This is a genomic window from Acinetobacter sp. BY419 (genome assembly GCF_019038395.1).
Lineage (GTDB): Bacteria > Pseudomonadota > Gammaproteobacteria > Pseudomonadales > Moraxellaceae > Acinetobacter.
Window position 1 is genome coordinate 1 of the sequence record NZ_JAGFXZ010000023.1, and the last position, 52565, is coordinate 52565.

Here is a 52565-nt window from a genome sequence, read left to right on the forward strand (position 1 = left end):
TGAGGATCAGAAAGCTTGTTTGAATCGATGTATTTCATCCGCAGATTATGCACGAATGCTAAGAAATCTGGAGTGCAAATATTAACCAAAAGAAGATCGTTTTTTGATTTATGAAAGAGATCTATTATATATCTCGATTTTAATCCATCCAGCGCATTCATTGCATTTCTATATTCAATCTTTAAAATTTGATTCAAAAAATGTATAGATTCCAAAGAGTTTAAGATTGGATAATCATAATATTTATTGGTTATCTGTTGATAAAACTCATAACTATCATGCTCCATTAAAGATAATAGTTCTTCTACTCTTTCTGTATCTTTTTCAACATATTTATCTTCGTATGCTTGAGAAATATTCTTTAAAAATTCGTGAAATATAGGAAGTTCCCGTGCATAAAGTCCATATCCTCCAGATTCATCCCTGATGTCGAAATATCTTAATTTTTTAACATTTTCTCCTAAACTGACAACTTTTTTAAATTGCTCAACAGCTAATATCAAAACATTTTCAATTGAAAAATGAATTAATTTTTTCTCTTTAAAGTAAACCAACATACTAACTGATTGTAATATATCAGTAACATTCGTCAATTCTGATTTTTCAATACTTACTTTAGCCTCTTTCACTAATTCTTTAAACTTTACATCACTTAAATTTAAGTAATGCCATAATTTATACCAAGTCGGTTGTTCTTCTTTGAATCTAAAATATGCTTCATACAATTCTTTATTAATTATTTCATCATCAATAATATTTTTATTCAAAATATTTTCCCATAATTTTTTAGAAAAAATATATTCCTTTAAGCTTATTTGATACTTTTTTTGAAATTTTTGTGCATCATCCCCAACAAAACTTAAAAGATGCTGTAATGCCCTCTTACGCTTTTCATCATCTGTAACAGGTTCTTTTTCATCGAATTTAAAATTCAAAATCTCCTTATTAAATCTTCCTTTCTTGTTTTCTAATGAAAGAATCAAAAAGGCTTTTATAACTTTTTCAAAAATTTCATAATCAAAATTTTCCTTATATTCAAAATATTCCTTTTTATAGAAACGTTCAAAAGCAAAAATTGTCTGCTTAAAAGATCTTAAATTTTTATATCCAACCTGATTAAATGTTTGTTTAATTAAATCTAATTTTGAATTTAGAAGAGTTTTTAATTCTGTACCTTCAACTTCTTGAAGAATACTCTGAATGGCTAAATCTTGATCTTCAATATAGCGAAAGGTTGCACCTATAAGTTTTTCTTTTTTTCTAGCATATTCATCATTATCTTTAATTTCTTCTTCATTCGACACAATAAGTGTTTTAATATTTTCTTGTTCTACAAAGTAATTAATATAGCCAAGTACCTCTTCTTTTTTTAACTCACAACGCTCTAAGTCATCAAAAACTAAAATGAAGTTATCATTAATTTTTAAATAATCTGGTAACTCAATTTTGGGAATCCTCCCTGAGATGCTTCCATCTGATTTACTATCACCATCTAAATCAATTTTTACAGTTGCTTTCAGTGTCCCTTTTAAAATTTGACCTGCTAATTTTGCACCTTTACTACCAAGTATTGGATGAATACTTTTAAAAATAGCCTCATCAATCAAAGAGGTTTTAGTAATTCCATTTAAGCTCACATAACAGATCTTTTTTCCCTGGTCTTCTTTCTTTTCTAGATATTGTTTTACAAACCATGTCTTCCCACTTCCCCATGCTCCGTTCAATAACACAGCATATTCGAAATTCTTTTTCCCATCGAAGTAATAGTCTAAATATTCTTCAATATGTTTGTTTGGCTCTGAAATATAGTTAGACATAGCTTAAATTTTGCTCTTTCTTAATTATGATGAATTCTTAAAATTAAAACCCAATGAAAAAAAATTCACAACATGATAAAAACAATCTATTCCTTTAGAACTTATAAAAATCCTATGAAAACTTTAAAACCCCTATTCCTCACACTCGCTCTAAGCACAGCTGCCATCACCACCCAAGCAGCTGAACCAACCACCATCGCTGCACCAAAACAAGTCGCTGGCTACTACCATCATCAAATCGGCAACACCAAAATCACCGCCCTAATTGATGGTACACACTATTTAAATCCATCTATGCTTTAAGGCTTAATCAATACAGAAAAAAGCCCCTATCTCTAGAGGCTTTTTTATAGCTGGGTCGCTTAGCCTTGCAGCACAAATTCCCAAATTACATAACCCAGTCCAAAACCAATCAGCGCATATAAGGTAATGATGAAAAATACAAAGCTGGCATTGTTTTTTCTTTTCCAAAAACTCATATCGATACCTAAAGCTGTTCCTAATGCCCCATGTTAACCAGCTTTTTATAAAAAGTGAAATACATCTAAGCATTTTATTTATAATAATATTTTTATAAAAACCAGTTTCTTTAATTTCAAAAAATCAATATACAGATTCAGATTGAATTTTTAGTACAGATGCTAAATCATCATTTCGATTTTAAAAAATGGTAAATATATTCATATTCTTTTTTGCTAACATCCGTGCTAATACATAGAATTGACTTTAATTACATAAGAATAGCCATGAAATACTTTACATCATCGCTCATCATGTCACTGCTTGCTCTAGGCACAATGGCTGGTATTTCTCAAACCCACGCACAAACCATTTCCAGCGTACCACAACAAAAGCAGGTTCCCGGATACTATCAGTACAGTTTGGGCGATTACCAGATTACTGCTCTGCTGGATGGAACCAATTATTTATCTAAAGCCTTGTTTAAAAATATTCCTGAAGCAGAGGTTAACCAGATTTTAAAAAAATATTATGTTGATCAAGCCAAAGGCATCCAGACTTCAGTCAACGCTTTCCTCGTAAATACGGGCAAAGAACTAATCCTGGTCGATAGCGGTGCTTCAAGTTGTAATGGACCCAACTTTGGATCTATTTATTCAAATTTACAGGCATCGGGTCAAAAGCCTGAACAAGTAAATACGATCTTATTAACTCATTTACATCCTGATCATGTGTGCGGGATTAGCAATAACGGCACTGCCAACTTCCCGAATGCAACAGTGTATGTATCTCAAGCTGAACTGGATTTCTGGATGAATCCCAAAACAGTAGAAAAACTACCAAAAGCAAAGCAGGCCGGCTTTTTGGCTACAGTCGATAAAATAAAGAAAGCCATCGCACCTTATCAAGCCAAGAATCAGCTAAAGACCTTCAAAGTTGGCGATAAAATCCATAATTTTGATGTGGTCAGCTCAGCTGGGCATACACCGGGCCATTTTGGTTTTAGCTTAAAATCACAAGGTCAGGAGATGGTGTTTATCGGGGATATTGTGCACTCCCATACACTTCAGTTTGATCGTCCACAAACTGCCGTTGACTTTGATGTCGACCCGAAACAGGCTGTTGAAACCCGTTTAAAATATTTTGCTGAATATGCCAAGAGTGGCCAGACGGTGGCTGCACCACATTTGCCATTCCCGGGGATTGGACATATTTATTCGTTAGATAATAAAAGCTATCAGTGGATTCCGGTACATTTTAAAGATTAATTTAAGACTCTCATAGTTTTGTTCTAGTCCAGAAACCCCAAAACTTTGGGGTTTCATTTATTTCATACATCGCTAGGCAACAGTTCTTATCTTTTCTTATTCTTCCAAGAAGTAGTTACTCTTTCATTAAATCTGATATTTCACTTAATTTTGTAAATTTTTTCTTAAAAATCATGTCACATCGAATGTGCATTTTTAGCACATATTTTTAATCCTCAATATACTGCAATAAATTTAAATATTTAAAAAACAAACTATAATTTCAAACTTTAACTTTTCTTAGCATATCTTGGTTTGGTGCAAATAAATAGCAACGTGCTTTATATCGAGTCTTATCCATTTAACGAAATTCTTCATCAAAATTCCCCTCGCTTTCCTCTCTTTTACAATCAATTTGCCGCCATATACTGATTTCTTTTTGTGATTTTATGCACCAGATTGGAACGCTCAATGCAAAATATAGACGTGTTATTTCTCCTTCTCGATGCAGTTTTAGTACTTGCCATGCATGCTGGATTTGCTTTTTCGAGCTTGGAACAGTTCGACATAAAAACCAGGTCAATGCCTTAAGTAAAATTCTAAGCGACTTTGCCATTTCTGCGATCACCTATTTTTAGTGGGCGACTATATTGCCTAAGGTCAACACTTTTTCCATGATGCTTCAACCTTGTCTGCCGATCACGGCTACAATCTGATGCGCTGCTTTTTCCTGTTGACCTTTGCCGTAGCAATTCCAGCGTATCTCGGGAGAGATTGCCAAACGCGCCAAAATGCGTTCACAGGCTTTGGCCACCCTCTTTCTGGTTGCGCTGATCTATCCTTTTTTCGAAGAGATGATCTGGAATGGCAACCTTGGTTTTCAGGAGTGGCTGACCCATACATTTGGTGCCAGTTTTCATGATTTTGCCGGCTCAGTTGTCGTTCATGCAATGGGCGACTGGATTGCACTGGCCGCAGTCATACTACTTGGTGCGCCTCATGGCCGTTACAAAAAAGATGGTCGAATCACCGCGCATCCCCCTTCATCGATTCCTTTTTTGGCTTTGGGTTCGTGGATTCTGATTGTTGGCTGGTTCGGTTTCAATGTGATGAGCGCCTTGATGCCATATCTGGACTGGTCGCTATTAACTCTTTGATGGCTATGATCGATGGTTTTTTATTATATGGCCTGCTTAAGGTCTTGCTAGGTATTCACCTGACTGAGGAAGAAGAGTTCAACGGTGCAGATTTGTCGATCCATCGTATTTCTGCCCATTCAGAAGAAAATATTTTTTTATTGATATAAGAAAAGCCTCTACGAAAAGAGGCTTTTTTAAGCATATAGTATTAAGGATTTAATGAGCTTTGCTCAAAATTTAGTGAGCGAGGTCCATATAGCAAACCCTTCTGTTGTGGCAAACGGGGGGTATATAGTAAATGACTAACTGTTCCTGATAATACATATGCTTTATCAGTAAGATGATTAGATATCTGATCTACTAAAGCTCCAACTAATACACCAACTAATCCTGCATTGCTATTATTATTAGCAAGCTGTTGTTTCTCTGTTCCTTCCCAAAGTAATTCACCTGTTTTTAGATCAACTAGCTTTGCTTCAACTGCGACTGTAGCTACAGTTTGAATTACTTGATACTTAGAACCATATTCCTTAACTTTAATATAAAGTGCCGCGTCTGCACCAAAAATTTCCTTTAATTTTTGTGGACTCACCATCTGAGCATCAGAGCCATTGTAAACACCATTTTCTTTAAACATGGTATCTACTACGCTTATAGGAAAAACATAATAACCAGCTTCTGCAATTGGAACTGTTACTGTTGACCAATAACTATAAGAGGCTCGTGTATCCGGTGATTCATTTACAGGGGGCATTACCAGAATAGATTTTGGCATATGGGCTGTATAGCTGCTCAAATCACGCGTGTTTTGAGGCGCCATAGTACAGCCTGTAAATAATATTGCTACAGTAGCTAACACGAATAAATGTTTCAAATTTCTCATTTTTTCGCTTCCATTACACTTGAACCTGTCATTTTTTGCAATAGGCGATCCATTAAAATCGTTGACTCAGGATAAACTTGTCGCTCTAATTCAAAGTATTCAGTTGCACGTATGCCATTATTAATATTCAGGTTTAATAAACCTAAATGTGCATATAGACCTGGTGGAACTGCCGCATTTTTTGCTTTCGCTTTCTCAATATCTTTTTCAAGCTTAATAATCTGCTCTTGCGGAGAAACCTTTTCTGGCACAGTTAGAAGTAAATATGTTTGCTGTGGATACTGTCCCCAGCTATATAGTGGTTTTGGTGCGCTTACACATCCGACTAGACTTAGCGAAACTAAGCCTCCCACTAATAAGAATAATTTTTTCATGATTCAAACCTATTATTTGTTAGACCATTTATTGGTTTGAATATCGAGTACAAGGTTATTCACTGCTTCACGTACAGCCAAATCTAAAACTTTCCCATTAAGTGTGGAATCATAAGAAGCTGATGAACCAAAACCTAGTACCTCTCGCTCACTAAGTCCATACTCACCTGCTCCCTGAACAGAATGAACTACTTCAGCTGTTTTTACATCTACAATATTTAAATTAACTTTGGCATAAGCAATTTGAGTTTTACCACGACCCAATACACCAAAAAATTGATGATCACCAACTTCTTTACGGCCAAATTCGGATACATCACCTGTAAGTACATAACGTGCACCTTTAATAGATTGTGATGTTTTATTAAAACCAGACTCTTGTTGAAGTTCAGATAAATTATCTCGATTAAGAACAGAAAAGTAGCCTGATTGCTGTAAATGTGTTTCTAAAATAGTCTTAGCTTGACCACCTAAACGATCAACATTGTCTGAAAAAATGCCTCGCATATAACTCGAACGGTTATCAAACTTACCAATTGATACTGGAGTTTTAACACCATTATATTTAATAGCCGCAGTCGCAGCGCTTACTTGTGGAGCTTGAATTGTTTTAGAAGTCTCTGTAGTAGAACAAGCAGTAAAAGTTAAACACCCCAAAGCAGTAATTAAGAGTCTTTTATTCGACATATCATCCCTCTGATATTTGTATTTTAAAAAAAAGGAAATAATAACAATATTAATAAACTATTAGATACAAATGTAAAACAAAATTTTAAATTATTTTACTTTTTATTTACTTCATACCAAAGATCAGCTTTAAGCCAAGTACCGTCATAACTGCGCCTGCTGCGCGATCAAATAAAGCCTTAAACTTCAAGTAAACACGACGTGGCTTTTCAGCAGAAAGCGCAACGGCCACCAGTGAGCACCAGCCAGCATCAATAAAGAAACATAAAATTGGCAAAGCAAAATAAAAATAAGTTGGAATTTCTTTCGGTAACAGCGCAGTAAAAATACTGGCCAACACAATTGCAATTTTAGGATTGGACAACTGTGTAATTAAGCCGGTGGTAAAAGCACGGCGCAAGGACATCTGTTTGGTAATGGCGGCATCTGCCTCAATCGGATCTTTGGCATGTTTAATAATTTTAAAAGCCAGCCAAAGTAAATAGAGACCACCACAAATTTTTAAAGCCAGGTATGCCGAAGGTACTGCCAGTAAAAATGCCTGCAAACCGAGTACCGCCAGCAGACCAAAAATTGCCGCACCTAAACCAGTCCCCAATGCGGTAAATAAACCATGCTGACGTGAAATCGCAATTGAATTTTTGGCCACATAAATAGAAGTCGGCCCGGGACTCATTGCACCTAACATCAGGGCAAAAGCAATCGAGCCTAAAATCCAGAATGATTCCACAAGATAACCTGACCTAAAAATTGAAGGGCTATTTTAAGCAAAAACCTGATTATTTGCTTTAATAATTTCTGTATTTACCAGAATGATTGAACGCCAGGTTTTTACTTAGCGTTTTAACTGATCCTGAGTACGTATTGACTTACCAGTTAATTGATAATCCTGATCATGAACCGGCACACCGCCAATAATCATGGTCCGGGTTTCTGTCTTAGGCTTATTCATCGCATCATCACAGCCTGACAGACTGGGCAGTACGCTGACTAGAACAAAATAGGATAATATTTTCATTATTCTACCCTCCTTCAGGGGGCTTCCTATTCTTAGAGTGTAGCACTCTTGCTTAAATAACCAGCAGCATATTTGTGACATTCTGCGTCAAAATCTATGTCTAGCTACAGGAAATGATCTATTCTAAATCCCTGATTTTTATCTCCTTCGCTATAATGGCAAAATAACTGAGTGTCTTAATTTTTATGTTTGAAACGATTGCCCAAAATATTCCTGATCAGCGGATTTTTATTAAAGATGTTTCTGTGACCATACGTCGTCTGGATCTGGTGCATCCGCAAATCTCGGGCAACAAGTTTTTTAAACTGAAATATAATTTTCTTGATGCACAAAGACAGGGTTATCAGCATATCCTGAGTTTTGGCGGTGCTTACTCCAATCATATTGCTGCAACTGCATTTGCCGCACAGCACTTTGGCTTTAAAAGTGTGGGGATTATTCGGGGGGAAGAACTTGCTCATCGACCTTTGAGTTCTACTTTAACCACCGCACAACAGTGTGGCATGCAGTTGCATTTTGTCAGTCGTGAACACTATCGCCGCAAGCAGCAACCTGATTATCTGGCCGAGTTAACAGTACAATTTTCTAGGCATTATCTCATTCCTGAAGGCGGAACCAATCCTTTGGCAATTCAGGGCTGTCGGGAAATTTTAAAAGAAGGTGATGCACAATTTGATGTCATTTGCTGTGCGGTAGGAACTGGTGGAACAATCACAGGTTTGATCGAGGCCAGTGAGGTCCACCAGCAGGTTTTGGGATTTTCAGCGTTAAAAGGTTCATTCTTAAAAGATGAAGTCGCTCAACTCACCCGCAAAACAAACTGGAATATTTTCGATGATTATTGCTGTGGTGGCTACGCCAAAATCAATGCAGCCTTAATGCAATTTATCCGGGATTTTGAAGCCGAATTTGCGATTCCACTGGAGCAGGTCTATACCGCCAAAATGCTGATGGGGATTTTGGATTTGATCGAGAAAAATTACTTTCCAGCCGGATCAAAACTGCTGGTAATTCATAGCGGTGGACTGCAAGGCCGTAATATGCCCTTTGGTTTTACGACAACTTAATTGTAAATGGGTTGATTGCTGTTTAAGGCAATGATTCCTGTGACCAAGCGGTAGATATGCCAGATAAAGACCAGAAACACGATCAGGAAACCAATCAAAACTACAGTTAACAAGCCCCCGATGATATAGCCCAGCAGACTGATCCAGAAGGTTTTAATTTGCCAGTCCACATGACTTTCCAGCCAGGTACCACGCATTTCATTACGCTTGATATAATTCATCACAATCGCAATAAATGGGGTAATACCAACAAAAAATCCTAAAATATAAAGAATATAAGTAATCAGATTATATTGTTTTAAATCATCTGCGCTTGCCATCCGCTTTTCCTTCTTATTGTGCTTCTTGAGTTTGTACAAAAACTATGCATGAGTTACAGGCAGCTTTCAAATATTTTATGTTTAAAATCTGGTGCAAATCTGCAATCCGGGAACTGATTTTTCTGGAATAGAGAAAGCTGAAATAAAATTGTCTATAATGCTTCCCTTTTCTTCTCCCTTGAGTGTGTGATGTCTTCCAAGCAATACGATGTTCTAGTCATAGGTGCCGGTGCCTCAGGTTTAATGACGGCGTATATGGCTGCGCAACGTGGGCGTAAAGTCGTGGTGGTGGAAAAAGCCAATAAGGTTGGCAAAAAAATCCTGATGTCTGGTGGTGGTAAATGTAATTTCACCAATCTGGACGTCGAACCGAGCCATTATATTTCACACAATCCGCATTTTGTGATTTCGGCTTTAAAGCGTTATAGCAATTGGGACTTTATCGGCCTGGTGTGTGAACACGGCATTGCCTATGAAGAGCGCAAACATGGACAGCTGTTCACCTTAAATGGGGCAAAAGATATTCTGTCGATGTTGCTGGCAGAATGTGATAAAACTGGTCTGGTCGATATTAAAACCAGCTGTGAAGTAAAAGCAGTGAATCCGGTCGATGATCAAGGTTTTCAGATAGCGACTTCACTGGGATATTTCGAAGTTGAGTCTGTCGTCGTGGCATCCGGTGGTTTATCGATTCCTACCCTTGGCGGTTCAGGCATTGGCTATGAAATTGCAAAACAGTTCGGACATCATGTCTATCCAACCCGTGCCGGTCTGGTTCCATTTACGTTCTCTGACGGCTTTAAAGAAGTGACCACGCGCTTGAGTGGCAATGCCGTAGAAGCAACCCTCTCTAATGAGCTTAACAGCTTTACCGAAGCGCTACTGTTTACGCATCGTGGTTTGAGTGGGCCAAGTTCCCTGCAACTTTCCAACTACTGGAATGTCGGGCAGAGTTTTAAGGTGGATTTCTTACCAAGCGTAGATTTACCGGATTTATTCAAAACGAAAAAACAGACTCAGCCGAAAGTCTTGCTGCGTACGCTACTGAATGAATATTTACCGAAAAGTGTAGTGGCTGAATTGCAAAGTCTGATTTGGGCTGAAAGCGCTGAAACCGCCATTGGTAATATCAGTGATGATAAGCTGGAACAGATTGCAACACGTCTGCATGGCTTTGAAGTTAAACCTTCTGGAACAGAAGGCTACCGTACTGCGGAAGTGACTTTAGGCGGTGTAGATACTACTGAAGTATCCTCAAAAACCATGGAAAGTAAAAAGCAGAAAGGCTTGTATTTTATTGGTGAAGTGCTGGATGTCACCGGGCATTTGGGCGGCTATAATTTCCAATGGGCATGGTCATCTGCACATGCCGCATCGGAATATGTTTAATCAATAGATGATTTGGGTTGATACTTAGTTCATTCCAGATAATCTGTCTTAAACAGGTTGAGATTTACCCTATTTTCTAAACGGTCAATCGTCAGCTGCATTTTTCGAGTCGCTTCTTGCAAATATAGCGGTGCTCTATCTGCTGAAGAGTTCTTGAGTGTATGGTGTAGTGCTTGCCACATAATGAATTGGTCCCCCCTTTTTATATTTTTAATGCAAGTGAATACCAAAAACATTTTGGTATTCACTTGCATATTATATATTTATCAAAGACCAAATTCTATTTTTTGTTACTCAGCAGAATTTTTTAGTTAAATTCGTCTGTATCAGGTATTTTCCTATCCAGCTCTCGCTCTGACTGCTCGTCCTGTTTGCTCTTCACAAAAATAAATCGATAGGCAGCAGTAAAAAAGCCAATTGTAATTCCCGCGATAACTAAAGGAGCCAGAACTTTGTTGGGTTTCTTGCTATTCATTCATTTTTCCTTATGGCTGAAAAAAATCGACCACATCAGCGTGGTCGATTCCGATTAAAAATAACAGGTTATTTCAGGTCATCTTTTTTTTGAGTAGAACGATCTATATCTACATTAGGCTCTTTTTCTCCAGTTGAACCGAATGGATTATTGGCTGGTGGATGAGTCGGATCGACTTTTACTGAATCCGGTCCGGTTTTATCTGCGTCCGGATTGACCGGATCAATCCCTAAGGATTTATCATCCTGCGGTGCAGTTGTGAGGATTGCCGGTGTAGTATGAGATAAGTCCGTACTCACAGGCGTACTATTGTCTGAATCTTGATTTGGCACGCTGCCTGCTCCTAAATGTGTACTTGAAGAATGGGTAGTACCCATTGCCGCACCTGTAGTACCTGCCATGTCTGTTGTGCTCGTACCTTGACTGCTGGTCTTGGCTCCTAATCCTGAAAACATGCTATTTTCAGCTTTTTCTTTGAACGGATTTGGTTCTTTGGCTTCTCGTTTGGCTTTATCAATCAAATCTGTGAGTACACGCTCTGCAGGTTGACGACCACCCAGACCGAAAGCCAAGGCAAATGCCACTGCTACAGCACCCAGAGTCAAGCCAAATGCCAGGTTAACAATCGAATCGGCAATGCCCATGGCACGCAGACCCATAGCCACGACCAGACCCATGATCAGGACACGAACCAGATTTGCTAACCAGCGTGAGGTGTTATATTCACCACGTTGTACGATATTCGCAACGACATTTGCCAGCCAGAAACCGATGACCAGAATCACCGCACCAAGCAGGATGTTGGCACCGAAGTAGATGAACATTGCAATCAGGCCACTAATCTGGTCAAAGCCAAGGCGGTTAGCTGCTTCAGACACCGCAAATAGCATGGTGAAGAACACGATCAGGAAACCCACTACACTTGAAAGTTTAGTTTTTCCTAAAAAGCGTTGAACATCGAGTTTTACAGGAATTTCATCAACACCTGTACCGGCAATTATATCAACAACCAGACGAGCTACCAGTTTAGAAACCACATAAGCCAGAATCAGAATCAACGCAGCAGCGATGATATTCGGAATGGCATTCATGATTTCATACAGCATAGCTGTAGCCGGCTCAGAAATAGCATTGATACCCAATGCTTCAAATGCAATGATTAGTGCAGTAATGATCACAACGGCGAAGATGAATGAACCAATCACCTGAGCTATATTCGAGTTTTTGAAGACCCCCACTTTTTCAGCCTGATGCTGTAGATTCAGGCTATTTACCAGTCCTTCCACAATACCGCGCAAAATTTTCGCCAGGATATAACCCACAAAAATGATGACTGCAGCAATAAAGATATTTGGTAAGTAACTTACAACATCGGTCAGCATGCTTTCAACCGGTACCAACAACCCGTTGAGACCCAAAATAGATAGCACGATTGGCAAGAACAGCAATAAAATTAACCAGTAAGCAATTTCACTGATGTTTTGGCTGATTGGACTGACGCCGACTTCAGCACTGAGCTTTTCATCCAGTTGCGTTCGGTCAAGCAGCTTTTGTAGCCCTATCTTGACCAGATTGGCTACAATCCAACCTATGAATCCAATTGCAATTGCACCTAGTAACTGTGGGATAAATAACAGGAACTGCTGGATCATATTACTGAACGGACCGCTGACACTGGTAAGATTGAGTACGTTCAGCGCACCAATTACAGCAATAATCAGAATAATCCAGAATACGACACGGGCGATAATGCTTTCCACATTGGAGTGATGGCCTGTCGCCGTATTTAAATGTGTATTGGTTCCCAGCTTCTGCAAGAGCTTTTTAACGCCTGCCGAAATCAGTAACGCAATGATCCAGCCAATTACTAATATGATAATTGCACTAAGAATGGGATAAAACTGATCCCAGTAGTACACGGCATCGAAGCCACCACGCGGGCTTCTCATATAATCATTCATGTTGTTCTACCCTCTTGTTATTAAGCTATTTATCTGAAATCGGAGGCATATCCCTGAAATAATCAGCCCCTTCTTCTTCCGGATTCACATTAAGATTTGATGTTTTCAGACTCAAGCCAGGTAGATGGCACTACCTTAAAACATCACTATCCATTATCCATTGCAAAAAAGCCCCAGTGGTTCACTAGAGCTTTTCAAGTATTTTCAGTTATCGAGTCGCCTGTCCATCAGTCGCGGTTGCAGTTGCTTCTGTGGCATCAGTCGCGGTTGCTTCCGTTCCATCACTCATAGTGGCAGTGCCTTGTGTAGGCTCACCGACTGGGGTCGAATTATTTGGGGTAGCAGGCTGCACATTCGGATTTGGATGTCCCGCAGGAGCATCACTCGCATCTGGCTTCATGTCAGTAAACATATAGAAAAGTAGTGCGAGTAAAAAAATACCGACCAAAATCAAGATATAAACAGGAATACGCTTCTTCTGCGTCACTTCTGCCTGATGATTTAAAGGTGGTTTTTTATTGAAATCATCGACCATCACCATCCTCACTCTTTGTTATTCATAAGTAGATTTTTAGAATAACAAGCTGTGAATAGCGCTTCTGTGACAAAACATGGTGAGATGGTGACGGGATGTAAGTCACTAATCCATCAGAAGTCTGTGGGCAATGCCAATCTAAAATAGCCGTTTGGCCGGGGGATGTTGCACGTCGACTGGGGTTTCATATTCATCTTTCAGTTGCACCCCGGAAAACTGTAACTCGCAGGATTTACGCATCAGTTCCACCAGTCGCCGGATGGCAAGCAGATAGGCTAAGCCTGCAGGCCGTACATTGGAAATACAGTTGCGTAAGGCATCATGACAGCCCCTAAAAGCATTATAAGTATAGTAAATTCCCATACTGTCCGGTGAACTCAAACCTGGCCGTTCACCAATCAGCATGACCAGCATTTTAGTCCGTAGAATTTCTGCAACTTCATCACCCAGTGCCACACGACTACCGCGGGCAATCACCAAGGGGGCAACTTTCCAGCCTTGTTCTTTGCAAGCCTCCAGCAACGCCGGAATAAAATGCGGGCTATTTTCCTCAATGGCACGTGCCGATAACCCATCTCCTAGAACGATAGCGACATCCCAATGTTCCTGATGTTCGGCTCGGTATTGCTGCAACATGGTTCTGGACTGCTCTGAAAGAACACGCCCCAGATCAGGACGTTTAAGATAAAGGTTTTTCTCTAGCGCCTGACTTTCAATTTCCAGCATGGGCAGCCCGGTTTTACTCAAGTCAGCTGTTAAGGATGCAACATCAAGTGGCTTCAGTACCGCATCTTTGGCTTGGGCATGTGCCAGCTGAAATTCCAGACTCGGTCGAGTCGGCAAGCTGCCTCCGGCCCGCCCTAAGGCAATCCGCGCATCGGTAAAGGCCTTCAACTTTTCCCAGGGATTATCTTGCAATTGAGACTCGAATTTCGCATCAGCAATCAGTTTCATAGCAGCTCCTTAAGACAAGATCAGACGTGAAAACTGCTTTGGCAGCTCGGTCGGCCAGTGCAGCTGGTTGGAATGTTGAGCCAAAATGCCTTGCCGCTCTAGCCAGTGGCCAAATTCTGGTGCCGGTTTCAAGCCGAGTAACTGCCGGATGTAGAGAGCATCATGAAAGGAAGTGGTCTGATAGTTCAGCATCACATCATCTGAACCGGGAATCCCCATCATAAAATTCAGTCCGGCATTGGCAAGCAAGGTCAACAGTACATCCATATCGTCCTGATCGGCATCGGCATGGTTGGTATAGCAGATATCACAGCCCATTGGCACGCCGAGCAGCTTGCCACAGAAATGATCCTCTAATCCTGCACGGATAATCTGCTTGCCGTTATACAGATATTCCGGCCCGATAAAGCCCACCACGGTATTGACCAGCAAGGGATTAAACTTTCTAGCCACGGCATAGGTACGCGCTTCCAGAGTTTGCTGATCAACGCCATGATGACCATTGCTAGATAGCGCACTGCCCTGTCCTGTTTCAAAATACATCACGTTTTGACCCATTGTGCCGCGTTTCAGGCTTAAAGTGGCTTCATAGCCTTCTTGTAAAAGTTCGAGATTAATGCCGAAACCGGTATTGGCTTTTTCAGTTCCTGCGATGGACTGAAACATCAGATCAATCGGGACATTTTTATTTGCCAGCTGAATGCCGGAAGTAATATGGGTCAAAACACAAGACTGGGTTGGAATCTCATATTCCTGAATGACGTGATCAAGCAGTTTGAGCAGTTCAGTCAAAGTCTGCAAATTATCTGTTGCAGGATTGATCCCGATGACCGCATCTCCATTTCCGTACATCAGTCCATCCAGAATGGACGCAGAGATTCCCATCAAGTCGTCAGTCGGATGATTCGGCTGTAAGCGTGTCGACAGACGACCTTCCAGACCCAGGGTGTTTCTGAACCTGGTCACTACGCGGCATTTTTTCGCCACCAGAATCAGATCCTGATTACGCATGATTTTGCTGACAGCCGCTACCATTTCCGGAATCATGCCCATTTTTAAGGCCGTAATTTTTTCTGTAGTAGCATCCGCACTTAGCAGCCAATTACGAAAATCTCCGACAGTAAAATGCGAGATCGGATAAAAAGCCTCGGCATCATGTTCATCCATAATCAGGCGGGTGATTTCATCCTCCTCGTAGGGAATTACCGCTTCATGCAAAAACTGCTGTAAGGGGACGTTTGCCAGACACATTTGTGCAGCCACACGCTCGGTTGCATCTACGGCTGCAATCCCTGCCAGCTGATCACCAGAACGTTCAGGCGTGGCCTTGGCCAATAAGGTTTTTAAATCATTAAAGATATAATGCTGATTGGCCACATTGATCTGATACAACATAAGCGTGTGCTCCCTGCTGATGGGTTTATTTCAATTCCTTTTCTGCCGCTTCAATGCGGGCAAATTCCTCTTCCGGTGTGCCAGCCACCAGATGATGACGGCTATATACCAAGAAATAGACAATAAGTGCCACATAAATAGCTGCTGCCATCAACCAGACTTTTGGATCGACCAGGAAGCCTGCGACTACTGCAATAGCTGCAAGCACTAAAGCAATCGATGCAGTGACAATACCGCCCGGGGCTTTATAAGGACGTGCCAGATTCGGCCGAGACAGTTTCAGTTTGATGTATGACATCATCATCAAGACATAGGAAATGGTGGCACCAAAGACCGCCATCAGAATCAGCAAATCGCCTTCACCAGAAAGGGACAGCAGGAATCCGATAATCCCGGGAATAATGATGGCCAAATAAGGGGCATGATTGCTGTTGGTCAAGGACAGTTTTTTCGGTAAATAACCGGCACGTGAAAGGGCAAATATCTGGCGGGAATAGGCATAAATAATCGAGAAGAAACTGGCAATCAGGCCAGCCAGCCCGACAAAATTGACAAAGCTTGCCATCCAGGTATTGGCACCATAGACGGCGACCAAGGCATCCACCAGCGGTGCACCAGAATCCTTAAGCGTGTCTGCACCTGCTGCACCCGGACCAAGCAACAAAATACTCAGAGCAAAGAATGCCAAGATCAGCATGGAACCAATCAGGCCTCGCGGCAAGGATTTAGCCGGCTCTTTGGCTTCCTCGGCTGCCAGCGGCACACCTTCAACCGCTAAAAAGAACCAGATTGCATACGGGACTGCTGCCCAAATACCCAGATAACCCAATGGCAGGAAACTGCTGGCACCCGCAGCTTCAGTACTGACAGCAATATCAAACAGATTTGCACTATTAAAATGCGGCAACATGCCAAAGATAAACACCATCAAGGCAACTGCAGCAATTGCGGTAATCACAAACATGATCTTGAGGGCTTCACCAGCACCTTTCAGATGCAGGCCCATAAAGACCAGATAGCTCACCAGGTAAATGATCCAGCCGCCAATTCCAAACAGGGCTTCGCAATAGGCACCAATGAAACAGGCAATCGCTGCCGGTGCGATGGCATACTCTATCAGGATGGCACTTCCGGTCAGATAGCCGCCAAAGGGGCCAAAAGCAGTACGAGCAAAACTGTAACCCCCGCCCGCTGTGGGCAGCATGGTCGACATTTCGGACATGGCCAGACACATACACAGATACATAATTGCCACCACAATGGTTGCAATAAACATGCCTCCCCAGCCCGCCTGCGCCAGACCAAAATTCCAGCCGGCAAAATCACCGGAAATCACATAAGCCACCCCCAGACCGACAAGAAGCAGCCAACCCACAGCGCCTTTCTTGAGGTGGCGCAAGGCAAAATAATCTTCTTGTCCTGCTGTTTCAGTCACACTGGTATCTATCACGCTCTTTGACTCTGACATAGCAACCTCTTTGTTTTTATCGTTGTTCCCTGAAGACATGCATAAGCCGTACCAGTTCCGGAGGCTGCAGTGAAGACAGTCGAGACGCTGCCTTTCAGATACGAAATGCGTTATAATCATCCACCTCCTCATTTATACACCCGAGTTATATGGCGTATCGTCAACAAAGTGTATCGCTTGATCTTGATACTGACGTCACACATCAATGTACGCTGCACTACAGCCGTGATCAGCATCTGATTGGAATCATTGAATTCAGCAAGCCAAGCTTTCTGCTTCGCTGGCAGGATCTGGAATACTTCCGTCGTCGTACCGAAGAATTTTCCGTGATGCCTTTTCCGGACTGTGTCAATGCGATGATTATCGATATTCGGGATGTCACGGCATGGCTGGATAATGAAGTGCCGATCATTCCATGGCGCTTACTGGAAGAAGACTGTCCGGTCCGCCTCGTGGTGCCTGCAGACCGTATTGAGCACTATGCCGGATTTTTTGAACCGACTTGGCTCAGCTCCGATATCGAAACCGCTATTCAGGAAATCCGTGAATCGATGGATATGTTTGTGCATTAAGCTTGAATCGATAAAAAAACCTCCGTTTCGGAGGTTTTTTTATGACTTTTTCTTTTTATTCTTTTTGCTTCGATTTCTTTATTTATATGCATACCTTTTTAGCCTCCAGCAGATTTCCTTTTTAGATTCAGTAACATTTCAGCAATAAATTTAGCTTGAGTCATGTTGAAATGATCAACTAAGATGAATATAAACGAACAATTAGACTTTATAGCAATAATCAAAATATCGTCTCAGCACAGCCCTAAAACTGGCGTAATCATAATAATTGAAAATGAAAAATGGAGTTTCACGATGAAATCAAAGACTCAATTCGCTACGCTGCTATGTGCCAGCGCCCTGACCTTGGGACTGAGTGCCTGTAGTGATAATCAGGCACCAAGCAATCAGTCAGGCAGCGAGAGCACTTCTGGCACACTCAATAAAATCAAACAGTCTGGCACGATCGTATTAGGTTATCGTGACTCTTCGATTCCATTTTCTTATATCGCTGACAATCCGAATCAGCCGGTCGGTTATGCCCATGATCTGCAACTGAAAGTGGTCGAAGCCGTCAAACAGAAGCTGAATCTGCCTGATTTAAAAATCCGCTATAACCTGGTGACCAGCCAGAATCGGATTCCCCTGGTTTCCAACGGTACAGTTGATCTGGAATGTGGTTCGACGACTAACAACAAAGAGCGTCAGCAACAGGTCGATTTCTCTATTGGCTTTTTTAAAGTGGGTTCCCGTCTGTTAACCGCTACCAATTCTGGTATTAAAGATTTTAGTGATCTGAAAGGCAAAAAGGTGGTCACCACTGCCGGCACCACATCTGAACGCTACCTTCGTCAGCATGAAAAAGAATTGGGTATTGGCGAAATTATTTCTGCCAAAGACCATGCAGAATCCTTTTTAATGCTGCAAAGTGGCCGTGCCGCTGCCTTTATGATGGATGACATTTTGCTGGCGGGAGAAAAATCCAAGGCTAAAAATCCGGAACAATGGCACATTGTGGGTATAGCGCCAATCAATGAAATCTATGGCTGTATGTTGCGTAAGGGAGACCCTGAATTTAAGCAGGTGGTAGATGATGCGATTAAAGCCACCTACAGCTCCGGTGAAATTAACAGCATGTATCAGAAATGGTTCCTTATGCCAATTCCACCGAAAAATATCAACCTGAACTTTACCATGTCTGATGACTTGAAAGCCCTGATCAGTAACCCGCATGACCGCGATCAATAGACTCTGAACCTTAATCATCTGCTTAAGCATGACCTGTTTAAGCTCATTTTGGAGTGATCATGAATTACAGCTGGAATTGGGGTGTCTTATTACAACCAACCGGGATTGGAGATAGCACCTATCTAAGCTGGATCATGACTGGCCTCGGCTGGTTAGCCGTAATTGCGATTGTAGCCTGGTCAATTGCCATGCTTCTGGGTAGTCTGCTGGGCATCATGCGAACCTTGCCCAGCCCAACTGCCCGGGCGATTGGAACCACCTACGTCACCATTTTTCGGAATGTGCCTTTACTGATCCAACTATTCATCTGGTTCTATGTGGTTCCCAACTTTTTGCCGAACAGCATTCAAAGCTGGTGGATCAATGATCTGGGAGCGAATACCACTGCGCTGATGTCAGCCAGTATCGGTTTAGGACTGTTTACCGCAGCGCGGGTTTGTGAACAGGTGCGTACCGGGATTGAAGCTATTCCACCCGGACAGATTAATGCCGGCTATGCTATGGGTTTTAGCACCGCACAATTATATCGCTATGTGATTTTACCGCAGTCTTTCCGCATAATCTTACCTCCGCTCAGTTCTGAACTGACCAATTGCGTCAAGAATACTTCGGTGGCCTCACTGGTCGGGGTTGCAGAGCTCATTTCCCAGATGAAAACTATCAGTGAATATACGCAAAATACGATTGAGATCTACACCTACGTCACCCTGATTTTTATCCTGATCAATGTCTGCCTGATTGGCTTGATGAGCTTCCTGGAAAGACGCTTCCAGGTGCCTGGTCTGATTGCGGGGACAAAATAATGGAATGGTTTACTGCATTTTTTCAGGATTTACAGTTATCCGCACCTGCCCTGTGGCATGGTCTGAGCATCACCTTAAAAGTCTTATGTTTTGCCACCATTGGCGGGGTCTTTATTGGCACATTATTGGCATTAATGCGGCTGTCTTCAATTCGGGTGTTTAACTGGATTGCCAAGGGCTATGTCAACCTGTTCCGTTCGATTCCCCTGCTGCTGGTCCTGATGTGGTTCTACTTCGCTGTACCCTTTATCTATACCGGGCTAACCGGAAAATACCTGACCATGGATACGGCACTGGTGTCCAGTATTGTGGCCTTTATGCTGTTTGAGGCTGCTTATTTTTCCGAAATTGTCCGTGCCGGGATTCAGTCTATTCCCAAGGGGCAAACGGATGCGGCCTATGCCCTGGGTATGAGCTATAGTCAATCCATGCGTCTGATTATATTGCCTCAGGCTTTTCGCAAGATGACACCTCTGTTATTACAACAGACCATTATTTTGTTTCAGGATTCCACCATGGTCTATGCGATTGGCCTTTTGGACTTTTTCCGGACCAATTATGTACGTGGCGACCTGATGGGTTTACTCACCCAATATATTCTTTTTGCCGGTTTGGTGTATTTCACCATCAGTATGATTGCCACGTATATTGTTAAAAAATTACAGCAGAGGTTAAGTGTATGAGCGAAGGAAAAATCATGATTGACCTCCAGCATGTCAGTAAATGGTATAAGGATTTTCAGGTACTGACCGACTGCACCACACAGATTCGGCAAGGTGAAGTGGTCGTGGTTTGTGGTCCTTCTGGTTCAGGGAAATCGACCCTGATTAAAACCGTCAATGGTCTGGAACCTGTTCAGCAAGGTAATATTTTGGTCGATGGGATTAAAATTAATGATCCGAAAACCAATTTAAATAAATTGCGTAGTCGTGTTGGTATGGTATTTCAGCATTTTGAGCTATTTCCACATCTTAGCATTACCGAAAACCTGACCATTGCCCAGATCAAAGTATTGGGGCGTTCTGAAGCCGAAGCCAAACAGAAAGGGCTTGCTTATCTTGATCGGGTCGGCTTAAGTGCACAGGCCAATAAATTCCCGGCACAACTTTCTGGCGGGCAACAGCAACGTGTTGCGATTGCCCGTGCGCTGAGTATGGATCCGATTGCAATGTTGTTTGATGAGCCGACTTCGGCCCTTGATCCTGAAATGATTAATGAAGTGCTCGATGTCATGGTGGGACTGGCCAAAGAAGGCATGACCATGATGTGTGTCACACATGAAATGGGTTTTGCCCGACAAGTCGCCAACCGGGTCATCTTTATGGATCAGGGAATAATTGTGGAAGATTGCAGTAAAGACGATTTCTTCAATACCACTCGTGGTGAGCGTGCCCAGCAATTCCTGAACAAGATTCTGCACTAAGCTTTCGTTACTCATGTTTTATATAAAAAAGCTCATCCAAGGATGAGCTTTTGAGCATAAGTCTTTCAAGCTTACCAATAATTTTCTACCGCAATATTCCCTTCACCACGACGGTTCATGGTCAAACCACGGGCTTTTAAGGCTTCTTTGGTGTCATCGACCATATCCGGATTACCGCAAAGCATGACATGGGTCGTTTCCGGATTAAGTGTGAGACCGGCCACTTTTTCCAGCTCGCCATTGGCAATCAGCACCGGTAAACGGTCATGCAAGGGTGCATTGGGTTCACGGGTAATAATCGGGATAAATTTAAAACCGCTATGCCCTTCGCCAAAGGTCTCGGCGATTTCCTGAATCCGGTCTACATAAGCAAGTTCAGCCCGGGTACGAACACTATAAACCAGATTGATTTTTTCGTATTTGCTCCAGGTTTCAAAGTCTTGCAACATGCAAATAAACGGTGCCAGACCCGTGCCGGTACCCAGTAACCATAGGTCTTTAGGTAAAGGTAATTGATAACGTGCCAGAGTCAGATAACCATAAGGAATTTTTTCCAGAAACAGCTCATCCCCTACTTTTAGGTGCTGTAAATTGGAGGTAAATTTACCTTCTGGAACGACAATCGAGAAAAACTCCAGAATTTCATCAAAAGGAGATGACACCACCGAATAGGCACGAACCACCAGTTCATCTCCCACTTGCAAACCAATACGCGCAAACTGCCCTGCAGTGAATTTAAAATGTGCCGGGCGTGTCATGGTAAAACTAAATAAGGTATTGGTCCAACGGTGTACAGATAAAACTTTTTCTCGGGTAAATTTTTCAATTGACATGATTTCAACGTGGCATGAAAGACTACGCTCATGGTAGCATGGCAACATAATTTATTAATATTTTTTAAATGTTAAGGCTCTATTCATGCGCATGACTTTACGCCAATTGGCTGTTTTTGTAGCAGTGGCACAAGAGGGTACCGTAACGAAGGCCAGTGATGCCGTCAAGCTTACACAAAGTGCGGCGAGTATGGCTTTAGCAGATCTGGAAGATGGTCTGGGTGCCCCACTGTTTGACCGTTTAGGCAAACGTTTACAGCTCAATGATCTAGGGCGTTTTCTTCTCCCTCAAGCACTAGAAATTTTGGGTCGCTGTGAGTCTTTTGAGCAAATTGCTAAAGGCGAACTGCAAAGTATCGATTTACGCTTAGGTGCAACCCTGACAATTTCGGATTACTTAATCCCTGATCTGATGGCAGATTTTTTAAAGATTCGACCTCAGGCACATTTACAGCTTCAAGTCGGCAATACCCGTCAAATGATTGAAGCTGTAAGCCAATTCCAGTTAGACCTCGCTTTAATTGAAGGCTCTTGTCATCTGCCACAATTGCAATGTATCCACTGGCGTGATGATGAGCTGGCGGTATGCTGTGCCCCGGATCATCCACTCGCGCAATTAAACCGTGAACTGACTGCTGAAGACTTCAAATCGGTTGAATGGATTTTGCGTGAAGAAGGTTCAGGCACGCGTGAAGTATTTGACAATGCCATTTTAAAAGATGTGCCGGATGCCAATATCCGTCTAACACTCGGTCATAATGAAGCGATTTTAAAAATCGTAGCGGGTGGAATCGGACTGTCCTGTATTTCAAAACTTGCGATTGAGCCTTTACGCGAAAAAGACCAACTGGTGATTCTGGATACGCCATTCTGGTCGCTGACCCGTCCTCTATTTATGCTGGTGCATCGCCAGAAATATCAGGGTCCAGGTCTGAGAGCCTTTATGAATTTTTGTGAAGGCTAAAATATGAAAAGCACCTTAAGGTGCTTTTTTATTATTGATTAAAATTGGCTTTCGCACGGGATACCGTCGCCATCACCATCCATCTTAGTATTTGGACAGTTACGAATAAAAAATAAAGCCTCTTCGTAAGAACCCATTTGGCTACAGTGTTCTCGACCATCACATTTGAATTGAGATATAGATTGCGAAGCCATCTCTGAATTTTCCGAATTAACGGTGTATCTTTGGCTTCGTAACTCAGTGCCACGATTTTCTAGATTCTTCCTACCCTGCTCAGATAATCCCTCCATAGGTAAATCACCTTGTGCCGTTCGCTGATCAGCTACAATTCGTTGCTGCTCTACCATCAATTCTTCAAGCTTCTGCTGTTTTTGAACTTGGTAGCTTTGGTATTTGTTATAAACAAGACCACCAAGGATCACAATAATAATTAATCCCGATATTGGGATTATTTTTGATGTAGTTGATGATTTTGCCTTTTCATAACGTGGAGAAGTCTGAACTTCAGGAGCTCCATATAGATTAGTATTATGTGCAACAGGCACCGTTGCTTTAACATCCAGCCGAACAATATGTTCTGCCTTAAACTTTCCCTTATCTTCCACAATCAAAAACTTTAATTTTTCCCCAATCTTTGGCGGAATATTTTTATTGGGAAAATCTATGATATGAAAAAATAAATCTTTAGATTCCCCTTCGATTTGAATAAAACCAAAGCCACGCTCTTCGTGATAAGTTTTGATTTCCCCCCTCTTGAAACATAATTCACTCTTATCTTTGATATTTTTAATAATTATAATGAAAAAGAGACTATAAAGCTTTCTTGATTTTTTTGATGCTGAAACAAAAAAGCACCGCAAAGGTGCCTTTTACAATTGAAGAATAGATAAAACCCCGAGTTAAAAATAGAAAATAAATATGTTCTGGTTTAAATTTATACTTCGCCAAAAATCATAAAGCCAGCTGCTGATACCAAGGCCAGCCACAGCGTTGGACTAAAGAAAATTGAATTACGTACCGGAACAGGTACTGTAGGTGCCAAGGATTCTAAGGCGATAACATCTGACACAAACTCATCTTGCACTTTAATATCCAGGCGCACCATATTTTCTAATTTCATGCCACCTTGTTCGGGAATGATTCTAAATTTAAGCCGCTCTCCAATTTGCGGTTCAATTTCAGGCGAAGGCAGATCTTGCAACTTGAAACTTAACTGGTGAGCTTCTTCTGTCAGTTCTAGAACACCCATAGCACGTTCAAAATCGTAGGCTTTAATTTTTCCATTCCTAAACATGACATTTCTCTCTATAAATCAATGAATGTATTTTAAGTGAGAAGAAATGGAGATGATTGTAGAGCTTTGGTGGAAGTTTTATTGTTTACGTAACGAAACACAAGCTTTAGGTTACAAAGCCTGATTTATACTCGCAGCCGATAAATTCTTATATAAATAAAGAGGCACAAATGCCTCTTTATTTAGTCTTACTCTTCGTAGATTAGCGCTTAAGATTTGATAATAAGGCTGAAGTAATTGATTGGTTATGTGCAGCGACCTTAGATTTTTTAGCTTTCTTTGATTTGTCTTCGACACGTTCGATCTTAATCGCTTTATATCTATCGCCATTTTCAACAACATTAAATTTCACGCGTTCATTGCGCTTTGGCTCGCCTTCCGCCGCTGGGAAGTCTGAAATATGGAAGAAGACATCTCCCTCAGCGCAGCCAATAAAACCGAAACCTTTGGCAGGGTCGTACTGTTTGATTTTACCCTGGTATAATTCATCTTTCATGCTGTGTTGTCCTATCCTGAAAATGCCCTGTCTACATTATATAAAAAAGAGGCTGTAGTAGCCCCTTTTTTCATCATATTCAAAAATTAGTCTTTTTGAACTGAACCAAAGATTTTATCGCCAGCATCGCCAAGACCCGGAACGATATAACCATTTTCATTTAAACCGCTGTCAATTGCTGCAGTAAACATAATGACATCCGGATGTGCAGCTTCTACACGTTTAATCCCTTCCGGCGCAGCAACCAGCACCATGACACGAATGTCTTTACAGCCGCTGGCTTTCAGCACATCAATTGCCGCTACCAGAGAAGAACCTGTCGCCAACATTGGATCAATGATCATCGCAATACGATTTTGTACGTCTGGAACCAGTTTTTTATAGTAAGTACGTGCTTCCAGCGTTTCTTCATCACGCTCTAAACCAAGTACAGATACTTTTGCACTTGGGATCAGGTTTAAGAAACCATCGAGCATCCCAATACCGGCACGCAGAATCGGCACAACCGTGATTTTTTTACCCGCAATACGGTCAACCGTTACAGCCCCATTCCAGCCGTTAATGTCATGTTCAACCATTGGCAAGTCTTTAGTCGCTTCATAAGTCAGAAGCATGGTCACTTCTTGAGCTAACTCACGGAAGTTCTTAGTACTGATATCTGCACGACGGAGTAAACCGAGCTTATGTCGGATGAGAGGATGACGGATTTCATGGATTGCCACGGGAGAACACCTAAAAGGTTAAAGATAAATTTCCGCTATTATAATGGCTTTTCTTGATTTGTATAAATAAAAAAGCCCCCAATCATGGAGGCTTTTTTGTAATAACATTAATCTTTGCAGATATTAGTTAAAACCACTTTGAACCAAAGTGAAAATGAACTGTTGCAATTCAGGTGATATCGCGAAGAACGCAAATTTAGACACTGCAATCACTGGATCTGGATAGACACCAATCACCAGTACCGCAAGCGCAGCAAGCAGCACCATGATACCGCCGACTTTTTGACCCCAATGATTCACCGCATCTAGACGTGGTGTTTCAGGTGGTGTCATGTAAAGCACGACCATCACACGCAGGTAATAGTACAAACCGATACCAGAACCCAGGATAACCATTGCAGTCAGGAACCAGGCTTCACCTGCAACCGCAGTTTTAATCACCAGGAACTTACCGATAAAGCCGGCAGTTAAAGGGATACCTGCAAGTGACAGCATCATCACCGTTAAAACAGCAGTCAATACTGGACGGCGCCAGAACAGACCGCGGTATTCAGCCAGACTCGCTGCTTCGTCAGTATTGTTATACGGACTAGACATTAGCGTAACGACACCGAATGCACCGATCGTCGTTAATACATAGGTAATCACGTAGACGTTTACACTTTCAAAAGTCGCGAAACCTTGAACCTGCAAGAAGTCAGTATTACGTGAACTGACGATGGCAACCAGCACATAACCAAAGTGTGCAATTGAAGAGTATGCCAGGATACGTTTCAAGTTCACCTGACGAACCGCCAGCAAGTTACCTGCAAGAATAGACAGTACCGCAATAATCGAAATGATGGTTACGAAGCTGTCTGCCAGGATTAAACCTGAAGACAAAACATAACGAACAAACAGACCGATCATCGCCACTTTCGCAACAGTCGCAAGGAAAGTCGCGATTGGCGCTGGCGCACCAGCGTATACGTCTGGTGTCCATTTGTGGAATGGTGCAAGCGATAATTTAAATGCCACGGCAAATATAATTAATGCCAGACCAATCACCACTGCCGGTTGACTGAATACAGTGAACAGTTTGCCCGGTTCTGCAACGAAACTTAAGCTACCAGTATAAGCATAAATATATGCCATACCCATCAATAGCATTGCAGACGCAGTTGCTGAAAGCACCAGATATTTCACACCCGCTTCAAGCGATTGAGAACGTTGATGTGTATATGCCAATAAGCCATAGACAGGAATCGACATCAACTCAAGGCTAATGAAGAATGATGCATAGTGTGAGCTTGCCACCATTAACATTGCACCCGCAACGGATATCAACATCAAGATATACAGCTCTTCACGGTTATCTTTATAAGTTTCGATATACGCGTGTGACAAGGTGCTACATGCGAGTGCAGCAATCAGGATCACAAACTGGTACAGCATCGTAAATGGATCTACGATGAACAGATTCATTACGTTCGCAGGGGCAAATGCGCCTGCCAACAGAACGAAAATGATATAAAACGCAGCAAGGTTTAAACCAATCACCGTGGTGGTAGCCACCAGGTTATGGTTACGCTTGATTGCAGTCAGCAACATCACGACGATCGCAGTTAACGACACGATCATCACAGGTGCTAGAGGCATAAGCTCGGAAAAAGACATTGTGAAGTTCATGGCTTATTGGATCTCCACATTTTCAAGTTGAGTCGTTACTTGATCAGCAACTTCAACCACTTCTTGAACTGGAAGGTAGCTATTCGCTAACCACGCCATGCTTGAGTTAGACACATCAAGGAAGCTTTGTGGGTATAGACCAAGCCAAAGTAGACTAAACGCACAGATCAACAATAATGCGATTTCACGTGCATTCAGATCTTTTAACGGATTTGTATAGTGCTGTTTCTGCTCTTCATTTGGCACACCAAACAAGGTTTTGTGAATCAGGATCAGACCGTACAGACCCGCAAATACCAAGCTGATTGCTGCAAGAATAGTAAATGCCGGGAATTGTGCATAAGCACCCATCAGGATCAGGAACTCACCAATGAAGTTACCCAGACCTGGAATACCGACAAGCGCCGCGACAAAAAACATCAGGAAGAATGCAAGATACGGGAACTGACCACGCATACCGCCCATCAAACGCATGTCACGCGTATGCACACGCTCGTATACCTGACCACACATAATGAACAGTGCAGCAGATGAAATACCATGTGCCAACATCATGATCATCAGACCCTGGAAGGTCAGGATGTTACCTGCGTAGATCGCAAGTAAAACAAAGCCCATATGTGAAATAGAGGTATAGGCCAACAGGCGTTTCATATCGGTTTGCTGGAAAGCACACCAGGCACCGTAAAAGATACCAATTAAACCGAGAATGATCGCGAAGTCTGCAAACTGCGCAGAAGCCGCCGGGAAGAATGGAATCACAAAACGAAGCAGACCGTATGCAGCTGTCTTAATCAAGATACCAGCAAGATCGACAGAACCCGCAGTGGGTGCTTGCGCATGCGCATCTGGTAACCAGCCGTGTAATGGGAAAACTGGAAGTTTTACCGCAAAACCGATGAATAAACAGATCATGAATGCATAAGCAACTGCTGGAGCCTGAGCATCAAGCGTATTCGCTACACCTAATAAATAGTTGTAGTCGAAACGGATTTCGCCAGTCATGGTATAGCCTACAGTCACCAGACCAAGGATACCAATCAGCATGACTAAACCTGCAACCTGCGTGTAGATGAAGAACTTGGTTGCCGCATAAACGCGCGACTTGCCTTCTGCCCCTTTATGACCCCAAAGGGCAATCAGGAAGTAGATCGGCACCAGCATCATCTCCCAGAAGAAGAAGAACAGGAACAGGTCAATCGCCAGGAACACACCGATTACACCACCCAGAGACCATAAAAGGTTCAAGTGGAAGAAACCAACGTTCTTTTGAATCTCGCCCCATGAACAGCCTACTGCCAACACACCTAAGAGTGCAGTCAAGCCAACCATAAGAAGTGATAAACCATCCACCGCAAGGTGAATATTAATACCGAGGGTTTGAATCCAAGGCAATTTGAATTCGGCAGCCCACGAAGGTGTAGCACCGCCTAATTCATAGTTATAAGTACCAGTCTGCCAAAGGACGATGGTCAAGACCAAGGTCACCAGCATACCGATCAGCGCGATATAACGCGGCAAGTGTTGGTCAAGTTTATCGACCAACCAGCATATGAAACCTGCAATGAACGGAATGAGGATCAGAGCCGGCAAAATAATATTGTTTGGAGCTTCCATTTTATTTCCCCACGACCTGAATCACGATCAAGATCATCAGTAGGACAACGACACCGAGCCCCATACTAGATGCATATTCACGCACTAAGCCGGTTTGACGTGAACTTGTAAAGTTGTGACCACTTTTGACCAGTGCAGGAAGTACCAGCCATAAACCATCAATTGGATCACGACCGAACAGCTTAGCGAAGAACAGATAAGGCTTCACGAAAATGAGGTCATATAGCGTGTCGAAACCAAGTGCATTTCGGCAAATGTTCACCAGGCCAGCACCCACAGAAGTGGCTGCAAAACGTTTTACCGCATTGTAAGCAAAAGCGAACAGTACCACGCCCACCGCAAGACCCGTCAAAGCGACAGCGATTGCGATATATTCCGCACCATGTGCACCTGCTTCAAGCGCTTCAGGAATAATGAAGGCTGGAATTTGTGCAGCATCCAGAATACTCATTACCGGTGCTTTTAGGACAATTGCCAGACCTGTTGAAAGTACAGCAAGAATCGCAAGTGGCGCCCAGTAAGTTGCACCTTTGATTTCATGATAAGGCGTGTTTTCTTTGCCGAAGAATACAACCCAGATTAAACGGAATGTATAAATAGAGGTTAAGAAAGCACCTGCAACACCTACCCAGTACAGCGTGTTATACACTGGTAAACCAGCAATATGACTTTGTGTCCAGACTGCAGCAAGAATTGCATCTTTTGAGAAGAAACCAATCGTTAAGAATGGAATCGCTGCCAATGCACCACCACCAATCGCGAAACATGCAAACAGGAATTTGTTCTTGTAGAACAAACCGCCCATCTTGAAGATGTTTTGTTCGTGATGGTAAGCCAGAATCACCGCACCAGATGACAAGAACAATAATGCCTTGAAGAATGCGTGGGTCAGCATATGAAACAGACCAGCCTGATACGCTTCAGCACCCACTGCCATAAACATATAGCCCAGCTGACTCATGGTTGAGTACGCCAAAATACGTTTAATGTCAGTTTGAACCAGTGCCGCAAACCCAGCTACAAGTAATGTCACCGCACCAGTGATCGAGATAAATACCATTACTTCTGGCGCAAGTTCAAAAACTGCAAACAGACGGCAGCACAGGTAAACACCCGCTGTTACCATTGTTGCCGCATGGATCAATGCAGAAACAGGTGTCGGACCTGCCATCGCATCGGCTAACCATGTTTGCAACGGAATCTGTGCAGATTTACCTGCCGCACCCAAGAACAATAACAATGCTGTCCAGATCGTCAGTGAAGAACTTTGCGTCATTACAGTCGCAGCATTTTCAACAATGTACTGGATGTTCAAGGTACCGAATTGCTGGAAGATCAGGAACATGGCAATCAGCAGGAATACGTCACCGATACGGGTCACGGTAAATGCCTTGATTGCAGCCAGACCATTTGCAGGGTTCTGGTAGTAATAACCAATCAGCAGGTAAGAACACAGACCTACGCCTTCCCAGCCCAGGAACAATAACGCCAGGTTATCGCCCAGTACCAACAGCAACATGCTCGCAACGAACAGGTTGAAGTAAGAGAAGAAACGAGCAAAGTCTTCTTCACCGCGCATGTACCATGATGCAAAGATGTGAATTAAGAAACCCACACCTGTGACCATGCCCAGCATCAATAAAGATAGACCATCGAGCTGCAAGCTGATACCCGGTGCAAAACCGCCAACACTGAACCAGGTCCAGAGATGTTGAACAGTGGCTTGTGAGCCATTATTCACAAAGTCCATACCTGCAATCAGTGCAAACAGTGCAGATAGACCAACCGAACCTACACCAATAATCGCTGCAACAGATTCAGGCAGCTTGTTGCGCCCCGCCGCTAACAGGACAAAACCAATGAGCGGAAATAAAATTGTTAGATATAAATAACTCATCCGCGCATCTCACTAGCAGCATCCACATCCAGGTGATGGAAGCGACGATAGAACTGAAGGACGATCGCAAGACCAATACAAGCCTCTGCCGCAGCAAGTGTCAGGATCAGGATAAACATGATCTGACCATCTGGCTGTGCCCATGCACTACCTGCCAAAACGAATGCCAGAGCAGCAGCATTCATCATGATTTCAAGGCTCATTAAAATAAATAGTAGGTTGCGTCGCACCATTACACCGTAAAAACCCAGTGCAAAGAGAATAGATGCAACGATCAAACCATGCTCTAAAGGGATGTTGCCCATTATTCTTTTTCCTCTTCTGCATCTGGTTCACGTTTACCCAAATGGAATGCAGCTACTAATGCAGCAAGCAATAACATCGCGGCAACTTCAACCAACAACAAGTATTGCGTAAAGAGTGCTTGACCCACTGCTTTCGGGCCAACCATTTCAATACCCATCACCAGCGAAGGTTGTGTGTAATCAGAATTTAATACCCATACCAGCACCAGACCGATCAGAAAGCTCATTAACGCGGGATATGCCCAAGCCGATGACGTCAACCATTTACGTTCTTGTTCAACGGTCTGTTCACCCAGGTTCAGCATCATTACCACGAACACGAACAACACCATGATCGCGCCTGCATAAACGATCACTTCCAGTGCACCAGCAAACGGCGCACCAACAATCAGGAACATGCCTGCGACTGCAAGTAATGATACGATCAGGCTTAATAAAGCATGTACCGGATTCGCGTTAGTTACCACGCGAACCGTAGAGACAATGGCCACGAGGGCCATTAAATAAAATGGCCACATCATGGTAATAGACTCCGTACATCAACAGGTGCACTTTCACGCTGTGCTTGACCTTTGTCCTTGCCTGCAATTGCCATACCGGCTACACGGTAGAAGTTATAGTCAGGATATTTACCAGGACCAGAAATCAGCAAGTGCTCTTTTTCATAGACCAGGTCTTGACGAACATATTCACCGAGTTCGAAGTCAGGCGTCATTTGAATCGCAGTGGTTGGACACGCTTCTTCACACATACCGCAGAAAATACAACGTGAGAAGTTGATACGGAAAAATTCCGGATACCAGCGACCATCTTCACGTTCTGCTTTTTGTAGTGAAATACAGCCTACCGGACAGGCAACCGCACACAGGTTACATGCCACACAGCGCTCTTCGCCATCAGGGTCGCGCGTCAATACGATACGACCACGGAAACGTGGTGGTACGATTTCTTCGGCCGGCACTTCCGGATATAAAATGGTGTCACGTTTACGTGTTGCGTGGCTGAACACCATCCACAACGAACGAACGATTGACCCGAATCCAGCTAGAAATTTAAACATTTTGTTCTCCCTGCTGTCTTAGGCCTGATTCATCAGAATCACAGCACCAGTCACCAAAAGGTTAACCAACGCCAATGGCAAGCAAATTTTCCAACCAAAGTTCATCACCTGGTCATAACGTGGACGCATTAATGAACCACGCGCCAGTACAAACATCATTACAAAGAATGCTGTTTTGATAATGAACCAGAATGCTGCTGGAAGGAATGGAATATCAAGGTTGAATGGCGCGAGCCAGCCACCGAAGAATAAAGTCACGATCAATGCAGAGATCAGAACCACGTTGACGTATTCCGCAACGAAGAACATCCCCCATTTCATACCTCCATATTCGACATGGTAACCTTCCGCCAATTCCTGTTCTGCTTCTGGTTGGTCAAATGGGTGACGATGCGTTACCGCAACACCTGCAACCACAAAGATCAGAAAGCCAAGGAACTGAGGAATTACAAACCAGACATCACGTTGTGCTTCAACGATTTCACGCATGTTGAATGAACCGGCAATTGCCACCACACCCATCAGCGAGATACCCAGGAACACTTCATACGAAATCGTTTGAGCCGCAGAACGTAAACCGCCCAGTAAGGCATATTTGTTGTTTGATGACCAGCCACCGAACAGTACTGCATAGACTGCAATACCGGCCATTGCCATAAAGAACAACAGGCCGATGTTCAAGTCTGCCACACCTAAATACGGTGAAATAGGAATGACCATGAACGACAGTACCGCAGTTGCCATCGCAACTGCTGGTGCCATACGGAAAGTCAATTTATCAGCAAACTTAGGTGTCCAGTCTTCCTTGAACATGATTTTCAGCATGTCGGCAACAATCTGGAACATACCGCCCGGACCAACACGGTTCGGACCGTATCGGTCTTGCCACAAGCCGAGTAAACGACGTTCAATAAAAGACATCAACGCAGCGATCAGTACCACAACCAGTAAGATCACGATCGCTTGAATGACTGAATAGGCGATTGGCCAGTTTTCAGCCCACAGCGGCGTTTGACGGATTAATTCTTGCTCCATGAATTACGCTCCTACCGCGACTGAAACAGGCTCTGCAAGAGATACCGTCGGTGCAAGACCGATTGGGTAGCCAATATAACCTGTCGGTAAGTATTCAATTACTTGTACAGGAAGAACGATAGAGGTCTCGCCTGCTTTTACAGTAATTGTTTGACCATCTTGAACATTCAAGCGGGCAGCATCCTGTTCACTCACTGCAAATACCGGTTCAGGAATACGTGTTTCCATCGCTGGTGTTTTTACGGTGAATTCACCTGAACCAAAGATATGGTGCATTGGCACTAAACGGAAGCTCTCAGCATTTACCAAAACAGGTGCAGGTGTAACGAAGGTACGTGCCGGACGTTTTGCCAAACGGTCGAATAAACGAACGCCTGCATCACCGCCTTTCAAATGACCGCCCACATTGTCCTGGTATTTATTCCATGCTTGCGGCGAGTTCCAGCCTGCAGACCATGCAAATGGAACCAGTGAAGATGGTGTCTGGTCTCCCACATAACCTTCCATAGAGAAGGTTAATGCAGAATCAATATCGGTTGGCTGTTTTGGCTCGTGCACAGACAATGGCGCACGCATCGAAGTACGACCTGAGTAACGACGTGGTTCACGTGCCACTTTCAAGCCATGTACGCGGAAGCCCGCATCAGGTGCAACATCCAGAATGCCTTCCAGCGCTGGAACGTTTTTCGCAACTGATTCGATCACATCATCCAGCAGGGTCCAAGAAATCGCTTTGCCTTTCACGCCTGTTTCCAAAGCGTGCAACCAGCGCCAAGATTCCTTGATCGCCAATTCAGGATTGTAGTAGCTTGGGTCATACACTTGGTAGAAACGTTGTGCACGGCCTTCTTGCGATACAACCGTACCATCACCTTCAGCGAAGCTTGCAGCAGAAAGCACGATATCGGCTTTTTTCACTGTTTCGGTTTCAGAGTGATCCAGTACGATCACATCTTTGCCTGCAAGTGCAGCATCGACCTGTGCAGCAGGAAGACGACGGTAAAGGTCATTTTCAACCACAATCACAGTATCGTAATCTTGTGCAAATGCTTGCTCGAGACTTTGACCACCGAAGATCGCCATACCCATCGAGTTCACTTCAGGAACGGTCAAGGTCAGACCTGCATTACCCAGATTCTGTGCAACTTGTGCAGCAGCTTCCATAATGGCAGGATCTTGCAAGCTGGTACCAGAGATGATCAATGGTTTCTTCGCAGCTTTTAAGGTATCCGCGATGGTGTGTGCAAATGCTTTCGCATCATCATCTAAGCCTAGAATCGTTTCACCAGCAACTGCTGCAGCAACCGCAAAGCCTAAACGTGCGATGTCGTTTGGAGAAGCAACCACTTCACCTTCAGCAACATCAGACAAACGAGTTTGTGTTGCAGCCAGGATGTAAATCGGAGATTTGGCATCTTGAGCAATACGTTGAACCGGCTCAGCCAGCCATTCTTGGGTACGACGTTCCGCTGCCATCTCTTTGCCTTTATTTTTAGCAGCTTGGCGAACAGATAAAGCCATACGAGGCGCAGTTTGAGTCAGGTCTTCACCGAGAATTAACACAGCATCATAGCTTTCAATTTCACGCATGTTCGGGTTGTAAACACCCTCGGTTTGCATGATTGACGCAGCAAGCTCAACCAGGTTTTGCTCTTTTTGAGACAGACCCGTAGAGAAGTTGTCTTGACCGACCAATTCGCGAAGCGCAAAGTTCGATTCAAGTGATGCACGTGGTGAACCAATACCCAAGACTTTTTTGCCCTGGATATTTGCAATTACGGTATCGAGTGCTGCATCCACTGAAACAGTTTCAACATTGCCGCCTTTACGGAATTGTGGCTGACGTGGACGATCTTCACGGTTCACATAACCGGTACCGAAACGGCCTTTGTCGCATAGGAAGTATTGGTTCACTTCACCGTTAAAACGGTTTTCTACGCGGCGTAATTCGCCATAACGTTCACCCGGAGAGATGTTACAACCAGAAGAACAGCCCTGGCATACGCTTGGCGCATACTGCATGTCCCATTTACGGTTATAACGTGCCGAATGAGTCTTGTCGGTAAATACACCAGTCGGACAGACTTCAGTCAGGTTACCCGAGAATTCAGACTCTAAAGTCCCTGATTCTGGACGACCGAAGTACACACGTGATGCATTGGCATACACGCCAAAGTCCGTACCACCTGCGTAGTCTTTGTAATAACGCACACAACGGTAACACGCGATACAACGGTTCATTTCGTGGGAAATGAATGAGCCAAGCTCTTGGTTGTAATGGGTACGTTTGGTGAAGCGGTAGCGACGACGGTCGTGCTGCGTCATTACGGTCATATCTTGTAAATGACAGTGACCACCCTCTTCACAGACTGGACAGTCGTGCGGGTGATTGGTCATCAGGAATTCAACAATCGAAGCACGGAAATCTTTGGCTTCTTTGTCTTCAATCGAGATGTAGGTATTGTCAGATGCAGGCGTCATACATGACATGACTAAACGACCACGCGTATCTTCCGGATTCGCGTATTGAGTCACGGCACATTGACGGCAAGAGCCGACAGAACCCAAGGATGGATGCCAACAAAAGTATGGGATGTCAATGCCAAGACTCAAACATGCTTGTAGCAAGTTTTCCGAGCCGTTGACTTCATACGATTTGCCATCGACATGAATTGTAGCCATAGTCGAATTCCTTAAGCTTGTTCTACGGAGCTAACTTGAGCGGCGGCATTGACTACCTTCGCTTCAAATTCACCACGGAAATGTTTGAGTGCACCCATAAGCGGTTCCATAGCACCTGGAGCATGCGCACAGAAAGTTTTACCAATCCAAAGCTTACGAGTCAGTTCTTGTAAGTGGTCGATATCTTCTTTCTTGCCTGTGCCATTTTCCAATGCTTTAAGCGCTTTCACAGCCCAAGGCAAGCCATCACGGCAAGGCGTACAGAAACCACATGATTCGCGTGCAAAGAATTCTTCTAGGTTACGTGTTGCTGAAACCATACATTGGGTTTCATCAACCACCATGAGCAGACAAGTTCCTAAACGTGAACCTGCTTTCATGATGCTTTCCGCATCCATAGGAAGATCAATATGCTCAGCAGCCAGGAAGTCAGTCGATGCACCGCCCGGTAACCATGCTTTCAGCTTTAAGCCGTCGCGCATACCACCAGCGTGATCTTCAATTACTTCACGCGCAGTCGTACCAAATGGCAATTCCCATAGACCAGGGAATTTCACTTTACCTGAAGCACCATAAATTTTAGTGCCTGGATCTTTCGACTTACCCGCAGATAAGTTGATGTACCATTCAGGGCCACGCAGCATGATGGCTGGCAAGTTGTTGTAAGTCTCTACGTTGTTGACAATTGTAGGACGACCCCAAGCACCTGCCACCTGTGGGAATGGCGGCTTGGTACGCGGGTTGGCACGGCGGCCTTCAAGCGAATTAATCAATGCAGTTTCTTCACCACAGATATAACGGCCCGCACCGGTATGCACGTGCAACTCGAAGTTCCAGCCGGTACCGAGGATGTTGTCACCCAGGTAACCTTTGGCACGAACTTGCTCAAGCGCTTCATTTAAGTATTTTGCAGCTTCGATGTACTCGCCACGGATAAAGATATAACCATGAGTCGCTTCCAGCGTATAGCCTGCAATCAGCATCCCTTCGATCAATTGATGAGGAAGATCTTCCATCAGCAAACGGTCTTTGAAGGTACCTGGTTCCATTTCATCGGCATTACAAATCAGGTAACGTGGACCTGAGTTGTCATTTGGCGCCATAAGTGACCATTTGATGCCTGCCGGGAAGCCTGCACCACCACGACCTTTAACAGTCGCTGCCTTAACCACTTCCAATACATCTTTAGGCGCCATAGACAGGGCTTTTTTAAAGCCTGCATAACCTTCCAGCGCTTCGTAATCATCTGCATTACGAACATTGGCTTGCTTGCTTAAACGCCAGGTAAGCGGATGAGTTTCCGGGTTACCGTCGCCATAAATTGGTTTTGGTTCAGTATTCATACATACTTCTCCAACAGCTGTTTCACCGAAGTCACTTCAACCAGACCGTGCGTGTCTTCATCAATCATTAAGGTTGGACCTTTGTCACAGTTACCTAGGCAGCAAATTGGCAGCAAAGTAAAACGACCATCTGCAGTCGTTTGACCAAACTGAATGCCTAATTCGCGCTGGAATGCTTCTGCCAAAGTTTCCGCGCCCATCAAGAAACACGCAATCGAATCACATAACAAAATTACGTGACGACCGACCGGTTGACGGTAAATACGGTTATAGAACGTCGCCACACCTTCCAGGTCTGCAACGCTCATGCTCAGCATTTGCGCGATGGCATTCATTTGCGCATCATCTACCCAGCCATTACGGCGTTGCACACACTTCAGCGCATCTAGACATGCTGCACGTGGGTATGGGTAGTGCCCCATGTGATGTTCGATATCGTGAATTTCGTCCGCAGTCAAAATTCCTTCAACATTCACACGTGGCTTTTTATCAGTCAAAATCATCATAATGCGTTTACCCCTTAGCGATCCACGTCAGCCATTACGACGTCAATGGTCGCTAAATAAATGATTAAGTCAGACATTAGGCTGCCGTTAATCACAGAAGGCATTTGCTGTAAATGCGTGAAGGTTGGTGTACGAATACGGGTACGGTAACTCATGGTTGACTTGTCTGAAGTCAAGTAGTAGTTCGACGCGCCTTTCACCACTTCTGCCATCACAGATGCTTCACCAGCCGGCATTACAGGACCCCAAGACACGCTCAAGAAGTGCGTAATCAAGGTTTCAATATCTTGTAATGTCTTGTCTTTTGGTGGTGGAACAGCCAGTGGATGGTCTGCTTTATATGCACCAGACGGCATGTTGTCTAAACATTGCTTGACAATTTTCAGTGATTCTTCGATTTCACGGAAGTGAACCATCACACGTGCATATGCATCGCCTTCGTACTCTAGAGGTACATCGAAGTCGTAGTTTTCATAGCCGCTATACGGACGATATTTACGAACGTCGAAATCGATACCTGTAGCACGCAGACCTGTACCAGTGACACCCCAAGCCAATGCCGATTTCGCATCGTATTGCGCCACACCTTGGGTACGGCCCATGAATACCGAGTTGCGTAAAGCAGCCTTGTAGTATTCATTCATACGTTTTGGCATCCAGTCGAGTAAATCTCGAACCAGCTTATCCCAACCATTTGGCAGGTCGTGGGCAGTACCGCCAATACGGAACCATGCCGGGTGCATACGGTAACCTGTAATGGCTTCTACGATATCGTAGACTTTTTGACGGTCAGCGAACATATAGAACACTGGCGTCATACCGCCGGCATCCTGGATCGCGGTACCAATAAACAGCAAGTGGTTATTGATACGGAACAATTCCGATAACATGACACGGATACACTGCGCACGGTCAGGTACAGTAATACCCGCCATCTGCTCCACACCCATCACATAAGGCATGTTCTGTGCACAGCCACCGAGGTAGTCGACACGGTCGGTATACGGAATGAAGGAATGCCAGGTTTGACGTTCAGCCATCTTTTCCACACCACGGTGGTGATAACCGATGTCAGGCACACAGTCTTTGACTTCTTCACCGTCCAGCTGCAGGATCACACGGAAGGCACCGTGTGCAGATGGATGGTTCGGACCCAAGTTCAGGAACATGAAGTCTTCGTCAGCATTGCCGCGCTTCATACCCCAATCTTCAGGAACGAAACGAAGATGTTCCTGTTCGTAGTCCTGTTTGGCTTTATCTTGCAGATACGGCGTATATTCGGTCGCACGTGCAGAATATTCTTTACGTAGCGGATGACCTTCCCAATAGGTTGGCAACAAGATACGACGGAGCATTGGATGTCCTTCGAAATTGATCCCGAACATATCGTAAGCTTCACGTTCGTACCAGTTGGCATTTGGCCAGATATTGGTTGCCGTTTGAAGGTTCAAATCGCTTTCTGCTAAGGCAACTTTAATACGAATGTCAGTATTACGCTCGAGCGACAACAAGTGATAGAACACTGTGAAGTCAGACGCAGGTAAACCGTCGCGGTGCGTACGTAGACGCTCATCTACCGCTGACAGGTCGAACAACATCACGTAAGGACGTGACACTGTACGCAAGAACATTAAAACTTCTTGTACACGGGCGCGCTCAACCCAGACTGTCGGGAAATCCTCGAAAGTCGTTTGCACAAAGAAGTTCTCACCAAATTTGGTTTTGAGTTCTTCAATGATCGCAAATGCTGGGCGTGAATCAACAGGCGTTGACTCTGGCATAGCAATGTCAGTTTCAGCCATTGGCTTGGCTTCCTATTTAATACAAATTCAGTCAACCTAAACGACAATTACACCCATAGCGGGTGCACAACAAAAAACCTGTCGTTTAAATTATTTAATTTCATCCATAGAGCGTAAGTTCTTCACAGCAACACGCTGGTCTTTCTTACGGTCACGTTCCGGCATCATCTTTGGCTTATACACTGGCTTAAGATCATCACCGATCACCGCAGAAAGTGGACGACGCTCTAGTTGAATCTGGTCTTGCAACAGCATTAATGCCTGAATCAAAGCTTCAGGACGTGGTGGGCAACCTGGAACATACACATCAACCGGGATGATTTTATCCACACCTTGTACGACTGAATAAATATCGTACATACCGCCCGAGTTGGCACATGCACCCATTGAAATAACCCATTTCGGTTCAAGCATCTGTTCATACAGGCGCTGAATAACCGGAGCCATTTTTACGAAGACGGTACCTGCAACAATCATCAAGTCTGCCTGACGTGGTGAAGCACGGATAACCTCGGCACCAAAACGTGACAAGTCATGCACACCGGTCAAGGTCGTTGCATATTCTACGTAGCAGCAAGATGTACCAAAGTTAAATGGCCAAACTGAGTTTTTACGACCCCAGTTGACTGCTGTATGTACCACATCCTCTAAACGAGTCATGAACACATTTTTATTCACTTCTTCTTCTAAAAGCGGATCTTCGACAACGATACGCTCTTGAAGTGGATATTGATCAGCATCCGGATTCGCACGGGTTAATGTATATTTCATCCCGTCTTACTCCTTATCAAATGATTTAGCCGGTGAGCTTTTCACACGACCAGAGGATTGAGCTGGGATCTGACCTGTAGGGTCGATTACCAATTCTTCAATGGAGTTAAAGCGCGTAATTTCTGCAAGATCCATATTTGGCGAACCGATCTTGGCTTTAATTCCTGCTGCCTTACGTCTGTCTGAAGGTGCCCAATTGAGTGCGCCTGTCGATAATTCGTAAATCAAACCAACAAGTAAAACCAAAATAAAGATAGCTGCAGCTGCAAAACCAATCCAACCTACTTCACGAACAGAAACTGCCCATGCATATAGATAAAGTGCTTCTAAATCAAACACCACGAAGAAAATTGCAACTAAATAGAATTTTGCAGACAAGCGGATACGAGCTCCACCTGCACTAACTACACCTGACTCAAACTGCTCCTGCTTGGCACGGCCCCATGATTTACCCCCAAGGAGTAACGGGACAGTCAGCATAAAGACGCATAAAAATGTAACGCCGATCACGAAGGCAATAATTGCCCATTCGTATGGAGTAATAGCACTCATGCGGGGATAACTCCTGGCAGGCCTATTTGTTAACAAAGAATGTATGTATTGGCCTTCAAATACACCAAACACAAAATTAATCCCGCCAATTGTACCTGATTTCTGATTTCACTTGCTAGTTTATAAGCCTTAGTCTTTGGGATGATTTTTTAGGCATTTCAGCATTTAATTTAACTTTCATCACCCCGAACCCGCTTTTATCGTTTTATTAAATTAAATTTTAAATTTTGATTTATTTTTCTATAAAAGGTTGTGCAAAACAACTGGCTTTCCCATTCACGGCATTTCTAGCCGTCTCTTTAGATATAGTCCTTTTGCCGGGCAAAGCCAAGCACAATCTGATAAAAACTTATTACAGAAACCCCAAATCTACACTCTTAAGCCAGACCTCAAGCTGAATATGCAGGTATAACATTCATTTAACTTTCTCAGCCATATCGTAATGTTAAACAAGCAATTGTGTCTTTTTGCAACACACTCAACAGACTGATTCAGAATATGTTATTTGTAATTCTAAGCCACATCATGACATTTATAAAGTAACAATAAGGAGTCCCTGCATGTCTCTACATTATGCGCATAAACCAAATTATTTTTTATATGCTCAATTAGTGGTTCGACATATACAAAATTATATCCAGAAAAACCCCGAAACCAGCCAGCTTGCTTTTGATTTAAATGAAATTCATGCATTATTTCAAGATGATTTTGCCTCTTCCAGTATCAATCTGGATGGCATTATGAATATCGCCGATGAATATAAAGTCGAAACCTTATCAGGTGACCAGAAACTGATTCAACGCTATGACATAGATGTAAAGAACGCCAAACTGCTGATCGACTGTAATCCTGAAGCACTACAAAGCTTAAAAGATGGAAAACCACTGATTGAACCAGATGCAACCATTCAGGAATAAAACCCACTCCCATTAAAAAACGATGCTAATGCATCGTTTTTTAATGGTTAGAAATCATTCATCGAGTATTAAACTGAATGATCACTGGCTTCCTCAGTCTTTTTTTCCAGCAACTTGCGCTTACCCTTCTTGACATAGCGCTGTGCCGGCCAAGTCATGGTAAAACGTGCACCACCCAAGGTCGGACTTTCATCTACCTGAATCGTGCCACCAAACCAGTACGCAATCCGACTGACAATGGACAAACCTAAACCATAACCACCTGAAGCACGGGTACGGCTATCATCCAGTCGAGCAAAGGCTTCAAAAATGCGGGCCCGATCTATTTCTGGAATTCCGGGACCGTCATCCTCGACACACACATAGGCCTGACCCTCTTGATCCAGACCACCGCTGATTAATACCTTGTTATCACAATAACGTATAGCATTGCCCACCAGATTCTGAATCACACGATGCAGATAGCGACGCTCCGCCTCTACCATGACCACCTCAGGCATTGGATGCAATTCAATAATTTTCTGGGTTTTTAGCGCTTCAGTTTCCTGTGCCACCTGATTCAGCACGTCATACAGATCAATCTGTTCAAACTCAATTGACGGCATACCCTGTTCCAGTTTGGCATAGGTCATGATCTCATCAATCAAGGTGTTCAGCGCTTCAATATCCTTATCAATCTGCTCAACCTGTTGCAGACGATACTCGTAGTCATCTTCATCCGCCATCATTTCCACACCAAAACGGATCCGTGCTACCGGGGTACGCAATTCATGCGACACCGCACGCATTAATTCCCGCTGTGCTTCGATCAAACGCTGGATATGGTCTGACATATTGTTATAGCTAGAGGCCAGTGTAGACATCTCATCACTGCCTTCCACAGGAAGACGCAATGACATGTTGCCTGTCTTCATTTTGTTTAAGGCGTAGCTCACTTCACGCAACTTACGCTGCATCGGAACCAGCAGGCCATACACACCTAAACTCAGTACAAACAGACTCAATAGAGTAATACCGGTCGCCAACTGGAATGGCATCCAGTTAAACAGGGGTACCGGCCCCATCACCAGCACTTGCGAGGTCGAACCGGGAATTGGCGAAATAATTGAAATGGTGGTACCACGAATGGAGGCATTATCGCGGTATAAAATAATGCTGTGATCCAGACGCAAACGCCCGACCTGCTCGGAATCTAAAGGTAAATTCTGGATATTTTCGATGGAAATCGGATAAGAAAAGTAATCCTGGATACGGGCCAAGTATTCTTTTTCCTGACCTGGATAATAGACCAGATAGTCCAGAATAAAGACCGGCAAAGCCTTCATCTGGCGTTCAGTAATACTGTCAGCCTTAATATAAAGGTAATGATCTGGATCATCGCGCAGTCCCACCACTATATAGGCAATACCGGATTCGGCATCCCAGCGCACCACGGCCTTACGTTCGGCAAGACGGCGGCCTTCAGCACGGGTAATATCTACCTTGCTGGCTTCTATATAGTGGATAGGCAGTTCCAGCAAATCGGATGCATCAGAAACCCAATCCATCTTTTGCTGGAGATTTGGCTGGCGCGCGACCCCTTCGCTGATGATATATGCCATACCATCAGTCAGGGATTCGCGATATTCTTGCGCACGCTGATAGTTGATAATCTGTACCAACAGATAGCCGAACACCGCCACCAAGACTACAAGGATGACGAGTCCTGCATAGATACGCAAAAATATACTGTGTTTAAACACCTATAATTTATCCTGCCTGTTCAAGCAAAAAACCACATTTGCTTAAAGTCCATTAGTCTCTTTAACGAAAAGATAACCTTTACTACGTACCGTTTTAATACGTTTCGGATTCTCTGGATCGTCACCAATTTTTGGACGGATACGCGAAATACGCACATCGATTGAACGGTCTTGACCGTCATATTCGATTCCGCGTAAACGTTCGAAAATATCTTCGCGCGAAAGGATACGGCCAGCATTCGATGCCAGCAACCATAACAAGTCATATTCTGCACTGGTAAAATCAACCAGCTCCCCATTTAAGGTCACTGAACGGCCACCATTGTCGATCACAAGGTCATCAAATTCGATGCGCTGTGCCACTTCATCTTCAGGCACCTTGTCGGTACGACGCAGCAATGCACGAATACGCGCCAGCAATACACGCGGCTGTACAGGTTTAGCGACATAGTCATCTGCACCCATTTCCAGACCCAGAACCTGATCCATATCTTCAGTACGTGCCGTCAACATCAAAATCGGCTGATGATAATGTGGACGTACTTCACGACAAATGGTAAGACCATCGGCACCCGGCAACATCACATCCAGCACCACCATATCTGGCTGTTCGGCAATAATCCGACGAATGGCACGATTCCCATCCGGCTCTACCCCCACCTCAAGTCCGTTACGGATGAGGTATTCTTGCGTTAAACGAGCAAGACGCTCGTCATCCTCAACGATTAAAATCTTGGGTAACTTTTCTTCTTGGCTCATGTATTGCCCCTTATATGGTGGATCTACGCTATAGGCGTATCCTTTTGAAATCCAATAGATACGTTTTTAATATGTTTGCAATATACACACGTTTACATTGTAAACAAGATAGCGTTCACCAAACTGATACATCCCGTTAGCATTTTGTAATATTTTATCGTGCATTTTTTAGGCAATTATGCTTGAAACATAGGCTTAGATCTGATTTGTGATTTACAGAACTATTACATGTACAAAATATGACTGCTTGATTCAGGACTTTTTAGTTATCCACAGTGTTATCTATAAGCACTTTCTGTGGACTTTGTTATGCTATGCCTTGCCTGATAAGGCTTATACAAAAATCAATAAAAATAGAGATATTTTTACAAGGATTGAAGACGAACTTCAGAAAAATATTTAGCTAAATGTCAATATTGATCTACCCTAAATTTTCCCGTATCTTGTGTTCAATTAATTTTAAAACCACTAGGTCTTGTGTTTATTCCTCAAACACTGTGGCATGAAATTTGCCCAGTTCAAACGGTCCATAAACATAAAAATAGATGACAATGGAGCTATGCTAAATGAGCGTAACCACTTCAACTCCTGGTCAACTTCAGGTGATTAAACGCACCGGTGATGTTGCCGCTTTTGATGCAGAAAAAATATCTGTCGCAATTGGTAAAGCGTTTTTGGCGGTTGAAGGCCAGCATAGCGCTGACTCAAGCCGAATCCATGATCGTATCGAACAACTGACGGAAATGGTATTAAATACCTTTAAACGTCGTTTACCTTCTGGCGGAACGATTCATATCGAAGAAATTCAAGACCAAGTTGAACTTGCGCTAATGCGTACGGGCGAACAGAAAGTTGCACGCTCTTATGTCATTTATCGTGAACAACGTTCTGAAGCACGTAAACAGTTAGGTACGAATCACCACCCTACACTACAAGTCCTTGATGCTGAAGGTAACCTTAAGCCACTTGATTTAAGTGCTTTAACTGCACATATCACTAAAGCAGCAGAAGGTCTGGAAGGGATTGATGTACAAGCCATTGTCGATGAGACCGTGAAAAACTTGTACAACGGCGTTAAAGAGTCTGACATCTCGACCACCATGATGATGGCGACCCGTACCCGGATCGAGCAAGAGCCGAACTATACCTATGTGACTGCACGTTTGTTACGTGATGATCTGGTGGCGACAGGCTTGAAGTTCCTAGGTCTGCCTACGGATACTCATGAAGGTGAAGCACTTGAAACTTTCCTGAAAAAAGGGATTGAGCTTGAGCTTATTTCACCAGAACTGCTTAACTTTGACCTGGCGAAATTGGCAGCGGCGATTCAACCAGAACGCTCGAACCAGTTTACCTATTTAGGTCTACAAACTTTATTTGACCGTTACTTCATCCATTCAGATGGCGTACGTTTTGAATTACCGCAATTGTTCTTTATGCGTGTTTCTATGGGCTTGTCGCTCAATGAAGAAAACCGTGAAGACCGTGCAATCGAATTCTACAACTTATTGTCTAGCTTCGATTACATGGCATCGACGCCTACCCTGTTTAACTCAGGTACGCTTCGTCCACAGTTGTCTAGCTGCTACTTAACGACTATTGATGATGACCTGTATGACATTTATGGCGCAATGCGTGATAACGCAATGCTGTCTAAATGGGCCGGCGGTTTAGGTAATGACTGGACGCCAGTTCGTGCCTTAAACTCGTACATCAAAGGTACCAATGGTAAGTCGCAAGGTGTGGTTCCATTCCTGAAAGTGGCGAATGATACTGCAGTTGCAGTTAACCAGGGTGGTAAGCGTAAAGGTGCAGTGTGTGCATATCTTGAAACTTGGCACTTAGACATCGAAGAATTCCTAGAACTACGTAAAAACACCGGTGATGACCGTCGTCGTACCCACGACATGAACACAGCGAACTGGGTTCCTGACCTGTTCATGCAACGTGTATTCGAAGATGCGGAATGGACGTTGTTCACTCCTTCTGAAACCCCAGATCTACATGATTTGACCGGTGCAGCATTCGCTGAGCGTTATGCTTACTACGAAGGCATTGCCAAAGAAACAAACATGTTGCACAAGAAAATCCGTGCAAAAGATTTGTGGCGCAAAATGCTGTCGATGTTATTTGAAACTGGTCACCCGTGGATCACATTCAAAGACGTGTGTAACCTACGTTCACCACAACAACACGTGGGTGTAGTTCACTCTTCTAACCTGTGTACAGAAATCACCCTGAACACCAGCAAAGAAGAAATTGCGGTATGTAACCTGGGTTCAATCAACCTGGTTCAACACGTTCAAGGCGGTGTACTTGATCGCGAAAAACTGGCACGTACGGTTAAAACTGCAGTTCGCATGCTGGACAACGTGATTGACATCAACTACTACGCTGTTCCACAAGCGCGTAATTCGAACCTGAAACACCGTCCAGTCGGTATGGGTATCATGGGCTTCCAAGATGCGTTATACGAAATGGGTATGGCGTATGGTTCTGATGCAGCGGTTGAGTTTGCTGATGAATCGATGGAAGTGATTTCTTACTACGCGATTTCAACATCAAGCGATTTGGCTGTTGAACGTGGTACTTATGAAACATTTAAAGGTTCATTGTGGGATCAGGGTATTTTACCGATCGACTCGCTTGACCTGGTTGCGAAAACACGTCCGGAACGCATGTTCGAAGTAGACCGTACGCAACGTCTGGACTGGGACACTTTACGTGCCAAAGTTCAAAAAGACGGTATGCGTAACTCGAACGTGATGGCGATTGCACCGACTGCAACGATTTCAAACATCTGTGGCGTGTCTCAGTCAATTGAGCCAACATTCCAGAACTTGTATGTGAAATCAAACCTGTCTGGCGAATTCACCGTGATTAACCCGTACCTGGTACGTGCGTTAAAAGAACGTGGTCTTTGGGATGCGGTAATGGTCAACGACCTGAAACATTTCGAAGGTTCTGTGCAGAAGATTTCACGTATTCCTGAAGAGCTTAAAGCCATCTTTGCGACTGCGTTTGAAGTCGATACGCGCTGGATCGTGGATGCTGCATCACGCCGTCAAAAATGGATCGATCAGGCTCAGTCTCTGAACCTTTACATCGCTGGTGCAAACGGTAAAAAACTGGACATCACTTATAAGATGGCTTGGTTACGCGGTCTGAAAACGACTTATTATCTTCGTGCATTGGGTGCGACTTCTGCAGAGAAATCAACCATTAATACGGGCGCGTTAAACGCAGTGAAATCAACTGTGACAGCAGCTCCTGTTGCAGCAGTTGCTCCGGTGGTTGAAGCGAAAAAACCTGAAGCGCCTGTAGAAGAAGACGGTTTTGCGCAAGCAGCGCCAGTGCCATTGGCATGTTCGATTGACAATCCTGATTGTGAGGCTTGTCAATAATTGGCGAGTTTCTAGAATCCCCCTAAATCCCCCTTTTACAAAGGGGGATTTCCAGAAATCAAAATAGGTAGATGGAAGCCCCTCCTGAGCTAATTTTCAAGCACTGCTTTGAAAATGAAGCGCAAGAAGGAGGGGTTTGGGGAGGATTTAGAATTTAAAAACAACAAAGGAAACCATCATGCCCCATATGACCCACAACTACATGTTAGGACTTGCGGCATTGCTGATTTCCTTTGGTATTACCTTTTACGCACCACTTGCTTATTTCTGGTTCAAACTTCGCCAGCAGCGTAAGCAAAATAAGTAGTGGCGATCATTGCTCCTGTATAAAACTAGAGCATTCATCGACAAAACTTAATTTTGCTTACACAAATTAAGCGTATAGTAAGACATCTCAGCCAAGCTGAATGTCTCATAAAAGATATAAAGCAACGTAGAGAGAATTGATATGTCTATCCTAAGTTGGGACGATTTCGAAGATGATTCGCAAAAACCGGCTGCACCTGAACAGCAGCCTACGCCCGTCGAGCCGCAAAAAGCGACTAATTCACAGATGGTATCTGATGCAGGCAACGCATCGCCGGATGTGGCAGCTGCACAACCCCTTAGAGCCACTCAAAACCGAGGATCAAATCCCACCGATTCGCTGGCAAGAGCATCTGCTTCCCTAAATCAACTTGATGTTGCTCCAGGTCTAGAAGAACTAGAAATGGGCGCGCAACGTGTACAGGTTGACGACAAGGCAATGATCAACTGCCGTGCAGACTTGAACCAGCTTGTTCCATTCAAATACGAATGGGCTTGGCAGAAGTATCTGGACGGATGTGCAAACCACTGGATGCCGCAAGAAGTCAATATGAACCACGACATCGCGTTGTGGAAGTCTGAAAATGGCTTGACTGAAGATGAACGTACCATCGTAATGCGTTCACTCGGTTTCTTCTCGACTGCCGACTCACTGGTTGCAAACAATCTGGTATTGGCGATTTACCGTCACATTACCAACCCTGAATGCCGTCAGTACATCTTGCGTCAGGCGTTTGAAGAAGCGATTCACACACACGCTTATCAGTACTGTATCGAGTCGCTAGGTATGGATGAAGGCGAAGTCTTCAACATGTACCGCGAAGTTCCGTCAGTGGCACGTAAAGCAGCGTGGGGCCTGAAATATACCCAGTCTTTGAGTGATCCTACTTTCAAAACCGGTACACCTGAAAATGACCAGATCCTGCTTCGCAACCTGATCGCGTTCTACTGTGTACTTGAAGGGATCTTCTTCTACTGCGGTTTCAGCCAGATTCTGTCGATGGGTCGTCGTAACAAGATGAATGGTGTTGCCGAGCAGTTCCAGTACATCCTGCGTGATGAATCCATGCACCTGAACTTCGGTATCGATATGATCAACCAGATCAAAAACGAGAACCCGGCGTTATGGACCACTGAATTCCAGGAAGAAATCATTCAGATGATTCTTGAAGGCACGATGCTGGAAATCGAATATGCACGTGACACGATGCCACGCGGTGTATTGGGCATGAATGCTGCAATGATGGAAGAATACCTGAAGTTTATTGCCAACCGTCGTCTGGCGCAGTTAGGCCTGCCTGAACAATTTGCTGGTGTGAATAATCCATTCCAGTGGATGTCAGAGATGATGGACTTGCGTAAAGAGAAGAATTTCTTCGAAACGCGTGTTACGGATTATCAGACTGGCGGCGCGCTAAGCTGGTAATTAGAAATATCACGTAATATATAAAATATTATGAATAAAAAACCGCCATTCTTGGCGGTTTTTTATCGAATGAATTTTAAGTTATTTCATCTTTTCAACGATTTGTTCAGCCTTTTTCAGATGTGCAGCAACCGCAGTACGGGTTTGTGTCAGCATATTCTTTAATTCTGCATTTTTAGCATTTGGGATCAATTGCTTGTCTAGCAGCGTCACCACTTTACGATGCACTTCAACCTGACTGGTCATATAGTCTTTATCAGGGGTAGCTGATCGACTCAGCTTAGCCACAATCTTATCGCTGTCATTCTGTAATGAAGTGCTGATACTGCTCGCTTGTGGCGTTAACTTTAAGCGATTTGCCAAGGCCTGACCTTTTTTCTCATTTGCTGAATGATCCTTAATCATCATTTGAGCATATTGGCGGGCTTCTGTTGTTTTCAATTTTGGCAAGGCAGTTTCTGCCTGCTTAATCTCACCGTTATTTGCTGTGCTTACTACCTTGATCACCTGACTGTCAGTCAAATTCACCCGACTGTCATTTGATAGTTGAGAATGCTGTTTACCATCGGCCGTAGATTGCTGGTTCATCGCCATAGTCTGGCCTGCAGCAAAGATTAATGCACCACTGACTGCAACACAGTTAATCATCTTCTTCATTGGAATAGCTTTCATAATGGCACCCTTTAACGTTTTATTGATTAAATTTGCCTTTATAAAATAGGTGAATTCACTGAAAGACAGTGTAATGTTTGCGTTGTTTTTTTAAGCAATATATAAAACGTGTATTAAGTAAAGCAAAGACTGTTGGTAATTAGTTCATTCATTTGATATTTGCAAAAAACTACGTTATTGCACTCCTGCATATACGTATGACAAGCTCTAGTGGTGAGCAAGATTTAAAAAATCCCGCTGATATAACGGGACTTTTTTATTTTTAATTTAGGAACAGTGAATCATCTGATTAAAATTCTTTTGTCACACTCAGACCAGCGCTCCAGTTCCGCCCTTCTGCCGGTTCAAAAAAACGACCATTACTTTCATTGACGATGACTGAACCCACATAATTTTTATCAAACAAATTATCAACACGTGTAAAAGTATTCACTGACCAATCCGGTATTTTCCATTGATAACCCACATTGGCGCCAGCGACCGTGTAGCTTGGTGCAGTATCAGAATTTAAATCATTCACATAAATCTTGTCGCTATAACGAATATCCAGTCCCGCATGGAAACCATTTTCAGGCTTCCAGCCCAGACTTAAAAGTGCCTGATTTTTGGCAATCCCCGGAATATAGTTCCCGTCTGCAATGGCAGCAACCGTATCAATTGCAGGAATATCTGCATCAAAAGTGGCATCAATATAGCTATAGCTGGCTTGTGCAGTCAGATCGCGCCACAGGTTTTTGTTCCAGGAGAGTTCCACACCTTCTCTGAAGGTTTTATCTGCATTCCGGAAGGTGGCACGTCCATCCTCATTTCCCGCAGAGACAATGTCATTTTTGGTTCTGGTCTGAAAGGCTGCTACGGTGACATCTCCCCATTCACTGGCAGACTTCAAACCGACTTCATAGGTTTTACTTTCCGCGGCTTTTAAACTGAAGCTGCGGTTTTCAGCAGTATTTGCAGGATAAGACATCTCGGTAAATGTTGGTGTTTCAAAGCCTTGGGCATAACTGGTATAGGCCATCAGCTCAGGTAGGATTTGCCAGCTTAACGCTAAAGATGGCAATAATTTTTGATAATCGGTTTTGCCTGAATTATCGCCATTGGAAAGGAATTTATCTTCAGACTTAAAATGTACATTGCTATAACGCAAGCCGGCATCCAGCGTCCAGTCTGGCAAGAATGCATAGGATGCTTGTAGATATGGATCAAGATTCCACAAGCGATTGTCTTCATCCCGGCGAAGTTCACCTTTTACCCCCAAGGTATCGCCTGAAAAGTTCTGATAGCCTTTACGGTCTTCGGTCATGGCATCCACGGCGATACCGGCAATCAGATTAGCATTTGGCAAAATATCTTTAGCTGTCCAGCGCAGATCAGCACCGTAGAAATGACGGTCAAAATCAATCACGCCACCGGCATGATTAACTCCACCTTGTGCGGTACGGGGAATCGACTGATATTGGGTGACTGCCCGCTGCCCCCAATACGCCATGCCGTAGAGTTCATGCTGATCATTAATCGGTTTATTCCAGGTCATCCCTATTTGCAGCTGTTCGATTTCCTTACGTGCATTATATAAAAGGACATTCGCAGCGACCTGTTTAGGATTGGCTTGCCACTGTTCGCGAGTCAACCCGCCGGGATCATCCGCAGCAATTTTAACGTAATTATTAATCCAGTTAATTTTGGAGCCGTCCTCCAGATCCCAAGTCAGCTTGGCATTGCTCAGGACTTTATGCGCGCCGCTATGATCCCGGAAACCGTCGGTATTAAAATAGGACGAACTGATCATATAGCTCGGCTCATTGGCATTTTCTGAACCGCCTTGCAAAACCAGCTTGGTCTGGCCTTTATTTTGACTACCGGCAGAATGACCCAGTTCAATCGAGTCGGCACCTTGCCCCTCTCGTGTGCTGGTTAAAATCGTACCACCGGATGAATTGCCATAGAGCGATGAAAATCCACTGCCCAGCACTTCAATATGGTCCAGACTGTTCAAGTCAATATTCGAGGTTTGCCCCTGCCCATCCGGCATGGTGGCAGGAATGCCATCGACATATAAACGCACACCACGCACGCCAAAACTGGAACGTGCACCAAAGCCACGCATCGAAATTTGCAAGTCTTGGGCATAGTTTTCACGATTATTGAGCTGTAGCCCCGGAATACCTTTTAATGTTTCCGAAAGATTCACATTCAGGCTGTTATCTTGTTCCTGATTGAGATAATAAACCGATGCCGGCGTGCTCAACCTCTCCCGGTCAGTACGGGTCGCCTGCACAATAATGGGCGCAAGTTTTTGTACTTCTGTCGCTGTATTTTCAGCATACAGCGTCTGGCTCATACAGGCGATTAAACCGGATACTGTGGTTTTTATAGGGAGATGTTGAAGTCGATGCTGCATAATTTCGGGTTCCTGTTTTCTATATGCCTCATAAAACTCATATGCTGCCGCAGCAAATCACATGATTTATTCTATAAGCCGGTGTGATCTTCAATGATCAGTGGATTCGAATTTTCTTCATCAGAATACAGATAGAAATGTTAGTTTTAAGCCGTGTGCGAAGTGAAATTTGAATATC

The 52565-nt window shown here is 43.7% G+C and carries 49 protein-coding genes and 2 pseudogenes; 15 read left to right on the forward strand and 36 right to left on the reverse strand.

What is annotated here, in order from left to right; translation table 11 throughout:
* Nucleotides 1-1817 (reverse strand): P-loop NTPase fold protein (locus KUG37_RS14745; RefSeq protein ID WP_254202672.1); only part of this gene is annotated, 1817 nt, incomplete at its 3' end.
* Between the two features lie 114 nt (nt 1818-1931).
* On the opposite strand from KUG37_RS14745, the pseudogene KUG37_RS09925 reads away from it, so the two are divergent.
* The 3 genes and pseudogenes from KUG37_RS09925 to KUG37_RS09935 form a co-directional block, all read left to right on the forward strand.
* Nucleotides 1932-2117, forward strand: a pseudogene (locus KUG37_RS09925) (MBL fold metallo-hydrolase); the annotation flags it as partial.
* 446 nt (nt 2118-2563) lie between these two features.
* Entirely contained in the window at nt 2564-3544 is a 981-nt protein-coding gene (locus KUG37_RS09930) for an MBL fold metallo-hydrolase (protein WP_216934738.1), read from the forward strand.
* A 450-nt stretch (nt 3545-3994) separates the two neighbouring features.
* Nucleotides 3995-4829 (forward strand): annotated as a pseudogene (locus KUG37_RS09935) (ammonium transporter).
* Between the two features lie 41 nt (nt 4830-4870).
* Here KUG37_RS09935 and KUG37_RS09940 read toward each other — a convergent pair.
* The 5 genes from KUG37_RS09940 to KUG37_RS09960 all read right to left on the reverse strand — a co-directional run bounded on the left by KUG37_RS09940 (nt 4871) and on the right by KUG37_RS09960 (nt 7624).
* Complete coding sequence (locus KUG37_RS09940) at nt 4871-5545, reverse strand: GNA1162 family protein (protein WP_216934736.1); 675 nt, start codon at nt 5543-5545, stop codon at nt 4871-4873.
* Nucleotides 5542-5919, reverse strand: coding sequence for a DUF4810 domain-containing protein (locus KUG37_RS09945; protein ID WP_216934733.1), 378 nt, complete (start codon nt 5917-5919; stop codon nt 5542-5544). Before KUG37_RS09945 ends, KUG37_RS09940 begins: the two co-directional genes overlap by 4 nt.
* A 12-nt stretch (nt 5920-5931) precedes the next feature.
* Nucleotides 5932-6606: a CsgG/HfaB family protein gene (locus tag KUG37_RS09950; protein WP_216934731.1), complete on the reverse strand. Its 675-nt coding sequence runs from the start codon at nt 6604-6606 to the stop codon at nt 5932-5934.
* A 106-nt stretch (nt 6607-6712) separates the two neighbouring features.
* Nucleotides 6713-7336 carry a LysE family translocator gene (locus tag KUG37_RS09955; protein ID WP_216934730.1) on the reverse strand — a complete coding sequence of 208 codons (624 nt, stop codon included), beginning with the start codon at nt 7334-7336 and terminating at the stop codon, nt 6713-6715.
* A gap of 105 nt (nt 7337-7441) precedes the next feature.
* Nucleotides 7442-7624 carry an NF038215 family lipoprotein gene (locus KUG37_RS09960; RefSeq protein WP_216934729.1) on the reverse strand — a complete coding sequence of 61 codons (183 nt, stop codon included), beginning with the start codon at nt 7622-7624 and terminating at the stop codon, nt 7442-7444.
* A 185-nt stretch (nt 7625-7809) separates the two neighbouring features.
* On the opposite strand from KUG37_RS09960, the gene KUG37_RS09965 reads away from it, so the two are divergent.
* Entirely contained in the window at nt 7810-8691 is an 882-nt protein-coding gene (locus KUG37_RS09965; protein WP_216934728.1) for a 1-aminocyclopropane-1-carboxylate deaminase/D-cysteine desulfhydrase, read from the forward strand.
* Here the strand turns inward: KUG37_RS09965 and KUG37_RS09970 are convergent.
* The gene (locus tag KUG37_RS09970; protein WP_216940406.1) at nt 8688-9011 is read right to left on the reverse strand and encodes a hypothetical protein; all 324 of its coding nucleotides are present in this window, start codon (nt 9009-9011) and stop codon (nt 8688-8690) included. The genes KUG37_RS09965 and KUG37_RS09970 overlap by 4 nt on opposite strands.
* Before the next feature lie 189 nt (nt 9012-9200).
* Here KUG37_RS09970 and KUG37_RS09975 point away from each other — a divergent pair, with 189 nt between their 5' ends.
* The gene (locus KUG37_RS09975; RefSeq protein WP_216934726.1) at nt 9201-10400 is read left to right on the forward strand and encodes an NAD(P)/FAD-dependent oxidoreductase; all 1200 of its coding nucleotides are present in this window, start codon (nt 9201-9203) and stop codon (nt 10398-10400) included.
* A gap of 29 nt (nt 10401-10429) precedes the next feature.
* Here the strand turns inward: KUG37_RS09975 and KUG37_RS09980 are convergent, their stop codons facing one another.
* The 7 genes from KUG37_RS09980 to eat form a co-directional block, all read right to left on the reverse strand.
* Entirely contained in the window at nt 10430-10582 is a 153-nt protein-coding gene (locus KUG37_RS09980) for a hypothetical protein (RefSeq protein WP_216934724.1), read from the reverse strand.
* A gap of 125 nt (nt 10583-10707) precedes the next feature.
* On the reverse strand, nt 10708-10875 hold the full coding sequence (locus KUG37_RS09985; RefSeq protein WP_216934722.1) for a hypothetical protein: 168 nt from the start codon (nt 10873-10875) through the stop codon (nt 10708-10710).
* A gap of 68 nt (nt 10876-10943) precedes the next feature.
* Complete coding sequence (locus KUG37_RS09990; RefSeq protein ID WP_216934705.1) at nt 10944-12836, reverse strand: mechanosensitive ion channel; 1893 nt, start codon at nt 12834-12836, stop codon at nt 10944-10946.
* A 208-nt stretch (nt 12837-13044) separates the two neighbouring features.
* Nucleotides 13045-13371 carry a hypothetical protein gene (locus KUG37_RS09995; RefSeq protein WP_216934703.1) on the reverse strand — a complete coding sequence of 109 codons (327 nt, stop codon included), beginning with the start codon at nt 13369-13371 and terminating at the stop codon, nt 13045-13047.
* 138 nt (nt 13372-13509) lie between these two features.
* Nucleotides 13510-14325: an ethanolamine ammonia-lyase subunit EutC gene (gene eutC / locus KUG37_RS10000; protein WP_216934700.1), complete on the reverse strand. Its 816-nt coding sequence runs from the start codon at nt 14323-14325 to the stop codon at nt 13510-13512.
* A gap of 9 nt (nt 14326-14334) precedes the next feature.
* Entirely contained in the window at nt 14335-15720 is a 1386-nt protein-coding gene (locus tag KUG37_RS10005) for an ethanolamine ammonia-lyase subunit EutB (RefSeq protein WP_216934697.1), read from the reverse strand.
* Between the two features lie 25 nt (nt 15721-15745).
* Nucleotides 15746-17188 (reverse strand): ethanolamine permease, encoded by a 1443-nt coding sequence (gene eat, locus KUG37_RS10010; RefSeq protein WP_216934695.1) that lies wholly within the window; start codon nt 17186-17188, stop codon nt 15746-15748.
* Nucleotides 17189-17337: 149 nt separating this feature from the next.
* Between eat and KUG37_RS10015 the strand changes: the two genes are divergently transcribed.
* The 5 genes from KUG37_RS10015 to KUG37_RS10035 all read left to right on the forward strand — a co-directional run bounded on the left by KUG37_RS10015 (nt 17338) and on the right by KUG37_RS10035 (nt 21213).
* Nucleotides 17338-17760 carry a hypothetical protein gene (locus tag KUG37_RS10015; protein WP_216934694.1) on the forward strand — a complete coding sequence of 141 codons (423 nt, stop codon included), beginning with the start codon at nt 17338-17340 and terminating at the stop codon, nt 17758-17760.
* A gap of 294 nt (nt 17761-18054) precedes the next feature.
* Nucleotides 18055-18987 carry a transporter substrate-binding domain-containing protein gene (locus tag KUG37_RS10020; protein WP_216934691.1) on the forward strand — a complete coding sequence of 311 codons (933 nt, stop codon included), beginning with the start codon at nt 18055-18057 and terminating at the stop codon, nt 18985-18987.
* A gap of 59 nt (nt 18988-19046) precedes the next feature.
* Nucleotides 19047-19790, forward strand: coding sequence for an amino acid ABC transporter permease (locus KUG37_RS10025; protein ID WP_216934690.1), 744 nt, complete (start codon nt 19047-19049; stop codon nt 19788-19790).
* The gene (locus KUG37_RS10030) at nt 19790-20473 is read left to right on the forward strand and encodes an ABC transporter permease subunit (RefSeq protein ID WP_216934689.1); all 684 of its coding nucleotides are present in this window, start codon (nt 19790-19792) and stop codon (nt 20471-20473) included. The genes KUG37_RS10025 and KUG37_RS10030 overlap by 1 nt, the downstream gene beginning before the upstream one ends.
* A 14-nt stretch (nt 20474-20487) precedes the next feature.
* Nucleotides 20488-21213 carry an amino acid ABC transporter ATP-binding protein gene (locus KUG37_RS10035; RefSeq protein WP_216934773.1) on the forward strand — a complete coding sequence of 242 codons (726 nt, stop codon included), beginning with the start codon at nt 20488-20490 and terminating at the stop codon, nt 21211-21213.
* Between the two features lie 71 nt (nt 21214-21284).
* On the opposite strand, the gene KUG37_RS10040 is transcribed toward KUG37_RS10035, so the two are convergent.
* Nucleotides 21285-22046 carry a ferredoxin--NADP reductase gene (locus tag KUG37_RS10040; protein WP_216934688.1) on the reverse strand — a complete coding sequence of 254 codons (762 nt, stop codon included), beginning with the start codon at nt 22044-22046 and terminating at the stop codon, nt 21285-21287.
* A gap of 85 nt (nt 22047-22131) precedes the next feature.
* Between KUG37_RS10040 and gigC the strand changes: the two genes are divergently transcribed.
* Nucleotides 22132-23010, forward strand: coding sequence for a LysR family transcriptional regulator (gigC, locus tag KUG37_RS10045; protein WP_216934687.1), 879 nt, complete (start codon nt 22132-22134; stop codon nt 23008-23010).
* 38 nt (nt 23011-23048) lie between these two features.
* Here the strand turns inward: gigC and KUG37_RS10050 are convergent, their stop codons facing one another.
* The 17 genes from KUG37_RS10050 to ndhC all read right to left on the reverse strand — a co-directional run bounded on the left by KUG37_RS10050 (nt 23049) and on the right by ndhC (nt 40760).
* Complete coding sequence (locus tag KUG37_RS10050; RefSeq protein WP_216934771.1) at nt 23049-23792, reverse strand: cold shock domain-containing protein; 744 nt, start codon at nt 23790-23792, stop codon at nt 23049-23051.
* Nucleotides 23793-23944: 152 nt separating this feature from the next.
* Complete coding sequence (locus KUG37_RS10055; RefSeq protein ID WP_216934686.1) at nt 23945-24304, reverse strand: hypothetical protein; 360 nt, start codon at nt 24302-24304, stop codon at nt 23945-23947.
* Nucleotides 24305-24506: 202 nt separating this feature from the next.
* Nucleotides 24507-24800 carry a cold shock domain-containing protein gene (locus KUG37_RS10060; RefSeq protein ID WP_216934685.1) on the reverse strand — a complete coding sequence of 98 codons (294 nt, stop codon included), beginning with the start codon at nt 24798-24800 and terminating at the stop codon, nt 24507-24509.
* 86 nt (nt 24801-24886) lie between these two features.
* On the reverse strand, nt 24887-25522 hold the full coding sequence (gene upp, locus KUG37_RS10065; RefSeq protein WP_216934683.1) for a uracil phosphoribosyltransferase: 636 nt from the start codon (nt 25520-25522) through the stop codon (nt 24887-24889).
* A 123-nt stretch (nt 25523-25645) separates the two neighbouring features.
* The gene (nuoN, locus tag KUG37_RS10070) at nt 25646-27190 is read right to left on the reverse strand and encodes an NADH-quinone oxidoreductase subunit NuoN (protein WP_216934681.1); all 1545 of its coding nucleotides are present in this window, start codon (nt 27188-27190) and stop codon (nt 25646-25648) included.
* A 3-nt stretch (nt 27191-27193) separates the two neighbouring features.
* The gene (nuoM, locus tag KUG37_RS10075) at nt 27194-28807 is read right to left on the reverse strand and encodes an NADH-quinone oxidoreductase subunit M (RefSeq protein WP_216934679.1); all 1614 of its coding nucleotides are present in this window, start codon (nt 28805-28807) and stop codon (nt 27194-27196) included.
* Nucleotide 28808: 1 nt separating this feature from the next.
* On the reverse strand, nt 28809-30704 hold the full coding sequence (gene nuoL / locus KUG37_RS10080; protein WP_216934677.1) for an NADH-quinone oxidoreductase subunit L: 1896 nt from the start codon (nt 30702-30704) through the stop codon (nt 28809-28811).
* A complete protein-coding gene (gene nuoK / locus KUG37_RS10085) occupies nt 30701-31009 on the reverse strand; it encodes an NADH-quinone oxidoreductase subunit NuoK (RefSeq protein WP_216934674.1) in 309 nt (102 codons plus the stop codon). The genes nuoL and nuoK overlap by 4 nt, the downstream gene beginning before the upstream one ends.
* Nucleotides 31009-31527, reverse strand: coding sequence for an NADH-quinone oxidoreductase subunit J (gene nuoJ / locus KUG37_RS10090; RefSeq protein WP_216934770.1), 519 nt, complete (start codon nt 31525-31527; stop codon nt 31009-31011). The genes nuoK and nuoJ overlap by 1 nt, the downstream gene beginning before the upstream one ends.
* Nucleotides 31527-32069, reverse strand: a complete 543-nt coding sequence (gene nuoI, locus KUG37_RS10095) for an NADH-quinone oxidoreductase subunit NuoI (RefSeq protein WP_064096458.1) — start codon at nt 32067-32069, stop codon at nt 31527-31529. Before nuoI ends, nuoJ begins: the two co-directional genes overlap by 1 nt.
* 18 nt (nt 32070-32087) lie before the next feature.
* Nucleotides 32088-33104: an NADH-quinone oxidoreductase subunit NuoH gene (gene nuoH, locus KUG37_RS10100; RefSeq protein WP_216934672.1), complete on the reverse strand. Its 1017-nt coding sequence runs from the start codon at nt 33102-33104 to the stop codon at nt 32088-32090.
* A gap of 3 nt (nt 33105-33107) precedes the next feature.
* Nucleotides 33108-35786, reverse strand: a complete 2679-nt coding sequence (nuoG, locus tag KUG37_RS10105; protein ID WP_216934670.1) for an NADH-quinone oxidoreductase subunit NuoG — start codon at nt 35784-35786, stop codon at nt 33108-33110.
* A gap of 11 nt (nt 35787-35797) precedes the next feature.
* The gene (nuoF, locus tag KUG37_RS10110) at nt 35798-37129 is read right to left on the reverse strand and encodes an NADH-quinone oxidoreductase subunit NuoF (protein ID WP_216934668.1); all 1332 of its coding nucleotides are present in this window, start codon (nt 37127-37129) and stop codon (nt 35798-35800) included.
* Nucleotides 37126-37635 carry an NADH-quinone oxidoreductase subunit NuoE gene (gene nuoE / locus KUG37_RS10115; protein ID WP_004280775.1) on the reverse strand — a complete coding sequence of 170 codons (510 nt, stop codon included), beginning with the start codon at nt 37633-37635 and terminating at the stop codon, nt 37126-37128. The genes nuoF and nuoE overlap by 4 nt, the downstream gene beginning before the upstream one ends.
* Nucleotides 37636-37649: 14 nt before the next feature.
* Nucleotides 37650-39437, reverse strand: a complete 1788-nt coding sequence (gene nuoC, locus KUG37_RS10120; RefSeq protein WP_216934666.1) for an NADH-quinone oxidoreductase subunit C/D — start codon at nt 39435-39437, stop codon at nt 37650-37652.
* A 90-nt stretch (nt 39438-39527) separates the two neighbouring features.
* The gene (locus KUG37_RS10125) at nt 39528-40208 is read right to left on the reverse strand and encodes an NADH-quinone oxidoreductase subunit B family protein (RefSeq protein WP_216934664.1); all 681 of its coding nucleotides are present in this window, start codon (nt 40206-40208) and stop codon (nt 39528-39530) included.
* Between the two features lie 6 nt (nt 40209-40214).
* Entirely contained in the window at nt 40215-40760 is a 546-nt protein-coding gene (gene ndhC / locus KUG37_RS10130) for an NADH-quinone oxidoreductase subunit A (protein ID WP_216934663.1), read from the reverse strand.
* A gap of 560 nt (nt 40761-41320) precedes the next feature.
* On the opposite strand from ndhC, the gene KUG37_RS10135 reads away from it, so the two are divergent.
* Nucleotides 41321-41677 (forward strand): hypothetical protein, encoded by a 357-nt coding sequence (locus KUG37_RS10135; RefSeq protein WP_216934661.1) that lies wholly within the window; start codon nt 41321-41323, stop codon nt 41675-41677.
* A gap of 68 nt (nt 41678-41745) precedes the next feature.
* Here the strand turns inward: KUG37_RS10135 and bfmS are convergent, their stop codons facing one another.
* Nucleotides 41746-43419 (reverse strand): ATP-binding protein, encoded by a 1674-nt coding sequence (gene bfmS / locus KUG37_RS10140; RefSeq protein ID WP_216934658.1) that lies wholly within the window; start codon nt 43417-43419, stop codon nt 41746-41748.
* 42 nt (nt 43420-43461) lie between these two features.
* Nucleotides 43462-44178, reverse strand: a complete 717-nt coding sequence (gene bfmR, locus KUG37_RS10145; RefSeq protein WP_005104084.1) for a response regulator transcription factor BfmR — start codon at nt 44176-44178, stop codon at nt 43462-43464.
* 566 nt (nt 44179-44744) lie between these two features.
* On the opposite strand from bfmR, the gene KUG37_RS10150 reads away from it, so the two are divergent.
* The 3 genes from KUG37_RS10150 to KUG37_RS10155 all read left to right on the forward strand — a co-directional run bounded on the left by KUG37_RS10150 (nt 44745) and on the right by KUG37_RS10155 (nt 49314).
* Nucleotides 44745-47582 (forward strand): ribonucleoside-diphosphate reductase subunit alpha, encoded by a 2838-nt coding sequence (locus KUG37_RS10150; RefSeq protein WP_216940409.1) that lies wholly within the window; start codon nt 44745-44747, stop codon nt 47580-47582.
* 178 nt (nt 47583-47760) lie between these two features.
* Nucleotides 47761-47889: a hypothetical protein gene (locus tag KUG37_RS14850; protein ID WP_302052317.1), complete on the forward strand. Its 129-nt coding sequence runs from the start codon at nt 47761-47763 to the stop codon at nt 47887-47889.
* 141 nt (nt 47890-48030) lie between these two features.
* Nucleotides 48031-49314, forward strand: coding sequence for a ribonucleotide-diphosphate reductase subunit beta (locus KUG37_RS10155; protein ID WP_216934654.1), 1284 nt, complete (start codon nt 48031-48033; stop codon nt 49312-49314).
* Between the two features lie 81 nt (nt 49315-49395).
* Here the strand turns inward: KUG37_RS10155 and KUG37_RS10160 are convergent, their stop codons facing one another.
* Both KUG37_RS10160 and KUG37_RS10165 read right to left on the reverse strand, forming a co-directional pair.
* Entirely contained in the window at nt 49396-49986 is a 591-nt protein-coding gene (locus tag KUG37_RS10160; RefSeq protein ID WP_216940411.1) for a DUF4142 domain-containing protein, read from the reverse strand.
* A 289-nt stretch (nt 49987-50275) separates the two neighbouring features.
* Nucleotides 50276-52387 (reverse strand): TonB-dependent receptor, encoded by a 2112-nt coding sequence (locus KUG37_RS10165; protein ID WP_216940414.1) that lies wholly within the window; start codon nt 52385-52387, stop codon nt 50276-50278.
* Nucleotides 52388-52565: the final 178 nt, after the last annotated feature.

Bases quoted from the DNA above. Each gene is read 5' to 3' on its own strand.
- KUG37_RS09930 (WP_216934738.1), top strand. From the start codon at position 2,564: ATGAAATACTTTACATCATCGCTCATCATGTCACTGCTTGCTCTAGGC.
- KUG37_RS09940 (WP_216934736.1), bottom strand. From the start codon at position 5,545: ATGAGAAATTTGAAACATTTATTCGTGTTAGCTACTGTAGCAATATTA.
- KUG37_RS09945 (WP_216934733.1), bottom strand. From the start codon at position 5,919: ATGAAAAAATTATTCTTATTAGTGGGAGGCTTAGTTTCGCTAAGTCTA.
- KUG37_RS09950 (WP_216934731.1), bottom strand. From the start codon at position 6,606: ATGTCGAATAAAAGACTCTTAATTACTGCTTTGGGGTGTTTAACTTTT.
- KUG37_RS09960 (WP_216934729.1), bottom strand. From the start codon at position 7,624: ATGAAAATATTATCCTATTTTGTTCTAGTCAGCGTACTGCCCAGTCTG.
- KUG37_RS09965 (WP_216934728.1), top strand. From the start codon at position 7,810: ATGTTTGAAACGATTGCCCAAAATATTCCTGATCAGCGGATTTTTATT.
- KUG37_RS09970 (WP_216940406.1), bottom strand. From the start codon at position 9,011: ATGGCAAGCGCAGATGATTTAAAACAATATAATCTGATTACTTATATT.
- KUG37_RS09975 (WP_216934726.1), top strand. From the start codon at position 9,201: ATGTCTTCCAAGCAATACGATGTTCTAGTCATAGGTGCCGGTGCCTCA.
- KUG37_RS09980 (WP_216934724.1), bottom strand. From the start codon at position 10,582: ATGTGGCAAGCACTACACCATACACTCAAGAACTCTTCAGCAGATAGA.
- KUG37_RS09985 (WP_216934722.1), bottom strand. From the start codon at position 10,875: ATGAATAGCAAGAAACCCAACAAAGTTCTGGCTCCTTTAGTTATCGCG.
- KUG37_RS09990 (WP_216934705.1), bottom strand. From the start codon at position 12,836: ATGAATGATTATATGAGAAGCCCGCGTGGTGGCTTCGATGCCGTGTAC.
- KUG37_RS09995 (WP_216934703.1), bottom strand. From the start codon at position 13,371: ATGGTCGATGATTTCAATAAAAAACCACCTTTAAATCATCAGGCAGAA.
- eutC (WP_216934700.1), bottom strand. From the start codon at position 14,325: ATGAAACTGATTGCTGATGCGAAATTCGAGTCTCAATTGCAAGATAAT.
- KUG37_RS10005 (WP_216934697.1), bottom strand. From the start codon at position 15,720: ATGTTGTATCAGATCAATGTGGCCAATCAGCATTATATCTTTAATGAT.
- eat (WP_216934695.1), bottom strand. From the start codon at position 17,188: ATGTCAGAGTCAAAGAGCGTGATAGATACCAGTGTGACTGAAACAGCA.
- KUG37_RS10015 (WP_216934694.1), top strand. From the start codon at position 17,338: ATGGCGTATCGTCAACAAAGTGTATCGCTTGATCTTGATACTGACGTC.
- KUG37_RS10020 (WP_216934691.1), top strand. From the start codon at position 18,055: ATGAAATCAAAGACTCAATTCGCTACGCTGCTATGTGCCAGCGCCCTG.
- KUG37_RS10025 (WP_216934690.1), top strand. From the start codon at position 19,047: ATGAATTACAGCTGGAATTGGGGTGTCTTATTACAACCAACCGGGATT.
- KUG37_RS10030 (WP_216934689.1), top strand. From the start codon at position 19,790: ATGGAATGGTTTACTGCATTTTTTCAGGATTTACAGTTATCCGCACCT.
- KUG37_RS10035 (WP_216934773.1), top strand. From the start codon at position 20,488: ATGATTGACCTCCAGCATGTCAGTAAATGGTATAAGGATTTTCAGGTA.
- KUG37_RS10040 (WP_216934688.1), bottom strand. From the start codon at position 22,046: ATGTCAATTGAAAAATTTACCCGAGAAAAAGTTTTATCTGTACACCGT.
- gigC (WP_216934687.1), top strand. From the start codon at position 22,132: ATGCGCATGACTTTACGCCAATTGGCTGTTTTTGTAGCAGTGGCACAA.
- KUG37_RS10055 (WP_216934686.1), bottom strand. From the start codon at position 24,304: ATGTTTAGGAATGGAAAAATTAAAGCCTACGATTTTGAACGTGCTATG.
- KUG37_RS10060 (WP_216934685.1), bottom strand. From the start codon at position 24,800: ATGAAAGATGAATTATACCAGGGTAAAATCAAACAGTACGACCCTGCC.
- nuoN (WP_216934681.1), bottom strand. From the start codon at position 27,190: ATGAACTTCACAATGTCTTTTTCCGAGCTTATGCCTCTAGCACCTGTG.
- nuoM (WP_216934679.1), bottom strand. From the start codon at position 28,807: ATGGAAGCTCCAAACAATATTATTTTGCCGGCTCTGATCCTCATTCCG.
- nuoL (WP_216934677.1), bottom strand. From the start codon at position 30,704: ATGAGTTATTTATATCTAACAATTTTATTTCCGCTCATTGGTTTTGTC.
- nuoK (WP_216934674.1), bottom strand. From the start codon at position 31,009: ATGGGCAACATCCCTTTAGAGCATGGTTTGATCGTTGCATCTATTCTC.
- nuoJ (WP_216934770.1), bottom strand. From the start codon at position 31,527: ATGTGGCCATTTTATTTAATGGCCCTCGTGGCCATTGTCTCTACGGTT.
- nuoI (WP_064096458.1), bottom strand. From the start codon at position 32,069: ATGTTTAAATTTCTAGCTGGATTCGGGTCAATCGTTCGTTCGTTGTGG.
- nuoH (WP_216934672.1), bottom strand. From the start codon at position 33,104: ATGGAGCAAGAATTAATCCGTCAAACGCCGCTGTGGGCTGAAAACTGG.
- nuoG (WP_216934670.1), bottom strand. From the start codon at position 35,786: ATGGCTACAATTCATGTCGATGGCAAATCGTATGAAGTCAACGGCTCG.
- nuoF (WP_216934668.1), bottom strand. From the start codon at position 37,129: ATGAATACTGAACCAAAACCAATTTATGGCGACGGTAACCCGGAAACT.
- nuoE (WP_004280775.1), bottom strand. From the start codon at position 37,635: ATGATGATTTTGACTGATAAAAAGCCACGTGTGAATGTTGAAGGAATT.
- nuoC (WP_216934666.1), bottom strand. From the start codon at position 39,437: ATGGCTGAAACTGACATTGCTATGCCAGAGTCAACGCCTGTTGATTCA.
- KUG37_RS10125 (WP_216934664.1), bottom strand. From the start codon at position 40,208: ATGAAATATACATTAACCCGTGCGAATCCGGATGCTGATCAATATCCA.
- ndhC (WP_216934663.1), bottom strand. From the start codon at position 40,760: ATGAGTGCTATTACTCCATACGAATGGGCAATTATTGCCTTCGTGATC.
- KUG37_RS10135 (WP_216934661.1), top strand. From the start codon at position 41,321: ATGTCTCTACATTATGCGCATAAACCAAATTATTTTTTATATGCTCAA.
- bfmR (WP_005104084.1), bottom strand. From the start codon at position 44,178: ATGAGCCAAGAAGAAAAGTTACCCAAGATTTTAATCGTTGAGGATGAC.
- KUG37_RS10150 (WP_216940409.1), top strand. From the start codon at position 44,745: ATGAGCGTAACCACTTCAACTCCTGGTCAACTTCAGGTGATTAAACGC.
- KUG37_RS14850 (WP_302052317.1), top strand. From the start codon at position 47,761: ATGCCCCATATGACCCACAACTACATGTTAGGACTTGCGGCATTGCTG.
- KUG37_RS10155 (WP_216934654.1), top strand. From the start codon at position 48,031: ATGTCTATCCTAAGTTGGGACGATTTCGAAGATGATTCGCAAAAACCG.
- KUG37_RS10160 (WP_216940411.1), bottom strand. From the start codon at position 49,986: ATGAAAGCTATTCCAATGAAGAAGATGATTAACTGTGTTGCAGTCAGT.
- KUG37_RS10165 (WP_216940414.1), bottom strand. From the start codon at position 52,387: ATGCAGCATCGACTTCAACATCTCCCTATAAAAACCACAGTATCCGGT.